The sequence below is a fragment of the Mycobacterium sp. E2462 genome (assembly GCF_001672685.1).
In the GTDB taxonomy this organism is placed as follows: Bacteria; Actinomycetota; Actinomycetes; order Mycobacteriales; family Mycobacteriaceae; genus Mycobacterium.
Genome location: NZ_LZKC01000166.1, coordinates 1 through 47,899, shown reverse-complemented (window position 1 = coordinate 47,899; position 47,899 = coordinate 1). Strand labels below are relative to the sequence as shown.

Annotated in this window: 50 protein-coding genes and 1 pseudogene; 21 read left to right on the top strand and 30 right to left on the bottom strand. The window is 68.5% G+C overall.

What is annotated here, in order from left to right:
* A pseudogene (locus tag A5714_RS27015) lies at positions 1 to 228 on the top strand (hypothetical protein); the annotation flags it as partial.
* Here the strand turns inward: A5714_RS27015 and A5714_RS07845 are convergent.
* From A5714_RS07845 to A5714_RS07830, 4 genes are read right to left on the bottom strand one after another with little or no spacing between them, the layout of a single operon-like run.
* Complete coding sequence (locus tag A5714_RS07845) at positions 214 to 1,764, bottom strand: acetolactate synthase large subunit (protein ID WP_068284386.1); 1,551 nt, start codon at positions 1,762 to 1,764, stop codon at positions 214 to 216. The pseudogene A5714_RS27015 and the gene A5714_RS07845 overlap by 15 nt on opposite strands.
* The gene (locus A5714_RS07840) at positions 1,761 to 2,585 is read right to left on the bottom strand and encodes an amidohydrolase family protein (protein WP_068284384.1); all 825 of its coding nucleotides are present in this window, start codon (positions 2,583 to 2,585) and stop codon (positions 1,761 to 1,763) included. The genes A5714_RS07845 and A5714_RS07840 overlap by 4 nt, the downstream gene beginning before the upstream one ends.
* 23 nt (positions 2,586 to 2,608) lie before the next feature.
* Positions 2,609 to 3,376: a fructosamine kinase family protein gene (locus A5714_RS07835; RefSeq protein ID WP_068284382.1), complete on the bottom strand. Its 768-nt coding sequence runs from the start codon at positions 3,374 to 3,376 to the stop codon at positions 2,609 to 2,611.
* A gap of 3 nt (positions 3,377 to 3,379) precedes the next feature.
* Positions 3,380 to 5,032: an acyl-CoA synthetase gene (locus tag A5714_RS07830; RefSeq protein ID WP_068284381.1), complete on the bottom strand. Its 1,653-nt coding sequence runs from the start codon at positions 5,030 to 5,032 to the stop codon at positions 3,380 to 3,382.
* A gap of 34 nt (positions 5,033 to 5,066) precedes the next feature.
* Between A5714_RS07830 and A5714_RS07825 the strand changes: the two genes are divergently transcribed.
* A complete protein-coding gene (locus tag A5714_RS07825) occupies positions 5,067 to 5,909 on the top strand; it encodes a crotonase/enoyl-CoA hydratase family protein (RefSeq protein ID WP_156747219.1) in 843 nt (280 codons plus the stop codon).
* A 102-nt stretch (positions 5,910 to 6,011) separates the two neighbouring features.
* Here A5714_RS07825 and A5714_RS07820 read toward each other — a convergent pair whose 3' ends face one another.
* Positions 6,012 to 7,235, bottom strand: a complete 1,224-nt coding sequence (locus A5714_RS07820; protein ID WP_068284379.1) for a cytochrome P450 — start codon at positions 7,233 to 7,235, stop codon at positions 6,012 to 6,014.
* A gap of 42 nt (positions 7,236 to 7,277) precedes the next feature.
* On the opposite strand from A5714_RS07820, the gene A5714_RS07815 reads away from it, so the two are divergent.
* Positions 7,278 to 8,003: an acetoacetate decarboxylase family protein gene (locus tag A5714_RS07815; protein ID WP_068065920.1), complete on the top strand. Its 726-nt coding sequence runs from the start codon at positions 7,278 to 7,280 to the stop codon at positions 8,001 to 8,003.
* 137 nt (positions 8,004 to 8,140) lie between these two features.
* Here A5714_RS07815 and A5714_RS07810 read toward each other — a convergent pair whose 3' ends face one another.
* Entirely contained in the window at positions 8,141 to 9,172 is a 1,032-nt protein-coding gene (locus tag A5714_RS07810; protein ID WP_068065917.1) for an LLM class F420-dependent oxidoreductase, read from the bottom strand.
* A gap of 64 nt (positions 9,173 to 9,236) precedes the next feature.
* Here A5714_RS07810 and A5714_RS07805 point away from each other — a divergent pair, with 64 nt between their 5' ends.
* From A5714_RS07805 to A5714_RS07790, 4 genes are read left to right on the top strand one after another with little or no spacing between them, the layout of a single operon-like run.
* Complete coding sequence (locus tag A5714_RS07805) at positions 9,237 to 10,232, top strand: Zn-ribbon domain-containing OB-fold protein (RefSeq protein WP_068065914.1); 996 nt, start codon at positions 9,237 to 9,239, stop codon at positions 10,230 to 10,232.
* Positions 10,233 to 10,246: 14 nt separating this feature from the next.
* A complete protein-coding gene (locus tag A5714_RS07800) occupies positions 10,247 to 11,311 on the top strand; it encodes a thiolase domain-containing protein (RefSeq protein WP_068065910.1) in 1,065 nt (354 codons plus the stop codon).
* Entirely contained in the window at positions 11,311 to 12,510 is a 1,200-nt protein-coding gene (locus A5714_RS07795; protein WP_068065907.1) for a thiolase domain-containing protein, read from the top strand. Before A5714_RS07800 ends, A5714_RS07795 begins: the two co-directional genes overlap by 1 nt.
* On the top strand, positions 12,511 to 12,918 hold the full coding sequence (locus A5714_RS07790; protein WP_068065904.1) for a nuclear transport factor 2 family protein: 408 nt from the start codon (positions 12,511 to 12,513) through the stop codon (positions 12,916 to 12,918). It abuts the gene before it with no gap.
* Here the strand turns inward: A5714_RS07790 and A5714_RS07785 are convergent.
* The gene (locus A5714_RS07785) at positions 12,915 to 13,439 is read right to left on the bottom strand and encodes a gamma carbonic anhydrase family protein (RefSeq protein ID WP_068065901.1); all 525 of its coding nucleotides are present in this window, start codon (positions 13,437 to 13,439) and stop codon (positions 12,915 to 12,917) included. The two genes, A5714_RS07790 and A5714_RS07785, sit on opposite strands and share 4 nt — an antisense overlap.
* A gap of 194 nt (positions 13,440 to 13,633) precedes the next feature.
* Here A5714_RS07785 and A5714_RS07780 point away from each other — a divergent pair, with 194 nt between their 5' ends.
* Together A5714_RS07780 and A5714_RS07775 are read left to right on the top strand one after the other, a co-directional pair.
* Entirely contained in the window at positions 13,634 to 14,806 is a 1,173-nt protein-coding gene (locus tag A5714_RS07780; RefSeq protein ID WP_068284377.1) for a Rieske 2Fe-2S domain-containing protein, read from the top strand.
* A gap of 5 nt (positions 14,807 to 14,811) precedes the next feature.
* Complete coding sequence (locus tag A5714_RS07775; protein ID WP_068284375.1) at positions 14,812 to 15,264, top strand: hypothetical protein; 453 nt, start codon at positions 14,812 to 14,814, stop codon at positions 15,262 to 15,264.
* A gap of 222 nt (positions 15,265 to 15,486) precedes the next feature.
* Here A5714_RS07775 and A5714_RS07770 read toward each other — a convergent pair whose 3' ends face one another.
* From A5714_RS07770 to A5714_RS07740, 7 genes are all read right to left on the bottom strand, one after another.
* Positions 15,487 to 16,635, bottom strand: coding sequence for a sulfotransferase (locus A5714_RS07770; RefSeq protein WP_068284394.1), 1,149 nt, complete (start codon positions 16,633 to 16,635; stop codon positions 15,487 to 15,489).
* Between the two features lie 51 nt (positions 16,636 to 16,686).
* Positions 16,687 to 17,469: an SDR family oxidoreductase gene (locus A5714_RS07765; RefSeq protein WP_068284373.1), complete on the bottom strand. Its 783-nt coding sequence runs from the start codon at positions 17,467 to 17,469 to the stop codon at positions 16,687 to 16,689.
* Positions 17,466 to 18,593, bottom strand: coding sequence for a hypothetical protein (locus A5714_RS07760; RefSeq protein ID WP_068284371.1), 1,128 nt, complete (start codon positions 18,591 to 18,593; stop codon positions 17,466 to 17,468). Before A5714_RS07760 ends, A5714_RS07765 begins: the two co-directional genes overlap by 4 nt.
* 88 nt (positions 18,594 to 18,681) lie before the next feature.
* Complete coding sequence (locus tag A5714_RS07755) at positions 18,682 to 18,969, bottom strand: hypothetical protein (protein WP_068065887.1); 288 nt, start codon at positions 18,967 to 18,969, stop codon at positions 18,682 to 18,684.
* Positions 18,970 to 19,024: 55 nt separating this feature from the next.
* Positions 19,025 to 20,083 (bottom strand): 4-hydroxy-2-oxovalerate aldolase, encoded by a 1,059-nt coding sequence (gene dmpG / locus A5714_RS07750; RefSeq protein ID WP_068065883.1) that lies wholly within the window; start codon positions 20,081 to 20,083, stop codon positions 19,025 to 19,027.
* Entirely contained in the window at positions 20,080 to 21,000 is a 921-nt protein-coding gene (locus A5714_RS07745) for an acetaldehyde dehydrogenase (acetylating) (RefSeq protein WP_068284370.1), read from the bottom strand. Before A5714_RS07745 ends, dmpG begins: the two co-directional genes overlap by 4 nt.
* Positions 21,001 to 21,046: 46 nt before the next feature.
* Positions 21,047 to 21,832, bottom strand: a complete 786-nt coding sequence (locus A5714_RS07740) for a 2-keto-4-pentenoate hydratase (protein WP_068284368.1) — start codon at positions 21,830 to 21,832, stop codon at positions 21,047 to 21,049.
* 72 nt (positions 21,833 to 21,904) lie between these two features.
* On the opposite strand from A5714_RS07740, the gene kstD reads away from it, so the two are divergent.
* Both kstD and A5714_RS07730 read left to right on the top strand, forming a co-directional pair.
* Complete coding sequence (gene kstD, locus A5714_RS07735; RefSeq protein WP_068284392.1) at positions 21,905 to 23,587, top strand: 3-oxosteroid 1-dehydrogenase; 1,683 nt, start codon at positions 21,905 to 21,907, stop codon at positions 23,585 to 23,587.
* Between the two features lies 1 nt (position 23,588).
* Complete coding sequence (locus A5714_RS07730) at positions 23,589 to 24,449, top strand: MaoC family dehydratase (RefSeq protein ID WP_068284366.1); 861 nt, start codon at positions 23,589 to 23,591, stop codon at positions 24,447 to 24,449.
* Positions 24,450 to 24,540: 91 nt separating this feature from the next.
* Here A5714_RS07730 and A5714_RS07725 read toward each other — a convergent pair whose 3' ends face one another.
* The 7 genes from A5714_RS07725 to A5714_RS07695 all read right to left on the bottom strand — a co-directional run bounded on the left by A5714_RS07725 (position 24,541) and on the right by A5714_RS07695 (position 31,495).
* On the bottom strand, positions 24,541 to 25,380 hold the full coding sequence (locus A5714_RS07725) for a hypothetical protein (RefSeq protein ID WP_068284364.1): 840 nt from the start codon (positions 25,378 to 25,380) through the stop codon (positions 24,541 to 24,543).
* Positions 25,381 to 25,559: 179 nt separating this feature from the next.
* Positions 25,560 to 26,729 (bottom strand): lipid-transfer protein, encoded by a 1,170-nt coding sequence (locus A5714_RS07720; RefSeq protein ID WP_068065869.1) that lies wholly within the window; start codon positions 26,727 to 26,729, stop codon positions 25,560 to 25,562.
* Positions 26,730 to 27,131 (bottom strand): MaoC family dehydratase, encoded by a 402-nt coding sequence (locus tag A5714_RS07715; protein ID WP_068065866.1) that lies wholly within the window; start codon positions 27,129 to 27,131, stop codon positions 26,730 to 26,732. It abuts the gene before it with no gap.
* Entirely contained in the window at positions 27,128 to 28,081 is a 954-nt protein-coding gene (locus A5714_RS07710; RefSeq protein ID WP_068065864.1) for a bifunctional MaoC family dehydratase N-terminal/OB-fold nucleic acid binding domain-containing protein, read from the bottom strand. The genes A5714_RS07715 and A5714_RS07710 overlap by 4 nt, the downstream gene beginning before the upstream one ends.
* On the bottom strand, positions 28,078 to 29,241 hold the full coding sequence (gene fadE29, locus A5714_RS07705) for an acyl-CoA dehydrogenase FadE29 (protein ID WP_068065862.1): 1,164 nt from the start codon (positions 29,239 to 29,241) through the stop codon (positions 28,078 to 28,080). The genes A5714_RS07710 and fadE29 overlap by 4 nt, the downstream gene beginning before the upstream one ends.
* Positions 29,226 to 30,245 (bottom strand): acyl-CoA dehydrogenase family protein, encoded by a 1,020-nt coding sequence (locus tag A5714_RS07700; protein WP_068284362.1) that lies wholly within the window; start codon positions 30,243 to 30,245, stop codon positions 29,226 to 29,228. The genes fadE29 and A5714_RS07700 overlap by 16 nt, the downstream gene beginning before the upstream one ends.
* Positions 30,245 to 31,495, bottom strand: coding sequence for a cytochrome P450 (locus A5714_RS07695; protein WP_068284360.1), 1,251 nt, complete (start codon positions 31,493 to 31,495; stop codon positions 30,245 to 30,247). Before A5714_RS07695 ends, A5714_RS07700 begins: the two co-directional genes overlap by 1 nt.
* 132 nt (positions 31,496 to 31,627) lie before the next feature.
* Between A5714_RS07695 and A5714_RS07690 the strand changes: the two genes are divergently transcribed.
* From A5714_RS07690 to A5714_RS07680, 3 genes are read left to right on the top strand one after another with little or no spacing between them, the layout of a single operon-like run.
* The gene (locus A5714_RS07690) at positions 31,628 to 32,791 is read left to right on the top strand and encodes a steroid 3-ketoacyl-CoA thiolase (protein WP_068065852.1); all 1,164 of its coding nucleotides are present in this window, start codon (positions 31,628 to 31,630) and stop codon (positions 32,789 to 32,791) included.
* A gap of 3 nt (positions 32,792 to 32,794) precedes the next feature.
* Positions 32,795 to 33,190: a hypothetical protein gene (locus A5714_RS07685; RefSeq protein WP_197513605.1), complete on the top strand. Its 396-nt coding sequence runs from the start codon at positions 32,795 to 32,797 to the stop codon at positions 33,188 to 33,190.
* 1 nt (position 33,191) lies between these two features.
* Positions 33,192 to 33,641: a nitroreductase family deazaflavin-dependent oxidoreductase gene (locus tag A5714_RS07680; RefSeq protein ID WP_068065846.1), complete on the top strand. Its 450-nt coding sequence runs from the start codon at positions 33,192 to 33,194 to the stop codon at positions 33,639 to 33,641.
* On the opposite strand, the gene A5714_RS07675 is transcribed toward A5714_RS07680, so the two are convergent.
* Together A5714_RS07675 and A5714_RS07670 are read right to left on the bottom strand one after the other, a co-directional pair.
* Positions 33,638 to 34,543, bottom strand: a complete 906-nt coding sequence (locus tag A5714_RS07675) for an SDR family oxidoreductase (RefSeq protein WP_068065844.1) — start codon at positions 34,541 to 34,543, stop codon at positions 33,638 to 33,640. The genes A5714_RS07680 and A5714_RS07675 overlap by 4 nt on opposite strands.
* A 25-nt stretch (positions 34,544 to 34,568) precedes the next feature.
* Positions 34,569 to 35,354, bottom strand: coding sequence for an SDR family oxidoreductase (locus tag A5714_RS07670; protein ID WP_369828271.1), 786 nt, complete (start codon positions 35,352 to 35,354; stop codon positions 34,569 to 34,571).
* Positions 35,355 to 35,422: 68 nt separating this feature from the next.
* Between A5714_RS07670 and echA20 the strand changes: the two genes are divergently transcribed.
* From echA20 to ipdC, 4 genes are read left to right on the top strand one after another with little or no spacing between them, the layout of a single operon-like run.
* Complete coding sequence (gene echA20, locus A5714_RS07665) at positions 35,423 to 36,178, top strand: (7aS)-7a-methyl-1,5-dioxo-2,3,5,6,7,7a-hexahydro-1H-indene-carboxyl-CoA hydrolase (RefSeq protein WP_068065842.1); 756 nt, start codon at positions 35,423 to 35,425, stop codon at positions 36,176 to 36,178.
* Entirely contained in the window at positions 36,178 to 37,062 is an 885-nt protein-coding gene (ipdA, locus tag A5714_RS07660) for a cholesterol ring-cleaving hydrolase subunit IpdA (protein ID WP_068284355.1), read from the top strand. The genes echA20 and ipdA overlap by 1 nt, the downstream gene beginning before the upstream one ends.
* Positions 37,059 to 37,805 carry a cholesterol ring-cleaving hydrolase subunit IpdB gene (ipdB, locus tag A5714_RS07655; protein ID WP_068284353.1) on the top strand — a complete coding sequence of 249 codons (747 nt, stop codon included), beginning with the start codon at positions 37,059 to 37,061 and terminating at the stop codon, positions 37,803 to 37,805. Before ipdA ends, ipdB begins: the two co-directional genes overlap by 4 nt.
* Positions 37,806 to 37,845: 40 nt before the next feature.
* Positions 37,846 to 38,919 carry a (3aS,4S,5R,7aS)-5-hydroxy-7a-methyl-1-oxo-octahydro-1H-indene-4-carboxyl-CoA dehydrogenase gene (gene ipdC, locus A5714_RS07650; RefSeq protein WP_369829429.1) on the top strand — a complete coding sequence of 358 codons (1,074 nt, stop codon included), beginning with the start codon at positions 37,846 to 37,848 and terminating at the stop codon, positions 38,917 to 38,919.
* A gap of 1 nt (position 38,920) precedes the next feature.
* Here ipdC and A5714_RS07645 read toward each other — a convergent pair whose 3' ends face one another.
* Together A5714_RS07645 and A5714_RS07640 are read right to left on the bottom strand one after the other, a co-directional pair.
* The gene (locus A5714_RS07645; RefSeq protein ID WP_068065831.1) at positions 38,921 to 39,310 is read right to left on the bottom strand and encodes a VOC family protein; all 390 of its coding nucleotides are present in this window, start codon (positions 39,308 to 39,310) and stop codon (positions 38,921 to 38,923) included.
* Positions 39,307 to 40,035 (bottom strand): DUF899 family protein, encoded by a 729-nt coding sequence (locus A5714_RS07640; RefSeq protein ID WP_231975831.1) that lies wholly within the window; start codon positions 40,033 to 40,035, stop codon positions 39,307 to 39,309. Before A5714_RS07640 ends, A5714_RS07645 begins: the two co-directional genes overlap by 4 nt.
* A 56-nt stretch (positions 40,036 to 40,091) precedes the next feature.
* Here A5714_RS07640 and A5714_RS07635 point away from each other — a divergent pair, with 56 nt between their 5' ends.
* Positions 40,092 to 40,676 (top strand): TetR/AcrR family transcriptional regulator, encoded by a 585-nt coding sequence (locus A5714_RS07635; protein WP_068284388.1) that lies wholly within the window; start codon positions 40,092 to 40,094, stop codon positions 40,674 to 40,676.
* Here the strand turns inward: A5714_RS07635 and fadA6 are convergent.
* The 5 genes from fadA6 to ipdE1 all read right to left on the bottom strand — a co-directional run bounded on the left by fadA6 (position 40,660) and on the right by ipdE1 (position 45,750).
* The gene (fadA6, locus tag A5714_RS07630; RefSeq protein ID WP_068065829.1) at positions 40,660 to 41,820 is read right to left on the bottom strand and encodes a steroid 3-ketoacyl-CoA thiolase FadA6; all 1,161 of its coding nucleotides are present in this window, start codon (positions 41,818 to 41,820) and stop codon (positions 40,660 to 40,662) included. The two genes, A5714_RS07635 and fadA6, sit on opposite strands and share 17 nt — an antisense overlap.
* A 54-nt stretch (positions 41,821 to 41,874) precedes the next feature.
* Positions 41,875 to 42,492 (bottom strand): TetR family transcriptional regulator KstR2, encoded by a 618-nt coding sequence (kstR2, locus tag A5714_RS07625; protein ID WP_068065826.1) that lies wholly within the window; start codon positions 42,490 to 42,492, stop codon positions 41,875 to 41,877.
* Between the two features lie 61 nt (positions 42,493 to 42,553).
* Positions 42,554 to 43,690: a DUF4878 domain-containing protein gene (locus tag A5714_RS07620; protein ID WP_082959621.1), complete on the bottom strand. Its 1,137-nt coding sequence runs from the start codon at positions 43,688 to 43,690 to the stop codon at positions 42,554 to 42,556.
* Positions 43,691 to 43,772: 82 nt separating this feature from the next.
* The gene (gene ipdF, locus A5714_RS07615; protein ID WP_068065821.1) at positions 43,773 to 44,561 is read right to left on the bottom strand and encodes a (5R,7aS)-5-hydroxy-7a-methyl-1-oxo-2,3,5,6,7,7a-hexahydro-1H-indene-carboxyl-CoA reductase; all 789 of its coding nucleotides are present in this window, start codon (positions 44,559 to 44,561) and stop codon (positions 43,773 to 43,775) included.
* A 28-nt stretch (positions 44,562 to 44,589) separates the two neighbouring features.
* Positions 44,590 to 45,750 (bottom strand): acyl-CoA dehydrogenase IpdE1, encoded by a 1,161-nt coding sequence (gene ipdE1, locus A5714_RS07610; protein WP_068284346.1) that lies wholly within the window; start codon positions 45,748 to 45,750, stop codon positions 44,590 to 44,592.
* Positions 45,751 to 45,830: 80 nt separating this feature from the next.
* On the opposite strand from ipdE1, the gene fadD3 reads away from it, so the two are divergent.
* Both fadD3 and A5714_RS07600 read left to right on the top strand, forming a co-directional pair.
* Complete coding sequence (gene fadD3, locus A5714_RS07605; protein ID WP_068284345.1) at positions 45,831 to 47,369, top strand: 3-((3aS,4S,7aS)-7a-methyl-1,5-dioxo-octahydro-1H-inden-4-yl)propanoate--CoA ligase FadD3; 1,539 nt, start codon at positions 45,831 to 45,833, stop codon at positions 47,367 to 47,369.
* The coding region (locus tag A5714_RS07600) for an acyl-CoA dehydrogenase family protein (protein WP_197513603.1) at positions 47,369 to 47,899 on the top strand (531 nt) is incomplete at its 3' end. The genes fadD3 and A5714_RS07600, both read left to right, overlap by 1 nt.

The following is a 47,899-nucleotide window of genomic DNA, read 5'->3' as shown; positions in this document are numbered from 1 at the left end:
GGCCGAGGCCATCGCGGCGAGCCGGTCGGGTCCGCGCATCTCCACCCTGATCCTGCCCGCGGACGTGTCCTGGTCCGGCAATTCGGCATCGTGCCGACGCCGTCGGGGCAGTGGGGCGTGGCGCTGGCGGCTGAGGTGCACGACGGCGTCTTCGAGACCGGCGTCGCGGTGCTCGACACTTTGTCGGAGTGGCTGCTGAGCCGGCTGCCCGGGTTAGCCCGTTATTGAGGGGACGACCGCCTCGATCAGATGCGGTCCCGGCTCGGCGAAGGCCGCGCGCAGGGCTTCGGTGAACTCCTCGGCGGTGCTGGCGCGCCGGGCCGGCACCCCCATGCCCTCACTGATCTTCACGAAATCCATTGTGGGCCTTGCCAAATCCAGCAGGTTAAGCGCCTTGGGCCCGGGTGCCGATCCGGCGCCCACCCGCGCCAGTTCGATCCGCAAGATGTCGTAGGCGCTGTTGTTGTAGACCACGGTCGTGACGTCGAGGCGCTCCCGCGCCTGGGTCCACAGTCCCGAGATCGTGTACATCGCCGAGCCGTCGGACTCCAGGCACAGCACCGGTCGACCGGGCGCTGCCACCGCAGCCCCGATCGCGGCGGGAATGCCGTAGCCGATCGCCCCACCGGTCAGCGTCAACCAGTCGTGGGCCGGCGCTCCCGCGGTGGCCGTCGGCAACAGCACCCCGGACGTGTTGGCCTCGTCGACCACGATCGCCCGCTCGGGCAGCAGCGCCCCGATCACGGCGGCCGCCGATGCGGCCGTCAAAGCGCCGGTGGGCATTTCGGGGCGCGACGCGGCCGCCACCGACGCGCTCGTTCCGGGTGCCACCTCGTCGGCCACCGCGCTCAGCGCCTCGGCGGCGCCGCTGTGCTCGGCAAGCAGGTGCACCTCGCAGCCGGCGGGCACGAGGTCGCTCGGCATGCCCGGGTAGGCGAAGAACGACACCGGCGATTTCGCGCCGGCCAGCACGAGGTGCTTGGCACCGTCGAGTTGCGCGGCGGCGGCCTCGGCGAAGTACGCGAGGCGCTCGACCGCGGGAACGCCGGCGCCTCGTTCCAGCCGGGTGGGGAACGTCTCACACAGCAACCGCGCCCCGGTCGCCTGAGCGATGCGCGACGCGGCGGCCAAGCCGGGGCCGCGGGTGGCGTCACCGCCGATCATCAGCACGGTGGGTTCCCCCGAGCGCAGCACCTCGACCACCTCGAACGCCAACCGCGGCTCGGCGCCCGCCGGCTGCGCGGGCAGCGGCCCGGCCGGCCGCGCCCCGTCGGACCAGGACACGTCCGCGGGCAGGATCAGGGTGGAGATGCGCGGACCCGACCGGCTCGCCGCGATGGCCTCGGCCGTGTCGGTGGCGACGGCGGCGGTGCTCGTCGTGCGGCGCGCCCACCCCGACACCGTGCCCGCGACGGCGTCGATGTCGGATTCCAGTGGGGCGTCGTACTTTTTGTGATAGGTGGCGTGGTCGCCGACGACCACCACCATCGGCACCCGGGCCCGCCGTGCGTTGTGCAGGTTGGCCAGGCCGTTGCCCAGCCCCGGACCCAGGTGCAGCAGCACGGCGGCGGGCCGATCGGCCATGCGGGCGTAGCCGTCGGCGGCTCCCGTGGCGACGCCTTCGAAAAGGACCAGCACGCCGCGCATGTCGGGAACGTCGTCCAGCGCCGCGACGAAGTGCATCTCCGACGTGCCCGGGTTGGCGAAGCACACGTCGATCCCGCCGTCGACCAGGGTGTTGATCAACGCCTGCGCACCGTTCACGCGATTCCCTCCAGGTTGAAGACGCCCACGGCGTTGTCGTGCAGAAAGTCTCGGCGCGCCGCGTCGGTCAGGCCCAGCCCGTCCAGTCCGGCCAGCGCATGCTGGTGGGCGATCATCGGATAGTTGGTGCCGAACAACACCTTTCGTTGACCGGTGCCGGTCTTCATGAATCTGACGAGTTCGTCGGGCAACCGCTTCACGGTGTAGGCGGAGGTGTCGATGTAGACGTTCGGGTGTTTGCGGGCCACGGCGACCATCTCCTCGGTCCACGGATAGCCGACGTGCCCGCAGACGATCACCAGCTCCGGGAAGTCCAGGGCCACCTGATCGATGTAGGGGATCGGACGGCCAGTTTCGGAGGGGCGCAGCGGGCCGGTGTGCCCCACCTGGGTGCAGAACGGCACGCCGAGCTGCACGCACTCGGCGAACAGGGGGTAGTAGCGGCGGTCGGTGGGCGGCGCGTTCCACAACCACGGCACCACCCGCAGGCCCCGGAATCCTTCACCCACCCGGCGCCGAAGTTCCCGCACGGCCGCCATGGGGCGGTCCAGGTCCACCGCCGCCAGGCCGACGAACCGGTTCGGCTGCGACCGAATCCACTGCGCCACCTCGTCGTTGGAGATCAGGTCCTGCCCGTTGGGGCCCTGCCAGGCGCTGAGGATGCCGAGTCCGACACCGGCGGCGTCCATCGCGGCGACCGTCGCCTCGATCGGGATGTCGCCGTCGGGGAGCGCATCACCGGTCCAGCGGCGCAGGGACGCCAGCATGTCGCTGCGCAGGAACCGCGCGGTGGGATGCTGCATCCAGACGTCGATCGTCATCGGCTCCAACCTAGCTGAGCCGGTCAGGCGGCGAGCGCGGCGCGGGCGGCGGCCTCGGTCTGCCGCGCATACCCGCCGCCGAACAACACGACGTGTGCCAGCAGCGGGAACAGCTGATGCAGCCCGATCCGGTCGCGCCAGCCTGCCCGCAATGGGCGCACCCGCTGATAGGCGTCCAGAATCTCATCGAGGTGCGGGCAGCCGAACAGCGCCAGCATGGCCAGGTCGGTCTCGCGGTGCCCGCTGTGCGCGGCGGGATCGATCAGCACCACCCCGCCCGGCGTCCACATCACGTTGCCGCTCCACAGGTCGCCGTGCAGCCGCGCCGGGTGCTCGTCGTCGTCGAAATCGCCGGCCCGGCAGCGCCGCCCAACCGCGTCGAGCGCGGCCCGCGTCGACGCGTCGAGCCGAGGCGCGGCGAGCTCGGCCATGGGCGTCAGCCGCTCGTCGGCGTAAAACTCGCCCCAGCGCTCGCGTCGGCGCAGCGACATCGGCAGTGGCTGCGCCAGCGGGCCGAAGAAGCCCAGCCCGTCCCAGCCGTCGGGCCCCGCCCCGAACGCGGCTCCGCCGGCGTCGTGCGTCACGGCCAACCGGCCACCGAACTCGCGCGCCGCCGCGGGGCTCGGGGCCACCGATTCCAGCCGCTGCAGCGCCAGGCTGCTCGCGTCGTGAGCGACGACACGGGCGCACGGCACACCGCCGTCGACGCTCGCCAGCCAGCGCAGCCCCGCGGCCTCCCAGCCGAAGAAACCCTCGGGCGCGTCGGGGTGCCGCTTGACGAAGTCGGTCAAGTGTCAGGCGGTCACGTGGCTCGCGTGCACGTCGTCGGCCGGGCGCGCCTCGGTCTGTTCCTTGGCCCACCGGTAGTCGGGCTTGCCGGCCGGCGACCGCTTGACCTCGTCGACCAGCCACAGGCTGCGCGGCACCTTGTAGCCCGCGATCTCGGAGCGCACGAAGGCGTCGAGGTCCGCCAGCGACGGCCGGCAGCCGGCCCGCGGCTGCACGACCGCGGCCACGTGCTGGCCGTAGCGGGGGTCGGGCACGCCGACGACCAGGGCGTCGAACACGTCGGGATGGCCCTTCAGCGCCGCCTCGACCTCTTCGGGGTAGATCTTCTCGCCGCCGCTGTTGATCGACACCGACCCGCGGCCCAGCATGGTGACGGTGCCGTCCTCCTCGACCAGCGCCCAGTCGCCCGGGATGGCGTAGCGCACCCCGTTGATCGTCTTGAACGTCTCGGCGGTCTTCTTCTCGTCCTTGTAGTAGCCGACGGGGATGTTGCCCTTCTTGGCGATGAACCCGCGCACGCCCGAGCCCGGCTTGACCTCGTTGCCGTCGTCGTCGAGCACGACCGTGCGGTGGTCGATGGTCACCCGCGGCCCGCCGCTGTGCGGGGCGTCCTTGGCGACGATGCTGGTGCCGCCGAAGCCGGTCTCCGAGGAACCGATGGAATCGGTGATCACCCGGTTCGGCAGGAGTTCCAGCAGCCGCTCCTTGATGCTCGGCGAGAACAGCGCGGCGGTCGAGGCGAGCAGGAACAGCGAGGAGAGATCGTATTCGTTGCCCTTGTCTTGATGGGCCAGCAGCGCATCGAGCAGCGGCCGGGCCATGGCGTCACCGGTGAAGAAGAGCAGGTTGACCTTGTGGTCGTGGATGGTGCGCCACACCGCGTCGGCGTTGAATTCCGGTGCCAGGACGGTGGTTTGACCGGAGAAGATGGACATCCAGGTGGCCGACTGGGTGGCGCCGTGGATCATCGGCGGGATCGGGTAGCGCACCATCGGCGGGTTGGCGGCCGCGGCCTTCGCCAGGTCGTACTCGTCGGCGATGAATTCGCCCGTGGCGAAGTCGGTTCCGCCGAACAGCACCCGGTAGATGTCCTCGTGGCGCCACATCACGCCCTTGGGGAAGCCGGTGGTGCCGCCGGTGTAGAGCAGGTAGATGTCGTCGGCGCTGCGCTCGCCGAAGTCGCGCTCCGGCGAGCCCTGCGCGATCGCGGAGTAGAACTCGACGCCGCCGTAGCGCTGGTAGTCGTTGTCGCTGCCGTCCTCGATCACCAGGATCGTCTTGACGTCGGGCGTGTCCGGCAGCACGTTGGCCACCCGGTCGGAGTACTGGCGTTCGTGCACCAGCGCGACCATGTCCGAGTTGTCGAACAGGTAGCGCAGCTCGCCCTCGACGTAGCGGTAGTTGACGTTGACCAGAATGGCGCCGGCCTTGACGATGCCCAGCATCGCGATGACGATCTCGATGCGGTTGCGGCAGTACAGGCCGACCTTGTCGTCCTTGCGCACGCCCTGGTCGAGGAGGTAGTGCGCCAGCCGGTTGGCCTTCTCCTCGAGTTCGGCGTAGGTCAGCTTCTCGTCACCGCAGATCAGGGCGACACGGTCGGGCACAGCGTCGATGGCGTGCTCTGCGAGATCGGCAATATTCAGGGCCACGGCCACCAAATTAGAACGTGTTACATTTCTTGACAAGCTCATGCTCATTGACGAGGGAAAGGCGGCAGCCGTGGTCGAGGCTCCAGCAAACGAACAATCGGGTCCCGACGCGATCGTCGAGCAGCGCGGACACACCCTCATCGTCACCCTGAACCGGCCGCACGCGCGCAACGCGCTGAGCACGGCAATGATGGAAATCATGGTCCAGGCCTGGGACCGCGTCGACAACGATCCCGACATCCGGTGCTGCATCCTGACCGGCGCCGGTGGTTACTTCTGCGCCGGCATGGACCTCAAGGCGGCAACCAAGAAGCCGCCGGGCGAATCCTTCAAGGACGGCAGCTACGACCCGTCACGAATCGACGCGCTGCTCAAGGGCCGCCGGCTCACCAAACCGTTGATCGCCGCCGTGGAAGGGCCCGCCATCGCCGGGGGCACCGAGATCCTGCAGGGCACCGATATCCGCATCGCCGGCGAGAGCGCCAAGTTCGGCATCTCCGAGGCCAAGTGGAGCCTGTACCCGATGGGCGGCTCCGCGGTGCGGTTGGTGCGCCAGATCCCCTACACCGTGGCCTGTGACCTGCTGCTGACCGGGCGGCACATCACCGCCGTGGAGGCCAAGGAGATGGGCCTGGTGGGGCACGTCGTCCCGGACGGGCAGGCGCTGGCCAAGGCGCTGGAGATCGCCGAGATCATCGAGAACAACGGGCCGCTGGCCGTGCAGGCGATCCTGCGGGCGATCCGCGAGACCGAGGGCATGCACGAGAACGACGCCTTCAAGATCGACACCCAGATCGGCATCAAGGTCTTCCTGTCCGACGACGCCAAGGAAGGCCCCCGCGCGTTCGCCGAGAAGCGCAAGCCCAACTTCCAGAACAAGTAGCCGGCCGCTCGCGGGCAAAGGCATCATCGCTCGCGAGCGTAAGGCCACTGCGGAAATCTCCGCGAGTTTTCGCAGTGGCCTTGCGCTCGCGACCAGAACGCGTCAGCTCAGCAGCGGCGCGCTGGGGGTGAACACCACCGGCATCGACTCCAGGCCGCTGACGAAGTTCGCCGGGCGCAGCGGCAGCGTCGAGTCGTCGTCGGCCAGCCTCAGGTCGGGCAGTCGCTTGAGCACCCGCTCGGTCATCATCGACAACTCCAGCCGGGCCAACTGGTTACCCAGGCAGAAATGCGACCCGAAGCCGAACGCCATGTGGCTGTTCGGGTTTCGCCGAATGTCAAAAGAATCGGGGTCGTCGAACACGTTTTCGTCGAAGTTGCCCGACTCGAAGAGCAGCATGATCTTCTCGCCCTCGCGCAGCGCCGTCCCGTGAAAGTCGGTGTCCGCCGTCAGGATTCGGCACATGTTCTTCACCGGCGAGGTCCAGCGCAGCATCTCCTCGATGGCGCCCGGCAGCAACGACGGATCACGCACCAACGCGTCCCACTGGTCGCGGTGGCGCACCAGCTGCTCGGTGCCGCCGCTGAGGGTGTGCCGGGTGGTCTCGTCACCACCGATGAGGATCAGCAGCGTCTCCATGACGATCTCGTCGTCGGACATCCGCTGCCCCTCCACCTCGGCGTTGACCAGGATGGAGAACAGGTCCTCGGTGGGCTCGGAGCGCCGCTTGGCGATGATGTCCATGGTGAACGCGGTGTAGGCGGCGAAGGCGTTCATCACCGTCTGGAATTCCGTTGAGGCGGGGTCGATGTGCGAACTCAGCCCGCACACCAGGTCGTCCGACCACTTCAAAAGCATGCCGCGCTCCTCGGGCAGCACGCCGAGCATGTCACCGATGACCGCCATCGGCAGCGGGGCCGCGATGTCGCGCACGAAGTCGCACTCGCCGCGCTCACACACCGCGTCGATCAGGGTGTCACACAGCGTGGCGATCGACGGTTCCTTCTCCTTGACCCGCTTGCGGGTGAAGCCGGCGTTGACGAGCTTGCGCCGCAACAGGTGTGCGGGATCGTCCATGTCGATCATGTACGGCATCCCCGGCTGGTCCGGGCGGATCCCGCCGGTGCTCGAGAACAACTCCGGGTTACGCTCGGCGTCGAGGATGGCTTGATACGTGGTGGCGCCGGCCAACCCATTGCGATCGCGGAACACCGGCTGGTTGGCGCGCATCCAGCGATACGCCTCGCGCGAAGCGGCCCGATCGGCATAGAAGTTGCCGTCGGCCAGGTCGATGTCGCGGATCGCGTCGGGGATGGTCGTCGTCATTGAGGGCCTCCAAAGGTTAACGAAAGGATTACAGTAACCGCCATGCCTAGTTCACAACACATCGTCGCCGGGACGGTGCTCACCATGCCGGTGCGGATCCGCAAGGCCGACGTGCACACCGCGATGTTTTCCGTCGATGCCCAAGCGGCCCAGCGGCTTATCGACTACAGCGGGTTGCGAGTGTGCGAACACCGCCCGGGGCGCGCCGTCGTCAACCTGATGCTGGTGCGCTACGTCGACGGTGATCTGGGGCAGTACCACGAGTTCGGTACCGCGGTGATGGTCAATCCGCCCGGGTCGAACGCGCGGGGGCTGCGGGCGCTGGGTGCGGCGGCCGCGCTGATCCACCACCTGCCGGTCGACCAGAGCTTCACTCTCGAGGCGGGGCGCTCCATCTGGGGTTTCCCGAAGATCATGGCCGAGTTCACCGTTCGGGAACACGGGGGCCGGTTCGGGTTCGACGTCAGCGCCGACGGCGCGCACATCGCCGGCATCGACTTCGGCCGGGCCGTGCCGGTGCCGTCGGTGCTCACCTCGCGCCCGCAGGTGCTCAAGACCTACACGCACGCCGACGGCACCACCCGCGAGGTGCCTTGGGAGATGCGGGTCCGCGGCGCGCGCGGCCGGCTCGGCGGCGCGACGTTGCGGTTGGGCGAGCACCCCTACGCCAAGGAACTGGCGTCGCTGGGACTGCCGCGGCGGGCGATGGTGAGCGGTTCGGTCGGCCACGTCGAGATGACCTTCGACGACGCCCACCCGCTCGGCTGACCGCCCGGCCCCGGGTCGACCGCCCGGCGCGTCGCCGCGCGGCGGCGTGCTCGGGCGTGTCATCCGGACAATCTAGAACGCGTTCTAAGCCGCTGGCAAGGAAAATAGAACGTGTTCTAGTCGGTGCCGCGCGTCGGTCAGATCAGGGTCGCCAGCTCTTGGACCTGCTCCGTACTGCGTCCCGACACCACCATCATCGTTACTCCGGCGGCCTCCCACGCCTTGATCTGCTTACGCACGTAGTCGACATCGCCGACGATCGCGGCGTCGTCGATGACCTCGTCGGGGATGATCTCGGCGGCCTTGTCCTTCTGATTGCTACGGAACAGCCTGGTGACGTCGTCGACCACTTCCGCGTAACCCATCCGGCGATAGACGTCGGCGTGAAAGTTGGTGTCCTCGGCGCCCATCCCGCCCATGTACAGCGCGATGTAGGGCTTCATGGCCGCGAACGCGGCGGGCCGGTCCTCGGTGATGACGATGTTGGCCGTCGCGCAGATCTCGAAGTCCTCGCGGCCGCGGCGCGCGCCGGGCCGGGCGAAGCCCTCGTCGAGCCACTCGTTGTAGGTGTCGGCCATGCGCGGCGTGTAGAAGATGGGCAGCCAGCCGTCGCAGACCTCGGCGGCCAGCGCGACGTTCTTCGGGCCCTCGGCCCCGAGCATGATCGGGATGTCGGCGCGCAGCGGGTGCGTGATCGGCTTGAGCGGCTTGCCCAGGCCCGTGGTGCCCTCGCCGGTCCGCGGTAGCGGGTAGTGCGGGCCGTCGCTGGTCACGGGCTTCTCCCGGGCCCACACCTGGCGGATGATGTCGACGTATTCGCGGGTGCGGGCCAACGGCTTGGGGAACGACTGGCCGTACCAGCCCTCCACCACCTGCGGGCCCGAGACGCCGAGGCCCAGGATGTGGCGACCGCCGGACAAGTGGTCGAGCGTCAGCGCGGCCATGGCGCACGCCGTCGGGGTGCGCGCGGACAACTGCACCACCGACGTGCCCAGCCGCAGCCGCTGGGTCGACGAGCCCCACCAGGCCAGCGGCGTGTACGCGTCGGACCCCCATGCCTCGGCGGTGAAGACGGCGTCGAATCCGGCCGCTTCAGCGGCGGCGACGAGTTCGGCGTGGTTCTGCGGCGGCTGCGCGCCCCAATACCCAAGTTGCAGTCCCAGCTTCATAGTCCTCGCCCTTCCGGCAGACCCGATGTTGAAACGGTTCTTAGAACCTGTTCTACTCGATGGCGTGACAGCCACTTCGAGCGGCCCGACCACCATCGATCACTCCGAGCCGCCTCTCTCCGCGCCGTTAACCCTGTCCTTCGACTACACCCGTTCGGTCGGTCCGACGCTGGGCAAGTTCTTCACTGCACTGCGCGACCGTCACGTGCTGGGGGTACGCGGATCCGATGGCCGGGTGCATGTTCCGCCCGCGGAATATGACCCGGTCACCTACGAGCCGCTGGGCGAGATGGTACCGGTGTCCAGCGTCGGCACCGTCGTCTCCTGGGCCTGGCAGCCCGACCCGATCGAGGGCCAACCGCTGGACCGGCCGTTCGCGTGGGCGCTCATCACGCTCGACGGGGCGGACACGCCGCTGCTGCATGCGGTGGACGCCGGCGAGCCCACGAACATTCGCACCGGCTCCAGGGTGCACGTGCACTGGGCCGACGAGCCGGTGGGCGCCATCACCGACATCGCCTACTTCGAGTTGGGCGACGAGGCGGAACCGGTGTCGGAACAGGCTGGCGCCGAACAAGATCCGGTTACCATGGTCGTCACGCCGATCTCGCTGACCATCCAGCACACCGCCTCGCACGAGGAGAGCGCCTACCTGCGCGCCATCGCGCAGGGCCGGCTCCTGGGCGCCAAGACCGGCGAACACGGCAAGGTCTACTTCCCGCCCCACGGCGCGGATCCGGCCACCGGCCAGCCGACCACCGACTTCGTCGAGCTGCCGGACAAGGGCACGGTGACGACGTTCGCCATCATCAACATCCCGTTCCAGGGTCAGCGCATCAAGCCGCCCTACGTGGCGGCCTACGTGCTGCTCGACGGCGCCGACATCCCGTTCCTGCACCTGGTCGCCGACATCGACGCGCACGAGGTGCGCATGGGCATGCGGGTCGAGGCGGTCTGGAAACCCCGCGACGAGTGGGGATTTGGGATCGACAACATCGAGTACTTCCGGCCGACCGGGGAACCGGACGCGGAGTACGACACCTACAAGCACCACCTGTAAAGGGCTTAGAACACATGAGCGCTCGCAACGTTGCGGTGGTCGGCTTTGCCCACGCCCCGCATGTCCGCCGCACCGACGGCACCACCAACGGCGTGGAGATGTTGATCCCGTGCTTCGGCCAACTGTACGAGGACTTGGGCATCACCAGGGCCGACATCGGTTTCTGGTGCTCGGGCTCCTCGGATTACCTTGCCGGCCGGGCTTTCTCGTTCATCTCGGCCATCGACTCGATCGGCGCCGTGCCGCCGATCAACGAGTCGCACGTCGAGATGGACGCGGCCTGGGCGCTTTACGAGGCCTACATCAAGATCCTCACCGGTGAGGTCGAGACCGCGCTGGTGTACGGCTTCGGAAAGTCCTCGGCCGGGATCCTGCGCCAGATCCTGTCGCGCCAGACCGACCCCTACACGGTCGCGCCGCTGTGGCCGGACTCGATCTCGATGGCCGGGCTGCAGGCCCGGATGGGTCTCGACGCCGGCAAGTGGACGCAGGAACAGATGGCGCGGGTGGCCTTCGACTCCTTCGCCAACGCGCGCCGCGTGGACAACGTGGAGGGCTCGATCAGCGTCGCGGAGCTGCTCGAGCGGCCGTTCTTCGCCGAGCCGTTGCGCCGGCACGACATCGCGCCGATCACCGACGGTGCCGCCGCAATCGTCCTGGCCGCCGACGACCGTGCGCGGGAGCTGCGCGAAAACCCGGCCTGGATCACGGGAATCGAGCACCGCATCGAGTCCCCCGCCCTGGGTCTGCGCGACCTGACCGAGTCGCCGTCGACCAAGGCGGCGGCCCATGTCGCCACGGGTGGCCGGACCGACAACCTCGACGTCGCCGAAATCTGCGCGCCCTTCACCCATCAGCACCTGATCCTGGAGGAGGCCATTCGGATTCCGGGGCCGACCAAGGTCAACCCGTCCGGTGGCGCGCTGGCGGCCAACCCGATGTTCGTCGCCGGCCTGGAACGTATCGGCTTTGCAGCACAACATATCTGGAGCGGATCGGCCGAGCGTGTGCTGGCGCACGCCACCAGCGGCCCCGCGCTTCAGCAGAACCTGGTTGCGGTCATGGAAGGGAAGAACTGATGGCCGGTGCGGGAGCGAACCTCGCCGCGGTACTGGGTACCGGGCAGACGAAGTATGTGGCCAAGCGCCAGGACGTTTCGATGAACGGGTTGGTGCGCGAGGCGATCGACCGCGCCCTGGCCGACTCGGGATCGACCTTCGACGACATCGACGCCGTCGTGGTGGGCAAGGCCCCCGACTTCTTCGAGGGCGTGATGATGCCGGAGCTGTTCATGGCCGACGCCGTGGGCGCCACGGGCAAGCCGCTGATCCGGGTGCACACCGCCGGTTCGGTCGGCGGCTCCACCGGCGTGGTGGCCGCCAGCCTGGTGCAGTCGGGCAAGTACAAGCGCGTGCTGGCGATGGCGTGGGAGAAGCAGTCGGAGTCGAACGCCATGTGGGCGTTGTCGATTCCGATTCCCTTCATCAAGCCGGTGGGCGCCGGTGCGGGCGGCTACTTCGCCCCGCACGTGCGTTCCTACATCCGCCGCTCCGGCGCGCCCACCAACATCGGGGCCATGGTCGCGGTCAAGGACCGGCTCAATGGCAGCAAGAATCCGCTGGCGCACCTGCAGCAAGCCGACATCACCGTGGAGAAGGTGATGGCATCGCCGATGCTGTGGGACCCGATCCGCTACGACGAGACCTGCCCGTCGTCCGACGGCGCGGCCGCCGTCGTGATCGGTGACGAGCAGGCCGCGGAAGCCCGGCTGTCGCAAGGACATCCGGTGGCGTGGATTCACGCGACCGCGTTGCGCACCGAGCCCCTGCAATTCGCCGGGCGCGACCAGGTCAGCCCGCAGGCCGGCCGCGACGCGGCCGCCGCGCTGTGGAAGGCCGCCGGCATCGAGAGCCCCATCGACGAGATCGACGCGGCCGAGATCTACGTTCCGTTCTCCTGGTTCGAGCCGATGTGGCTGGAGAACCTCGGCTTTACCCCCGAGGGCGAGGGCTGGAAGCTCACCGAGGCGGGCGAAACCAAGATCGGTGGTCGGCTGCCGGTCAACCCCTCGGGCGGCGTGCTGTCGTCGAACCCGATCGGCGCGTCGGGCCTGATCCGCTTCGCCGAGGCGGCGATCCAGGTGATGGGCAAGGGCGGCGACCACCAGGTGCCCAACGCGCGAAAGGCGTTGGGGCACGCCTACGGCGGCGGCTCGCAGTACTACTCCATGTGGGTGGTCGGGGCGGACAAGCCGACGCCCGAAAAAGTCGGTGCGTGAATGACTGAGCACCCCGCGCACGAGGCGGGCCGCCGCTCCCGCGAGGCCGTCGCGGCGCGGGACAAGCAGGCGTGGCTGGCGGTGTTCGCCGACGACGCCGTCGTCGAGGACCCGATCGGGCCGTCGGCCTTCGATCCCGAGGGCAAGGGCCACCGCGGCCGGGCCGCAATCTCGGACTTCTGGGACAAGGCCATCGCCCCCACCACCAAGATCGAATTCGTCTTCAACGACACCTACCAGTGCGGCAACGAGGAGGCCAACGTCGGCCACATCCTCATCACCACCGGCGACTACGTCACGACCGCCGAGGGCGTGTTCACCTACAAAGCCAACGACGAGGGCCAGCTGGTCGCCCTGCGCGCCTATTGGGAGATGGAGCGCGCGGCGGCCAACACCCGCAAGGCCTAGATCGGCTCGAGGCCGGCCAGGTGCCGCTGCGCGAGGTCGCGGTAGGCCTGCGGGTTCACGTTGATCCACATCTCCGCGCCGGTTCCCGCGATGGGCCCCTTCACCTGCGCCGGCGAGCCGACCGCCAACACGCCAGCGGGGATATGCGTGCCGGCCACCACCAGCGAGTGCGCGGCGATCAGGCTGCGCGCGCCGATCACGGCCCCGTCCAGCACGGTGGCGTGGTTGGCGATGAGCGCCTCGGGCCCGACGTGCACGCCGTGAATGACGCACAGATGCGCCACGGTGGCGCCGGGACCGATGTCGACCGGGATGCCCGGCGGCGCGTGCAGCACCGAGCCGTCCTGGACGTTGGCGCCCTCCCGCACCACAATGGGGCCGTAGTCGCCGCGCAGGACGGCGTTGAACCAGATGGAGGCCCCGGCCTCGACGGTGACGTCGCCGATCAGGGTGGCGGTCGGGGCGACGAACGCGGTGGGATCGACCCGCGGCGCCCGCCCCTCGAAGGCATACAGCGGCATCGTCTAGATATACACCAACGCGCATATGTCGCAGCCGGCGCGGCCGTCACCGCATGCCGCCGCCGTTGCCGGAGGCGTCCGTCACGGGCCGCCGCCGTTGCGGGAGGCGTCAGTCACGGGCCGCGTCGTTGCGCGCCCCCGCCGCAAAACTGTAACGTGTTCTAGTTAGAGGTCCTGCGAGTTGGAGGTGACTGGTGAGTACCGACACCAAGGCGGTCGGCATCCGGGAGATCGATCCCGGCGCCCTGCCGACCAGGTACGCCCGCGGCTGGCACTGCCTGGGCGTCGCGAAGGACTTCCAGGACGGCAAGCCGCACCCGGTGGAGGCGTTCGGCACCAAGCTGGTGGTCTTCGCCGACTCGCAGGGCGACATCAAGGTGCTCGACGGCTACTGCCGGCACATGGGCGGCGACCTGTCCGAGGGCACCATCAAAGGCGACGAGGTCGCCTGCCCGTTCCACGACTGGCGCTGGGGCGGTGACGGCCGTTGCAAGCTGGTGCCGTACGCGAAGCGGACGCCCAAGACGGCGCGGACCCGGGCGTGGACGACCGACGTGCGCGGGGGCCTGCTGTTCGTCTGGCACGACCACGAGAACAACCCGCCCGACCCTGCCGTCCGCATCCCCGACATCCCGGAGTCGCACAGCGACGAGTGGACCGAGTGGCGGTGGAACCGCATCCTCATCGAGGGCTCCAACTGCCGCGACATCATCGACAACGTCACCGACATGGCGCACTTCTTCTACATCCATTTCGGGTTGCCGACGTACTTCAAGAACGTGTTCGAGGGTCACATCGCCTCGCAGTACCTGCACAACGTGGGCCGGCCCGACGTCAACGACCTCGGCACGTCTTACGGTGAGGCGCATCTGGACTCCGAGGCGTCCTACTTCGGGCCGTCGTTCATGATCAACTGGCTGCACAACAGCTACGGCGGCTACAAGGCCGAGTCGATCCTGATCAATTGCCACTATCCGGTGACCCAGAATTCGTTCGTGCTGCAGTGGGGCGTGATCGTCGAAAAGCCCAAGGGCATGGACGAGAAGATGACCGACAAGCTGTCGCGCGTCTTCACCGAGGGCGTCAGCAAGGGCTTCCTGCAGGACGTCGAGATCTGGAAGCACAAGACCCGCATCGACAACCCGCTGCTGGTCGAGGAGGACGGTGCCGTCTATCAGCTGCGCCGCTGGTATCAGCAGTTCTACGTCGACGTCGCCGACATCGAGCCGGAGATGGTGGAGCGCTTCGAGATCGAGGTGGACACCACCAGGGCCAACGAGTACTGGAACGCCGAGGTCGAGCAGAACCTCAAGGCCCGGGAAGCCGAGTCGGAGGCGGCCGAAGAAGTTCCCGCCGAACAACACTGACGCCCATGCCTGACGATCAGTCGGCGGTGCCCGACGTCGACCAGCTGGCGCGGTCGATGCTGTTGCTGCACGGCGACGGGCACGACCACGAGGACAGGCCGGCCCGCGAGGGCGGGTCTCGATCCTGGTCGAAGTCAAGGGATTTCGCGAACGACCCGGAGCGGGCGGCCGCGGTCCGTGAGGCCAGCCGCGCGGACCGCGAGCGGTATCTCACGTCGGGGCTGCTGCCGGTCGACTGCCGGTTCTGCCACGTCAGCGTGACGGTCCGCCGGCTCGGGCCCGGGCACACCGCGGTGCAATGGAACACCCAGGCGTGGCAGCGCTGCGCCTACTTCACGGAGGTGCGCGAGTCCGGCGGCGACACCGCCCGGACGCGCTCGTGCCCGAAACTGAGCGACAGCATCGAGCACGCGGTCGCCGAGGGCTATCTCGACGGCGCCCCGGACGACGAGGACTGACTCTGGCCCCACCGGTCCCATGGGCCGCACCGGCCCCGGCCAGCAGGGCATATCGGTTTGTGCCCGCCTCATAGCGACAACGCCTAGCGGCGAGCGCGGCGAGCGCGGCAAGCGCGGCGGCGAGCGCGACAGTAAGCGCGGGCATGACGGCAGCGGCGGCGGTAAGCGGCAAGCGCGGCGAGCGGCAGGGCACCCCGGCAGGCAGTCACCCCGGCGCGGCGCTCACAGGCCCGCGAAGCGCTCCTTGACCTCTTCGGCGGTAAGGCCGTAATCGGCCAGCGAGTACTTGTGCTTGGGGGCCCGCGCGCCGGTCTGACTCTCGGCGTGGCTGTCCTCCATGGCCTTTCGGGCCTCGTCGGTCAGCTCCAGGCCGAAGTGGCGGTACACGCCGGCGACCGTCCCGAGCGGATCGGCGATCAGGTCGTGGTAGTCGACGTCATAGAACTGGGCGGCGTCGTGTTTGGCGCGCTCGGTGTTGAAGCGCTGTAAGCCCCGCGACCAGGTTTCCATGGCGTCGGCACCGATCTGGGCGCCGGAGAACGTCGTCGACCAGCCCTCGGCGGTGTGCTGGGCCAGCGAACACATCGACGCCAGGATGGTCTCCACCGGCCGGTGGGTCTGGATCACCAACGCGTCGGGATACGTCGCCATCAACGCGTCGAGGGCGAACAGGTGGCTGGGATTCTTGAGCACCCACCGCTTGTCGGCGTCGTTGAGCCCGATCAACTGCAGGTTCCGCCGATGCCGCTGATACGACGGTGTCCAGTCCTGCCGCGACAGCCACTGCGAATAGGTGGGCAGGTGCGCCAGCGTCTCGTAGGACACCGAATGTAGCGACTGCCGCAGCAGCTGCCAGCACTCCTCGAGCTCGTAGGCGGCCATGAAATGCAGGCCGGTGTACTCCGGATTCTCGGCGTGAGCCTTGTCGAACTGGGCGTTCAATTGGCTGTACCACGGATTGGAATCCCAGGTGTCGCGCGGCGGCCGCGGCTGCGGGAACTCCGCCAGCCACAGATGCAGGCCCTGGTGCAGCGGGTCCGCGCCCAGGAGCCGGTGCAGGATCGTGGTGCCGGTGCGCGGCAGCCCGGTGACGAAGATCGGCCGCTCGATGCCGACGTCGGCGTGCTGCGGGTACTGCTTCCAGGCGGACTCGGAGAACAGCCTGGCCACCAGCGCGCCGCGCAGGAAGAACCGATTCATCTTGCTGCCGAACTCGGTGAGTCCCGCGTCGCGCTGGTAGGACTCCAACAGCACGGCGAGGGCCTCGCGGTAGTTGTCGTCGTCGACCCCGAAGTCATCGAGGCCGACCAGCTTGGTCGCCGACGCATGCAGGTCCTCGACGGTGCCGACGTTGGTGCGCTCACCCGTCATCTCCGCCATCTCCTTCTCATCGCCTCGCGCTCTGCATCGTCGATGGCGGCATCAGGTGTGGTACTCCCCGCAATTGACATCCAGGGTCTGTCCGGTGATGCCGCTGGACAGGTCGCTGGCCATGAACAGGATCGCCGAGGCCACCTCGTCCTCGGTCGGCAGTCGCTTCAGGTCGGAGCCGGCGGCAGTGGCCTCGTAGATCTGCTCGGCGGTGGTGCCGTACTTGCCTGCCTGGTGGTTGAAGTAGCCCTGCAGTGTCTCACCCCAGATATAGCCCGGCGCAACGGAATTGACCCGGATTCCCTGCTCGCCCAGCTCGGTGGCCAGCGAATGCGACATCGACAGCAGCGCCGACTTGGCCATCTTGTAAGCGCCGTACTTCGCCTGCGAGTGCCGCAGCACCATGGAATTGACGTTCACGATCGAGCCCTTCGACTCGGCCAGCGCCGGCGTGAACCCCTGGATGAGCCGCAGCGCGCCCAGCGCGCTCAGCTCGATCGCGTCGCGAATATGCTGAAAGCTGGTGCCGGAGAACGGCTTCAGCGACGGCACGCGGAACGCGTTGTTGATCAACACGTCGACTTTGCCGTAGGCCTCCAGGGTGGCGTCGACAAGGTTGCTGACCTGGTCGTCGTCGGTGATGTCGGTGCGCACCGTGACGGCCCGGCCTCCGAGGTCGGCGATCTGTTTGGCGACGTCGTCCAGGCGTTCCGGCGTGCGGGCAGCCAGGACCAGGTCCGCGCCTTCGCGCGTGCACCGGTGCGCCAGCGTGGTGCCCAGGCCGGGGCCGACGCCGCTGATGACCACCACCTTGCCGTCGAGCAGCTTCGTCATCCCAACATCCTTGCCTGAATCTGTTGCTGGCGCAGGGCGATTCGAGCACGCCAATCGTCTTCGGAGATTTTATTCTGCTCGAAGTAGGGCAGCTTGCTTGCCACCGCGTCGAGGTCGACCAGCTCGACGGTGGGCCCGTCGGCCTCGGTCAGCTCGCGAGACACCCGCTGCCAGCGAAATTGCAGGTAGCCGCGTCGGTGATCGAGGGTTTCCACCCAGTTCGTGACACCCGGGTTACCGTCCGAGACGACGATGCGGACCTTGCCATCCGGATCCGCTTGTGCCTGAGTGTTATTCAGCGAGGTCTGGTGGTTGATGTAGTCCAGCGAGATGTACCACAGGCTGCCCAGCTGGAAGCCGAGGTAGGGGGCGTCGCTGACCGGGATGGTGATGATCAGCGCCTGGTCGGGTCGCAGGTCCCAATGACCCACCGAGGAATACTGGGTCGCCAGCCCGCCCGGGGTCAACCGCGGCGCCACCATGGTGTTGACCGGCAGATTGTCATAGAACCACTGCGGAAACTGCAGCCAGGTCTTCACCCGCTGCACCAGTTGCTTTCCGGCTGTGGCGTAGCGCTTTTCGATCAGCTCGCGAGTCAGCGGCGGCGGCGCGGTGCCGGCGGTGTCGAGCCTGGAGATGGCGAGCGTGCCGCGCTGGGCCGCCCAGTCGCCGTAGACCTCGCGGATCACCAGCTGTCCCGCGTTGGTCGGTCGGACCCGCCACTCGAACGCGCCGTCCGCGTCGATCTGCAGCTCGCGGTCGTCGAATGCGGCCTGGCTGACGGGCACGAAGTCGTCGGTGTATTCACCGCCGAGCAGTTGGAAGCTCAGGTCGGTGGTGGTGCCGCGCCGGCCGGTGACCAGGTACTCGTGGCCGGCGTGCACACGGGTGCCGAAGTAGAGCGTGTCCGGGTTGTCCAGGCCCATCTTGGTGAACGGCCCGGTGCCCGACTGCAGGAAGGGGTGATCGCGGTCGTAGTCGAACGCCAGATGCACACAGCCCGAGACGCAGCCGGCGAGGTACTGCAGCCCTTCCAGCAGGTCGGCCTCGGACTCGATGAACGGCGCGGCGGCCACCAGAGCCTCGGCCTCGGCGATCGCGGACGTCAGGGGTTCAGAGAACACGCCTTGACGCTAGAACGTGTTCTACTTTTTCGTCAATGGCGAACATTCCCGCGTGTCGTCCGCGGTCACCGACGACGAGCGCGGCTCACTACGACGTGCACCGCTGCGACAGGTCGATCAGGTGCTGCCGCACGTCGGGATGCCGGTTCAGGTAGTCCAGGACGTTGGGGCCGCCGCCCTCAGCCTCGGACCTGGCTTGCAGCTGCGCGTGAATGTCGGGATGCCGCTGCAGGTACGAGTCGATCGACTGCCCCACGGTCTGGTTGCAGGGGGCCGCGTCGGCGGTGCCCGCCACGGGCAGCGCGATCACGGTCGCGGCGGTCGCCACCAGCAGCCCCCGGGCGATCAGGCCGGCCACTTTGGATGTCGTACGCATGCACCAAAGATTACCCGCGGTCGCTATGCGTGGCCTGTGCGCTTTGCCGGGCCGGTCAGCGGCCGGCCGAGGCGCCTGCCTGCTGCTCGCGTTTGATCTCCAGCGCGATGTCGATGAGCTGGTCCTCCTGACCGCCGATGAGCTTGCGCTGACCAGCCCGGTGCAGCAGCTGGTGCGCCGGCACCCCGTAGCGCTCGGACTGGCGGATCGCGTGTTTGAGGAAGCTCGAGTACACCCCGGAGTAACCCATGATCAGGGCGTTGCGGTCCAGCAGGCACTCGGCGGGCATCGCCGGGGCCACCACCTCCTCGGCGGCGTCGGCGATGTCGAAGAAGTCGATGCCGGTCTTGACGCCGATCTTGTCGAACACCCCGATGAGCGCTTCGACCGGCGCGTTGCCCGCGCCGGCGCCGAACCGGCGGCACGAGCCGTCGATCTGCTTGGCGCCCGCCCGCACGGCCTCCACGCTGTTGGCCACGCCGAGCCCGAGGTTCTCGTGCCCGTGGAAGCCCACCTGGGCGTCGTCGCCGAGCTCGGCGACCAGCGCCGCCACCCGGTCGCGCACGCCCTCGAGGACCAGCGCACCGGCGGAGTCCACGACGTAGACGCACTGGCACCCCGCGTCGGCCATGATGCGGGCCTGCTCGGCCAGCTTTTCCGGCGCGATGGTGTGCGACATCATGAGGAACCCGACGGTTTCCAACCCCAGCTCTCGGGCCAGGCCGAAATGCTGGATGGAGACGTCGGCCTCGGTGCAGTGCGTGGCGATCCGGCAGATCGAGCCGCCGTTGTTCTGGGCCTCCTTGATGTCCTCCTTGGTGCCCACGCCGGGCAGCATCAGGAAGGCGATCTTGGCCTCTTTGGCGGTCTGCGCGGCGAGCTTGATCAGCTCCTGCTCCGGGGTTTTGGAGAACCCGTAGTTGAAGCTGGAACCGCCCAGCCCGTCGCCGTGGGTGACCTCGATGACCGGCACGCCGGCGGTGTCGAGGGCCGCCACGATGGCCCCGACCTCCTCGGCGGTGAATTGGTGGCGCTTGTGGTGCGAGCCGTCGCGCAGCGACGTGTCGGTCATCCGGACGTCCCAGATGGGGTTGAAGAAGATATCGGAGGTCATGCCTGGGCTCCTTGCGTGGCGGCGCCGAGGGATTCCCGGGCGATCTCCTCGCCGACCTTGGTGGCCGCGGCGGTCATGATGTCGAGGTTGCCGGCGTAGGGGGGCAAATAGTCCCCGGCGCCTTCCACCTCGACGAAGGTGGTGACGACGGCCTGGCCGCCGGAATGCACCGACGGCTCGTCGAACTGGGGCTCGTTGAGCAGCCGATAGCCGGGCACGTAGGTCTGCACTTCGGCCACGACGTCGCGGATCGACTGCGCGATCGCGTCGCGGTCGGCGTCGGTGGGGATGGCGCAGAAGATGGTGTCGCGCATGATCATTGGCGGGTCGGCCGGGTTCAAGATGATGATCGCCTTGCCGCGCCGAGCGCCGCCGATGGTCTCGACGCCCTTGCTGGTGGTCTTGGTGAACTCGTCGATGTTGGCGCGGGTGCCGGGTCCGGCGGACACCGACGCCACCGACGCCACGATCTCGGCGTAGGGCACCTCGACGACGCGGCTCACGGCGTAGACGATCGGGATGGTCGCCTGACCCCCGCAGGTGATCATGTTGACGTTGGGCGCGTCGAGGTGCTCGCGCAGGTTGGCGGGCGGGATGACCGCCGGGCCGACGGCGGCCGGGGTCAGGTCGATCGCCCGGATCCCCGCGGCCTCGTATTTGGGCGCGGCGTCGCGGTGCACGTACGCGCTGGTCGCTTCGAACACCAGGTCGGGCTTGTCCGGCTGGGCCAACAGCCAGTCGACCCCTTCGTGGGTCGTCTCCAGACCCAGCTTGCGGGCGCGGGCCAGGCCCTCGCTCTCGGGGTCGATGCCCACCATCCAGCGCGGTTCCAACCAATCCGACCGCAGCAATTTGTAGAGCAGGTCAGTGCTGATGTTTCCCGACCCGACAATGGCCACGCTCGCCTTAGCCGGCATGTAATCGCTCCTGTATTCAGCTATTGAATTCACGAATCGCTCGCAATTATTCGAACGACAACCTGACGGAACCGAGGCCAGTGAAGTCGGCGACGAATTCGTCGCCGGCGTGTGCATCTATCGCCCGCATGCATGACCCCGGCAATACCACGTCGCCTTTGTGCAACCGTACGCCGAAGCCGTCCACCTTGCGGGCCAGCCAAGCCACCGCGGTCACCGGGTTGCCCAGCACCGCGTCGCTGCGGCCCTGCGCCACCACCTCGCCGTTGCATTTGAGGACGGCGTCGATCGCCTTGAGATCGATGTCGTGGGGGGATACCCGACCCTGTCCGAGCACGAATCCCGCCGACGACGCGTTGTCGGCGATGGTGTCGCAGAGTTCGATCTTCCAATCGGTGATGCGGGTGTCGATCAATTCGATGGACGGGCAGACCGCCTCGGTGGCCGCCAACACGTCGTCCTCGGTGCAACCGGCGCCGGGCAGGTCCGCCTTGAGGATGAAGCCGACCTCCACCTCGACACGGGGATACAGGTAGCGGCTGGCCCGCACCGGGGTGTCTTCGAACAACTGCATCTCGTCGAGCAGGTGGCCGTAGTCGGGCTCGTCGACGCCCATCATCTGCTGGATCGCCTTCGACGACAGCCCGACTTTGTGGCCCAGCACCCGGGCGCCCTCGGCGACCCGCTGGCGGATGTTGATCAGCTGGATCTCGTAGGCGTCGACGACGTCGATCTCCGGGTGAGCAGCGGTGAGCGGGGCAATCGGTTCACGGCTCCGCTCGGCCTGCGCCAGCTCGGCGGCAAGCTCGTCACGTATCGCAACGTTGAGCATCTACGGAAGTCCCCTCGTACGGTTGACCGGCCCAGTAGCGCCCGGCCCGAGCAATTCTATAACGTGTTCTACATGACAGCACAGGAGCTCGACGTCGTCGTAGTCGGGAGCGGCGGAGCCGGCATGGTGGCCGCTCTCACGGCCGCGCATCAGGGACTTTCGACGGTAGTGATCGAGAAGGCTCCCCATTTCGGCGGCTCCACTGCGAGGTCGGGCGGCGGTGTCTGGATCCCCAACAACGACGTTCTCAAACGCGCCCGCGTCAAGGACACCCCGGAGGCGGCGCGCACCTATCTGCACGGGATCGTCGGCGACGTTGTCGAGGCCGAACGCATCGACACCTACCTCGAACGCGGACCCGAGATGCTGTCGTTCGTGCTCAAGCACGCGCCGCTGAAGATGTGCTGGGTGCCGCGGTATTCCGACTACTACCCCGAATCGCCCGGCGGCCGCGCCGAAGGCCGCTCGATCGAGCCGAAGCCGTTCGACGCCCGCAAGCTGGGCCCCGACGAAGCCGGGCTCGAACCCGCCTACGGCAAGGTGCCGCTCAACGTGGTCGTCATGCAGCAGGACTACGTGCGGCTCAACCAGCTCAAGCGGCATCCCCGCGGGGTGCTGCGCAGCCTCAAGGTGGGCGCGCGCACCATGTGGGCGAAGTCGACCGGTAAAAACCTCGTCGGCATGGGCCGCGCCCTGATCGCGCCGCTGCGGATCGGGTTGCAGCGGGCCGGTGTTCCGGTGCTGCTCAACACCGCGTTGACGGACCTCTACGTCGAGGACGGCGTGGTGCGCGGCGTCTACGTCCGCGACACCGGGGCTGCGGAGTCCGCGGAGCCGCGGCTGATCCGTGCCCGGCGCGGGGTGATCCTCGCCAGCGGCGGGTTCGAACACAACGAGCAGATGCGGGTGAAATACCAGCGCGCACCCATCACGACCGAGTGGACCGTCGGCGCGGTGGCCAACACCGGTGACGGCATCGTCGCTGCCGAAAAGCTGGGTGCCGCATTGGAATTGATGGAAGACGCCTGGTGGGGCCCGACGGTCCCGCTGGTGGGGGCGCCGTGGTTCGCGCTCTCGGAGCGCAACTCCCCCGGCTCGATCATCGTCAACATGTCGGGCAAGCGGTTCATGAACGAGTCGATGCCTTACGTCGAGGCGTGCCATCACATGTACGGCGGGGAGTACGGGCAGGGGCCGGGCCCCGGTGAGAACATCCCGGCGTGGCTGGTGTTCGACCAGCAATACCGCGACCGCTACATCTTCGCCGGATTGCAGCCCGGACAACGTATTCCGCGCAAGTGGCTGGAATCCGGCGTCATCGTGCAGGCCGACACCCTCGAGGAGCTCGCCCAGAAGGCGGGGCTGCCGGCGGCCGAGTTGTCGGCGACCGTGGAGCGATTCAATGGGTTCGCCCGGTCCGGGGTCGACGAGGACTTCCAGCGCGGGCTGAGCGCCTACGACCGCTACTACGGTGACCCCACGAACAAGCCGAATCCGAACCTCGGCGAGCTGCGGCACGCGCCGTATTACGCCGCCAAGCTGGTGCCCGGCGACCTGGGCACCAAGGGTGGGGTGCGCACCGACGTCCACGGCCGGGCGCTGCGCGACGACGGCAGCGTCATCGAGGGGCTGTATGCCGCGGGCAATGTCAGTTCCCCGGTGATGGGCCACACCTACCCGGGACCGGGCGGCACCATCGGACCGGCGATGACGTTCGGCTACCTGGCGGCGCTGCACATCGCGAAGGGGAATTGAGATGCCGATCGACGTTGACGTCGCGCTGGCGGCCGAGCTGGATCCCATCGAGTTCGCTTGGGAGAGCAGCGATGTGCAGCTCTACCACCTCGGACTCGGCGCCGGGGCGGACCCGATGAGCCCCCGAGAGTTGCGCTACCTCGTCGACGACACCCCGCAGGTGCTGCCGACGTTCGGCAACGTCGCGGCCACCTTCCACGTCACCAAGCCGCCGACGGTGCGCTTCCCCGGCATCGACATCGAACTGGGCAAGGTGCTGCACGCCAGCGAGCGGGTCGAGGTGCCGGCGCCGCTGCCCCCGTCGGGTTCGGCCACGGCGGTCACCCGGTTCACCGACATCTGGGACAAGGGCAAAGCCGCGGTGTTGTGGAGCGAGACGACGGTGAGCGCCCCCGACGGGACGCTGCTGTGGACGCAGAAGCGGTCGATCTTCGCCCGCGGGGAAGGCGGCTTCGGCGGCGAGCGCGGGCCGTCGACGTCCGACGCGACGCCGGACCGGGCGCCCGACCTGGAGGTCGCGGTGCCGATCCTGCCGCAGCAGGCCCTGCTGTACCGGCTCTGCGGCGACCGCAACCCGCTGCATTCCGACCCCGAATTCGCTGCGGCGGCAGGCTTTTCGCAGCCCATCCTGCACGGGCTGTGCACCTACGGCATGACGTGCAAGGCGATCACCGACGCGGTGCTCGACGGCGACGCCACAGCCGTCGCGGCCTACGGCGCGCGCTTCGCCGGGGTCGCGTTCCCCGGCGAGACGCTGCGGGTCGGCATCTGGAAGGACGACGGCCGCTTCCTGGCGAGCGTTGTCGCGCCCGCGCGCGACAACGCCGTGGTGCTCAGCGGCGTCGAGTTGGTGCCGGCTTAGGTCCTCGAGCGTCTAGCGACCCGACCCCACCCGAGCCCACCACCCGAGTGTGAAGTTAGCTTCACGTTCGCCTGCCAGCGTGAAAGTAGCTTCACGCTCGACGGGCACGGGCGGCGCGTACTCGCCGGACGATATCGGCGGGGCGGTCACCAGCGACCACCCGGATGACGATCCAGCCGAGGCCCTCGAGCATCTCCAATCGCCGGACGTCCCAGGTGTATTGCCGACGGTCGTTGCGGTGTTGCTCACCGTCATACTCGGCCGCGACTTTGACGTCTTCCCAGCCCATATCCAGATAAGCCACCGGCTCACCGAAGTGATCGAAAACTGGGATCTGCGTCTGAGGCGGCGGTAAACCCGCGTGGACGAGCACGACGCGCAGCCACGACTCCTTCGGAGACTGTGCCCCACTATCGAAAAGTGCGAGGGCCTCCCTTGCCTGCACGATGCCGCGGCGGCCCGAGTACCGTTCCGCGAGCAACTCGACATCCGCGGCCTTGATTCGTGTGGCTCGAGCCAATGCGTCGATGCCCGCAACCGCGGCGGTGGTCGGATACCAGCAGCCGATATCCAGAGCCGTCCTGGCTGGTGAGGTCACGGAGATCCCTGCGATGGCGGTGATCTCGTCTTCCTCGATACGGTCCGCGTGAGCCCGAATGCCGGCTTGACGGTGGCGGTTGTCGTGAATGAGGTCCACCACGGTCCCGCCCTCGACCCATTTGCTCCCGTGTAGCGCCGCTGCGGAAAACCCGGCGACCACACCCTGACGGCCCGTCCAAAGCCATCCGGCCCGCGCGCGCAGGGCGGCAGTAACGTCGGCATCCCGACTGACGTAGACGTCTCGGAAAAGTCGGGTATAGCCGCCGGACAACTGACCCCTGGTCAGTGAGCCTCGAGCGATGGCCTCGCTACCAAGGAATGGCTCACCCACGACCGCAGCGTCGCATGAGTCACTCGCTTCGTCACTTCACTGGTACGAGTGTGCCGTTAGTTTCACACTCGACGCCGAGCGTGAAACTAAGTGCACGCTCGGCGGTAAAGGGAGGCGCGCCGCCGAGGCGCGCCGCCGAAGCGCGCCGGCGAGGCGCGCCGGCGAGGCGCGCCGACGACTCAGCCCAGGATCAGGCCCGAGGTCGGCACGCCGGTGCCGGCGGTGACCAGCACGTGCTCGACGTCGGGCACCGGGTTCACCGACGTGCCGCGCAGCTGCCGCACGCCCTCGGCGATGCCGTTCATGCCGTGGATGTAGGCCTCCCCGAGCTGCCCGCCGTGGGTGTTGATGGGCAACCGGCCGCCCACCTCGATCGCGCCGTCGGCGATGAAGTCCTTCGCCTCGCCGCGCCCGCAAAACCCCAACTCCTCCAACTGAATCAGGGTGAACGGGGTGAAGTGGTCGTAGAGGATCGCCGTCTGGATGTCGGTCGGCCGGAGACCGGACTGTCCCCACAGCTGCTGCCCGACCACGCCCATTTCGGGCAGGCCGAGCTCGGGGCGGTAGTAGCTCACCATCGTGTACTGGTCGGGGCTCGACCCCTGGGCCGCCGCCTCGATGACCGCCGGCCGCTGCTTGAGGTCGCGCGCCCGCTCGGGCGAGGTCACCACGATCGCCACCGCCCCGTCCGTCTCCTGGCAGCAATCCAGCAGCCGCAACGGCTCGGCGATCCACCGCGAATTCTGGTGATCCTCGATGGTGATCGGCTTTTCGTAGAAATAGGCCTTCGGATTCTTGGCGGCGTGCTTGCGGTCGGCGACCGAGATCGCGCCGAAGTCACGGCTGGTCGCGCCCGAGAGGTGCATGTAGCGCTGGGCGATCATCGCCACCTGCGCCGCGGGCGTGGACAGGCCGTGCGGATAGGAGAACGAATTGTCGGCCGTCGTCGAATCGGCTTGCACGCCAGCGCTTCCAGCTAACCGGGTCTGCACCTGACCGAACCGCATGCCGGAACGCTCGTTGAACGCCCGGTACGCCACCACGACGTCGGCCACCCCGGTGGCCACGGCGATCGCGGCCTGCTGGACGGTCGCGCACGCGGCGCCGCCGCCATACCCGATCTGCGAGAAGAACTTCAGGTCCCCGATGCCGACCGCGCGCGCCACGGCCGTCTCGTTGTTGGTGTCCATGGTGAACGTCGTCAGGCCGTCCACGTCGGACGGGCTCAACCCGGCGTCGTCCAACGCGTCCAGCACGGCCTCGGCGGCCAACCGCAATTCGCTGCGACCGGAGTCCTTAGAGAAGTCGGTGGCGCCGATGCCGACGATCGCGGCCTTACCCGACAACATCTACGCGTCCCCGATCGTCAGCGTCGCCGTCGCGACGACGTGGTCACCAAGGCTGTTGCGGCCCACGATCTTGCACGTGATCAACCCGTCCTGGACGTCGGTCACCTCCCCGGAGAACGTCACCGTGTCGTAGGCATACCACGGCACCCCGAGCCGCAGGCCGATCGATTTGATCAACGCCGACGGCCCGGCCCAGTCGGTGATGTAGCGCTGCACCAGCCCGGTGTCGGTGAGGATGTTGACGAAGATGTCCTTGGAACCCTTGGCCTGCGCCAGGTCGCGGTCGTGGTGGACGTCCTGGAAGTCGCGGGTGGCGATCGCCGTCGAGATGATGAAGGTGGGGTCGCCGTAGAGCTTGAGCTCGGGCAGCGTCGTGCCCACTTCCACGGTTGGCGCGGTCATGCGTCAGGCTCCCAGGCGTAGAGGGTCCATTCCGGTCCGGAGTCACCGGCCGGGAAGTCGAGATACGTTGCGCGCACCGGCAATCCGATTCGCACCTCGGCGGGGTCGACGCCGCGCAGCTCACCGAGCATGCGCACGCCCTCCTCGAGCTCGACCAGCGCGATGACGAACGGCAACGTGCGGCCCGGCACCTTCGGCGCGTGGTGCACCACGAAGCTGAACACCGTGCCCTTGCCGCTGGCCACGACGTAGTCGATCGGGGCGGACTTGTCCTGCCACACCGCCGGCACCGGCGGGTGCTGCAGGCTGCCGTCGGGCCGCCGCTGAATCCTCAGCTCGTGCGCGTTGACGCCCTCCCAGAAGAAGGCGGTGTCGCGTGACATCGCGGGCCGCATCATGGCGTCGGGGTCCAGGTCCGCCGGGACCGCTGCCGCCGACGACTCCGCTTCCCGCGGCTTGAATTTCAGGATGCGCCAGTTCATCTCGGCGACGTCCTCGTCCCCGACCCGCCAGATGATGTGCTGGTTGATGAAGTAGCCCTCGCCCAGCCCGGTCTGCTTGGGACCGACGACGTCACCCATCTCGGAGGTGATGCTGACCTGCTCGCCGGGCCGCAGGTAGCGGTGGTAGGTCTGCTCGCAGTTGGTGGCGACCACGCCGATGTACCCGGCGTCGTCGAACAGCTGCATCATCGGGCCCATGGGGTCGTCGGTCGGCCGCTCGCCGCCCAGCCCGAACATGGTCCACACCTGAATCATGGCCGGGGGCGCGACGATTCCCGGGTGACCGACGGCGCGGGCCGCCGCCTCGTCGACGTAGATCGGGTTGCGGTCGCCGAGCGCCTCCACCCAGTTGTTGATGATCGGCTGGTTCACCGGGTCGCGGCCCGCCCGCGGCTTGGGGCCGCCGGCGGCCTTGATCTCGGCGATGGCCTCCTGGATGTCGGTCATCGCGGCACCCGCGGCACCTTGAGGCCGGACGCGGCGATCATCTCCCGCATGACTTCGTTGACGCCGCCGCCGAAGGTGATGACCAGGTTGCGCTTGGTCTGCGAGTCCAGCCAGTCGAGCAGCTCGGCGGTTTCCGGCTCGGCGGGGTTGCCGAACCGGCCGACTATCTCCTCGGCGAGCCGTCCGATGTATTGGATGCGTTCGGTACCAAAGACTTTCGTGGACGCGGCGTCGGCCACGTTGATGTCCTCGCCGGCGGCGGCGACCTGCCAGTTCAGCAGCTCGTTGATCCGCCACATGGAGTAGATCTCACCGAGCGCGCGCTTGACCTCGGAGTGGTCGATGGGCGTGACGCCGTCGCCGCCGGGCTTGGACGCCCACGCGTGCAGCCGGTCGTAGATTCCCGCGATGCGCCCCGCCGGTCCCAGCATCACCCGCTCGTTGTTGAGCTGCGTGGTGATCAGCCGCCAGCCGCCGTTCTCCTCGCCGACCAGCATGTCGGCCGGCACCCGGACGTCGTTGTAGTAGGTCGCGTTCGTGTGGTGCGCGCCATCGGACAGGATGACCGGCGTCCAGGAGAATCCGGGGTCCTTGGTGTCGACGATGAGGATCGAAATCCCCTTGTGTTTCACGGCTTCGGGATCGGTGCGGCAGGCCAGCCAGATGTAGTCGGCATCGTGGCCGCCGGTGGTCCACATCTTCTGGCCGTTGACGATGTACTCGTCGCCGTGGCGCACGGCGGTGGTGCGCAGCGACGCCAGGTCGGTGCCGGCCTCGGGCTCGCTGTAGCCGATCGCGAAGTGCACCTCGCCGGCCAGGATCGCGGGCAGAAACTTCTTCTTCTGCAGTTCGCTGCCGAACTGCTGCAGCGTGGGGCCGACGGTCTGCAGGGTCACCGCGGGCAGCGGCACGTCGGCCCGCTGCGCCTCGTTGACGAAGATCGACTGCTCGATGGGGCCGAAACCCAGACCGCCGAACTCCTTGGGCCAGCCCACGCCGAGCTTGCCGTCGCGGCCCATCCGGCGGATGACCGCGCGGTAGGCCTCGTTGTGCCGGTCCTGCTCCATCGCCTTCATCTCGTCGGTCGAGATCAGGTTCGAAAAGTACTGGCGCAGTTCGGCTTGCAGCTGTCGCTGCTCGGGGGTCAGTTCGATGAACATTGCGCTCCCACCAGGTCGAGGCGATGCGACGGCCCGCCCAGCAGCCGGGTCAGGTCTTTGATCGTGGAATAGTACCGGTGCATCGGATAAGTGATGTCCATGCCCATGCCGCCGTGCAGGTGGTGGCAGGTCTGCATGACCGGCGGTGCCTGCGAGGTGAGCCAGTAGCCGAGGACGTCGAGGTCCGCGTCGGCGTCGCGGCCCTCCGAGAGCCGCCACACCACCGACTTCGCCACCAGATCGATGGTGCGCGAGGCGATGTAGACCTCGGACAGTTGGGCCGCCACGGTCTGGAACGTCGACAGCGGCTTGCCGAACTGCTTGCGGTTGGCCACGTAATCGGCGGTCAGCCGCAGCGCCCCGGCCACCAGCCCGTCGGTGTAGGCGCCGATCAGCGCCAGCGCCAACTGGTTGACCCGGTGCGGTGCGGCGCCGGCCAGCACGTCGAACTCGTCGACCGCCACGTCGGCGAAGGTGACCGTATACTCCTGCGAGGCGTTCGACGTCGGCGTCTTGGCGAGCCGCACACCGTCGGCCCTCGGGGAGACCACGACGACCGCGTTGTCGGCGGTCACGACGATCCAGTCCGCCGAGTCGGCGTAGGGCACAGCGACTTTCGTCCCCGCCAACCGGCCGTTGGCCAAGGTGGTCGACGGGCGGTCGGGCAGCGCGGCACCCGGCTCGCTGAGCGCGGCCGTCAGCAGGCCGCCCTTGGCGACGTCGGCCAGGAACCGGTCCTGCTGCTCGTCGGTGGCCAGGTCCAGCAGCGGCACCACACCGAAACCCAGCGTGGCCAGCGCCGGGGTGATGGCGCCGTGGCGGCCCACCTCGGTCAGGACCGTCGCGACCTCGGGCAGGCCGACGCCGTCGCCGCCGAGGCGTTCGGGCACCGGCAGCGCAGCGACGCCGCCGCTGACCAGCGCGTCCCAACTCAGATCCCGGTTCAGGACGGACGTCACCACGTCGGCGACGGCCTGCTGCGTCGCAGTGAGATTGAAGTCCATCAGGACGTCACCGCATGCTTGCCGCTGTAGTCGACCTGCCAGTGCTTGATGCCGTTGAGCCAGCCCGACCGCAACCGCTCGGGCTCGCCGATCGGCTTGAGGTCCGGCATGTGATCGGCGACCGCGTTGAAGATCAGGTTGATCGTCATCCGGGCCAGGTTGGCGCCGATGCAGTAGTGGGCGCCCGTGCCGCCGAAACCGACATGCGGGTTGGGGTCCCGCAGGATGTTGAAGGAGTGCGGGTCGTCGAAGACCTCTTCGTCGAAATTGGCCGAGCGGTAGGACATTACGACCCGCTGGCCCTTCTTGATCCGCACCCCGGCCAACTCGGTGTCCTCGTTGGCGGTGCGCTGGAAGGCCGACACCGGAGTCGCCCACCGGATGATCTCGTCGGCCGTGGTCGTCGGGCGCTCCCGCTTGAACAGCTCCCACTGGTCGGGGTGGTTCGCCATGGCGATCATGCCGTGGGTGATCGAGTTGCGCGTGGTTTCGTTGCCCGCCACCGCGAGCATCACGACGAAGAACCCGAACTCGTCGTCGGAGAGCTTCTCGCCGTCGATGTCGGCCTGGATCAGGGTGGTCACGATGTCGTCGGTGGGGTTTTGGTTGCGCTCGGCGGCCATGGCCATCGCGTAGGTGATCAACTCCAGCGACGACTGCGCGGGGTCGACGTCGGCGTACTCGGGGTCGGTGCCGCCGGTCATCTCGTTGGACCAGCGGAACAGCTTGTCGCGGTCCTCCTGCGGGACGCCGAGCAGGCCGGCGATGGCCTGCAGCGGCAGTTCACACGAGACCTGTTCGACGAAGTCGCCGCTGCCCTCCGTCGCCGCGGTCTTGGCGATGTTCTGGGCGCGTTGAGCCAACTCGGCCTCCAACCGGCCGATGGCCCGCGGCGTGAACCCGCGCGAGATGATCTTGCGCAGCCGGGTGTGGTGCGGCGCGTCCATGTTGAGCATGACGCTGCGCTGCAACTCCACCTGTTCCCGCTTCATCTCCGGCGGCCAGGTCGGGATGGCGCCGTTCAGCCAGCTCGAGAAGATGTCGCTGCGCTTGGACACCTCCTTGACGTCGGCGTGCTTGGTCACGAGCCAGTAGCCGTAATCCTCGAAGCCGCCGGCGCCGTCGGGGATGTCGACCCAGTGGATCGGCTCCGCCTTGCGCAGCTGGGCGAGTTCCTCGACCGGCAGGCCGGCGAGGTTGACGTCGGGGTCCAGGAAATCGAAGTCGGCGGGGATGTTCGGGGGTGCCATGTGAAGTGAGCTCCTTTTACAACACTAATTGCAACGTGTTCTAGTGCCAGTAAAACACGGCTCCTGCGCAGATAAAAGGCAGGTCATCATCCTCGCTTGTCAGACTAATGAAACGTGTTCTAGCCTGACGGAATGGGTATCCCGGTAATCGTCGAAGCAACTCGCAGCCCGATCGGCAAGCGCAACGGATGGCTGTCGGGGCTGCACGCCACCGAGCTGCTGGGCGCCGTGCAGAAGGCCGTGGTGGACAAGGCCGGCATCGACGCGGGCGACGTCGAGCAGATCGTCGGCGGCTGCGTGACACAGTACGGCGAGCAGTCCAACAACATCACCCGGGTTAGCTGGCTGGTGGCCGGGTTGCCCGAGCACGTCGGGGCGATGACCGTGGACTGCCAGTGCGGCAGCGGCCAGCAGGCCAACGGCTTGGTCGCCGGCCTGATCGCCGCGGGCGCCATCGACATCGGCATCGCGTGCGGGATCGAGGCCATGAGCCGCGTCGGCCTTGGCGCCAACGCGGGCCCGGACCGCAGCATCCTGCGGCCCGCCTCCTGGGACATCGACCTGCCCGACCAGTTCACCGCCGCCGAGCGAATCGCCAAGCGCCGCGGCATCACCCGCGAGGACATCGACCAATTCGGCTACGACTCGCAGGCCAAGGCCCGGCAGGCCTGGGACGAGGGCCGGTTCGACCGCGAGATCTCCCCGATCGAGGCGCCCGCCCTCGACGAGAACAAGCAGCCGACGTCGGAGCGCGTCACCATCTCGCGCGACCAGGGGCTGCGCGAGACGACCCTGTCGGGCCTGTCCGCGCTGAAACCGGTGCTGGACGGCGGGATTCACACGGCGGGGACGTCGTCGCAGATCTCCGACGGCGCGGCCGCCGTGCTGTGGATGGACGAGGACAAGGCCAAGGCACTCGGCCTGCGGCCGCGGGCCCGCATCATCAGCCAGGCGCTGGTCGGTGCCGAGCCCTACTACCACCTCGACGGGCCGGTCCAGTCGACGGCCAAGGTGCTCGAGAAGGCCGGTATGAAGATGGGCGACATCGACCTCGTCGAGATCAACGAGGCGTTCGCGTCGGTGGTGTTGTCCTGGGCACGGGTGCACGAGCCGGACATGGCCAAGGTCAACGTCAACGGCGGCGCCATCGCCTTGGGCCACCCGGTCGGCAGCACCGGCAGCCGGTTGATCACCACCGCGCTGCACGAGCTCGAGCGCACGGACCAGACGACCGCGTTGATCACCATGTGCGCCGGCGGCGCGCTGTCCACCGGCACGATCATCGAGCGCATCTAGTCCTTGGTGACCGTTCCCGACGAACGCCGGATCGCCGCGGCGCAGTCCTACATCGACGCGCTGGTCAGCCACGACGGCGCGGCCGTTCCGTTCGCGCCCGGCTGCGTGCGCATCGAACAGGGCATCAAGACCGGATTTTCCGGTAAGCACCTGCGGCGCAGCCTCACTCGCGGACCGCAGTACCGGGTCATCGCCGCGGCGACACCCCCGGAGTTCTCCATCGCCGGTGACGAGGTGCGCGCCGTGTACGACGTGGTGACCAAGGCCGCCCTCGGCGGCCGCCGGGTCGCGGCGCACGTCGACGAGACGTTCGTCATCCCCGCCCAGGGCGCCGGCGGTGACGCCCAGATCCAGCACATCACCGTACGTTTGCAGCCGTTCCTGCGGCGGGAGGCCTGAGATGGAAAAACCGAAGTCCCTCAACGCGCCCTGGGTCACCTTCTTGATGAAGTGGATGGCCAAGGGCAACACGTGGATCTACCGGCGCAGCAACGGACGCTTCGGCGGCACGTTCCAGAAGGCCCCGGTGGCGCTGCTGACCACGATCGGCCGCAAGAGCGGTGAGCCGCGGGTGAGCCCGCTGCTGTACCTGCGCGAGGGCGATCGCGTCGTGCTGGTTGCCTCCCAGGGCGGCCGCGACAAACACCCGCTGTGGTATCTGAACCTCAAGGCCAACCCGGACGTCACGGTGCAGATCAAGAACGAGGTGCTGCGGCTGCGGGCCCGCGACGCCAACGCCGAAGAGCGCGAAGAATATTGGCCGAAACTGGAGGCCATGTACCCCTCGTTCAAGGACTACCAGTCCTGGACCGATCGGGTGATCCCGATCGTGCTCTGCGACCCTCGCTAGGCCCCGTAGACCGGCACCGGCCGGCGCGCCTTGGCGAGCAGGTCGGCGACCACTCGCCCGAGCTCGGCGGGGTCCCATCTCGCGCCCTTGTCGATCTCCGGGCCGTGCGCCCAGCCCTCCGCGACGCGGATCTTGCCGCCCTCGAGCTCGAAGACCTTGCCGGTGACGTCGCGGGCCTCCGCGCTGCCCAGCCAGACGACCAACGGCGCGATGTTCTCGGGCGCCATGGCGTCGAATTCCTGGTCCTGCGTGGACATCATCTCGGCGAACACCGTCTCCGTCATGCGGGTGCGGGCCGACGGCGCGATGGCGTTGACGGTGACGCCGTAGCGGCCCATCTCGGCCGCGGCCACGAGCGTGAGCGCCGCGATGCCGGCCTTGGCCGCGCTGTAGTTGCCCTGCCCGACGCTGCCCTGCAACCCGGCGCCGGAGCTGGTGTTGATGATGCGGGCGTCGACGGTCTCGCCCGCCTTGGACTGCGCCCGCCAGTAGGCGGCGGCGTGCCGCGTGGTGGCGAAGTGCCCCTTGAGGTGCACGGCGACGACGGCGTCGAACTCTTCCTCGCTGGTGTTGGCGATCATCCGGTCGCGCACGATGCCGGCGTTGTTCACCAAAACGTCCAAGCGGCCGAAGTTGTCGACCGCGGAAGCGATCAGGCCCGCCGCCTGGTCCCAGTCCGCGACGTTGGACCCGTCCGCGATGGCCTCGCCGCCCGCGGCGGTGATCTCGTCGACCACACCCTGGGCGGCGCTGCCGCCACCGGCCGGCGAGCCGTCCAGGCCCACCCCGATGTCGTTGACCACCACGCGCGCGCCCTCTTCGGCGAAGGCCAGCGCATGCGCGCGACCGATCCCGCCGCCGGCCCCGGTGACGATGACGACGCGGCCGTCAACTATTCCCATTTTCCGCCCATTCTGTTCGGATCCTCTACTTGATCGCGCTGGCGTTCGTGGTGGCCAGGTAGTGCGGCGGCTCCCCGCCGCCGTGCACCTCCAGCGACGCGCCACTGATGTACGACGCGGCGTCCGAGGCCAAAAAGGCCGCGGCCCAACCAATGTCGGTCGGCTGGGCCAACCGGCCCAGCGGTACGTTTCGCGAAATCGCGGCGATCGAGTCGGCGTCGCCGTAGAACAGCTCGGACTGCTCGGTCTCCACCATGCCGACCACGCAGGCGTTCACCCGGACCTTGGGCCCCCATTCGACGGCCAGGGTCTGCGTCAGGCTTTCCAGGCCGGCCTTCGCGGCCCCGTACGCCCCGGTTCCGGGGGACGGGCGGCGGCCGGACAGGCTGCAGATGTTGACGATCGAGCCACCCCCGGCCTGGGCCTGCATCTTCTCGTTGGCGCACTGCGAAACCAGCAGCGCACCAATCAGATTGAGTTCGATGATCTTACGGTTGAACTTGGCGCTGGACTCTGCGGTCAGCACGAACGGCGAGCCCCCGGCGTTGTTCACCACGGCGTCGAGCCGACCGTGATTGTCGACGATCGAATCGATGAGCGCCGTCACGGCCTCGTCGTCGCGGACGTCGCAGGAGTGAAACTCATACGGCAAGCCCTCCACCGGCCGGCGGGCGCAGGTGATCACCGTCGCGCCCTGCTGGGCGAAGACCGCGCTGATCCCCGCGCCGACGCCGCGCACGCCGCCGGTCACCAGAACCACCCGTCCGGCCAATCCCAGGTTGATGGCGTCGGGTGCTTCGGCGCGAGTCACTGTGCTAGCGTACCAAGCAAGTGCTTGCTTAGGTAGTTGCCCCACCCGCCCCACAAGGAAGTGGCACCGTGACCATCACCCCCACCACCGTCGAACCGGGCATCGTCGCGGTCACCGTCGACTTCCCGCCCGTCAACGCCATCCCGTCGCGCGGCTGGTTCGAGCTCGCCGACGTCGTCACCGCGGCCGGCCGGGACCCCGCCACGCACGTCGTCATCTTGCGCGCCGAGGGCCGCGGCTTCAACGCCGGTGTCGACATCAAAGAGATGCAGCGCACCGAGGGCTTCACCGCCCTGATCGACGCGAACCGCGGCTGCTTCGCCGCCTTCCGCGCGGTGTACGAATGCGCGGTGCCCGTCGTCGCCGCGGTCAACGGCTTCTGCGTCGGCGGCGGCATCGGCCTGGTCGGCAATTCCGACGTCATCGTCGCCTCCGACGACGCCACCTTCGGCCTGCCCGAGGTGGAGCGGGGCGCGCTCGGTGCGGCCACCCACCTCTCCCGGTTGGTACCGCAGCACCTGATGCGCCGGCTGTTCTTCACCGCCGCCACGGTCGACGCCGCCACCCTGCATCACTTCGGTTCGGTGCACGAGGTGGTGCCGCGCGCGGAGCTCGACGAGGCCGCGCTGCGGGTGGCCCGCGACATCGCGGCCAAGGACACCCGCGTGATCCGGGCGGCCAAGGAGGCGCTGAACCTGATCGACGTGCAGCGGGTGAACTCCAGTTACCGCATGGAGCAAGGGTTCACGTTCGAGCTCAACCTCGCGGGGGTGGCCGACGAGCACCGCGACGCATTCGCCGGCACCGCGAAGGGCAAGAAGTAATGGCCGACAAGCGGACCACGCTGGACGAGGCCGTCGCGCAACTGCGCAGCGGCATGACCATCGGCATCGGCGGCTGGGGGTCGCGGCGCAAGCCGATGGCCCTGGTGCGCGCGCTGCTGCGCACCGACGTCACGGATCTGACGATCGTCACCTACGGCGGCCCAGACCTGGGGCTGCTGTGTTCGGCCGGCAAGGTCAAGCGCGTGTACTACGGATTCGTCTCGTTGGACTCGCCACCGTTCTACGACCCGTGGTTCGCCAAGGCCCGCACCACCGGGGCGATCGAGGCGCGCGAGATGGACGAGGGCATGCTGCGGTGCGGCCTGCAGGCGGCCGCGAACCGGTTGCCGTTCCTGCCGATCCGCGCCGGCCTGGGCAGCTCGGTGCCCGACTTCTGGGAGGGCGAGCTGGCCACGGTGACCAGCCCGTACCCCGCCCCCGATGGCGGGCACGAGACGCTGATCGCCACGCCCGCGCTACGGCTCGACGCGGCCCTGGTACACCTGAATCTCGGTGACGCCCAAGGCAATGCGGCCTACACGGGCATCGACCCGTACTTCGACGACCTGTTCCTCATGGCCGCCGACAGGCGACTGCTCTCCGTCGAGCGGGTGGTCGCCACCCAGGAGCTGGTCAAGGCCGTGCCACCGCAGGCGCTGCTGGTCAACCGAATGATGGTCGACGCGGTCATCGAGGCGCCCGGCGGCGCCCACTTCACCACGGCGGCACCGGATTACGGGCGCGACGAGAAGTTCCAGCGGCATTACGCCGAGGCGGCCGCCACCGACGAGGGCTGGCAACGGTTCGTCCAGACCTACCTGTCGGGCAGCGAAGAGGACTACCAGGCGGCAGTGCGCACGTTCAACAAGGAGGCTCACCAGTGAGCAGCACCCGCGCCGAAGTCTGCGCCGTCGCCTGCGCCGAATTGTTCCGGGACGCCGGCGAAATCATGATCAGCCCGATGGCGAACATGGCGTCGGTGGGCGCCCGGCTGGCCCGCCTGACCTTCTCCCCCGACATCGTGCTCACCGACGGCGAGGCCCAATTGCTGGCCGACACCCCGGCGCTGGGCGCCGCGGGTGCGGTCGAGGGCTGGATGCCGTTTGGCCGGGTCTTCGAGACCCTGTCCTGGGGGCGGCGGCACGTCGTGATGGGCGCCAACCAGGTCGACCGGTTCGGCAACCAGAACCTGTCGGCGTTCGGCCCGCTGCAACAGCCGACCCGCCAGATGTTCGGCGTCCGGGGGGCACCCGGCAACGCCGTCAACCACGCGACCAGCTACTGGGTGGGCAACCACTCAAAGCGGGTGTTCTGCGAGGCCGTCGACATCGTGTGCGGCATCGGCACCGACAAGATCGACGCGGACAACCCGGCCTTCCGCTTCGCCAACCCGTACCGGGTGGTGTCCAACCTCGGCGTGTTCGACTTCGACGGCCCGGACCGGACCATGCGGGCGCTGAGCCTGCACCCCGGAGTGTCCCCCGATGACGTGCGCGAGGCCACCTCCTTCGACGTCGCCGGCCTGGACGAGGCCGAGGAGACCCGACTGCCCACCGACGACGAGCTGCGCCTGATCCGGGAGGTCATCGACCCGAAGTCGTTGCGGGACAGGGAAATTCGGTCATGACCGGCCGGCACCCACATCGCTTCGCGCTGCGCCGTCGGCGGTGGCTATGAGATTGCGCACGCCGCTGACCGACCTGATCGGCATCGAGCACCCGGTGGTGCAGACCGGCATGGGCTGGGTGGCCGGTGCGCGCCTGGTCTCGGCCACCGCCAACGCCGGCGGCCTGGGCATCCTGGCCTCGGCCACGATGAACCTGGACGAACTCGCGACCGCCATCGCCAAGGTCAAGGCCACCACCGACAAGCCGTTCGGGGTGAACATCCGCGCCGACGCCGCCGACGCGGGCGACCGCGTCGACCTGATGATCCGTGAGGGCGTCAAGGTGGCCTCGTTCGCGCTGGCCCCCAAACAGGAACTCATCGCGAGGCTCAAAGAGGCCGGGGCCGTGGTCATCCCGTCGATCGGCGCCGCCAAGCACGCCCGCAAGGTCGCCGCGTGGGGCGCCGACGCGATGATCGTGCAGGGCGGTGAGGGCGGCGGCCACACCGGTCCCGTCGCCACCACCCTGTTGTTGCCGTCGGTCCTCGACGCCGTGCAGGGCAGCGGAATCCCGGTGATCGCCGCGGGCGGCTTCTTCGACGGGCGCGGCCTGGCCGCGGCGCTGTCCTACGGCGCCGCCGGGGTCGCGATGGGAACCAGGTTCCTGCTCACCTCCGACTCCACCGTGCCCGACGCTGTCAAGCGCCGGTACCTGGAGGCCGCGCTGGACGGCACCGTCGTCACCACCCGGGTCGACGGCATGCCGCACCGCGTCCTGCGCACCGGCTTGGTCGAGAAGCTGGAGAACGGTTCGCCCATCCGGGGTTTGACCGCGGCCGTGCGCAACGCCGCGAAGTTCAAGAAGATGTCCCACATGACGTGGCGCTCCATGATCGCCGACGGCATGGCGATGCGGCACGGCAAGGAGCTGACCCTGGCTCAGGTGGTGATGGCGGCCAACACGCCGATGTTGTTGAAAGCCGGCCTGGTCGAAGGAAACACCGACGCCGGTGTGCTGGCCTCCGGTCAGGTGGCCGGCATCCTTGACGACCTGCCGTCGTGCGCCGAGCTGATCGAGGCGATCGTCGCCGACGCCGTCAAGCACCTGCAGTCGGCCGCCGCGCTCGTGCAGTAGGTCAGGACTCGACCACCAGCAGCGTGTGTCCGGTCGGATCCCGAAACCAGAACATCGGCGGCACCGGGTCGCCCATCCGGGATACCTGCGCGTCGACGTCGACGCCCAGCTCCTTCATCGCCGCGTGAGTAGCGTCGATGTCGTTGGTGGTCAACGTGATACCGGTGTTGGTCGGTTGCACCGGGCCGGCCTCCTCGGGTGGTGGGGCGAGCGCGACGCCCGTCGTCCCCGCGGGCGGATACACCTCGATCCACCGGTAGCCGCCGCCGAACGGGGTATCGGTGCGCTTTTCGAACCCGAGCGACTCGTAGAAGGCGACCGCCTTGTCCTGGTCGGGTGTCGCCACGCACACCAGGCTGATGGCCGTCAGGCCGGTCGTCGTGGTGGTCATCTCGCTCCTTCTGGTTGGGCGTCGGCGCCGTAGGCCCGCGCGATCTCCTTCGACCCGGCCCACCCGCTGTAGGTGGGCCGCTGGGGCCAGCCGTCCGGCGAGTCCTGCCACTGCTCCTGCCGGCCGTAGGGCAACACGTCGATCAGGGCGAACGAGTGGCCCAGCTGTTCGCACCCGCGGCCGTCGGTGTGCCAGGTGCGGAACGCCCGATCGCCGTGGCGCAGAAAGACGTTCACGGCGAAACCACCTCCCGGCGGAGCGCCGACGTCCGCGCCGAATGCGCTGTTGGCCGTCGAGTACCAGGTCATCGCGTTGCCCACCCGCCGCCGGTATTCCAGCGCCTCGTCGATGGGGCCTTGGGTGACGATGACGAAGCGCGCGTCGTAGTTGTCCAGGAACTCCAGGCGGGTGAACTGCGACGTGAAGCCGGTGCAGCCCGGGCACTGCCACTGCTCGCCCGGGAACCACATGTGGTTGTAGACAATCAGCTGCGACTTGCCGTCGAACACGTCGACCAGCCGCACCGGCCCGTCCGCGCCCTCGAGGATGTAGTCCGGCATGGCGACCATGGGCATCCGTCGGCGCTGCGCGGCGATCGCGTCGAGCTCCCGGGTGGCCGCCTTCTCCCGCACGCGCAGCGCGTCCAATTCGCGCTGCCACACCTGCCCATCCACGACGGGCGGCAATCCCACGCTGTCCACGACGAACCCTCCGGCAATGTTCACGCTGTCAACATGCTAATGTTCACACCGTACACTTGGCGGCCGAGAAGGGTCAAGAGTTGAGCACGCGCAAGACCGGTTACCACCACGGCGATCTGCGCGCGGCGTTGATCGACGCCGGCCTGCACCTGACGCGCACCGGGGGCCCGGAGGCCCTCACCATTCGGGAAGCGACTCGGCGCGTGGGCGTTTCGCCCAACGCGGCCTACCGCCACTTCGCCGACCGCGAAGCTCTGCTGGGCGCGGTGGCCATCGCGATCCAGCACCGGATGGCCGCGCGGATGCGGGTGCGTCAGGCGGGTCCGACCGAGCTGTTGCGGGCCGTCGGGACCGGCTATATCGAGTTCGCGCTGAACGAGCCGGGGTGGTTCGCGGTGGCGTTCTTCGGGAGCAGCGACACCAGCGAAGCATCAGCCGCCGCACCGTATCTCGCGTTGGTCGAGGCGCTCGACGCGATGCGGAAGGCGGGGGTATTGACGCGCGAACAACGCGACGGCGCCGAATGGCCCTGCTGGTCGGCGGTGCACGGCTTCGCCGAACTCGCCCTGCGGGGTCCGCTACGGCACGCGCGCCGTCAGGAGGTCGAGGCGCTGGCCGCGCGCACGGTCGACGACATCATCGCCGGGATTACAGCCGTTCGATGATGGTGACGTTGGCCGTGCCGCCGCCCTCGCACATGGTCTGCAGGCCGTAGCGGCCGCCGACACGCTCGAGCTCGTTGAGCATAGTGGCGAACAGTTTCGCGCCGGTGGCGCCCAGCGGGTGACCCAGGGCGATCGCGCCGCCGTTGGGGTTGACCTTTGCCGGGTCGGCCTTGATCTCCTTGAGCCAGGACAGCACCACCGGGGCGAACGCCTCGTTGATCTCCACGGTGTCGATGTCGTCGATCGACAGCCCCGTCTTCTCCAGCGCGTGGCGGGTCGCGGGGATGGGGCCGGTCAGCATGAACACCGGGTCCGCGGCGCGCGCGCTGATGTGGTGGATGCGGGCCCGCGGCGTCAGGTTGTGGTCCTTGACCGCCTGCTCGGAGGCCAGCAGCACCGCGCTGGCGCCGTCGGAGATCTGGCTGGCCATGGCCGCCGTCAAGCGGCCGCCGTCGACCAGCGTCTTGAGCCCGGCCATCTTCTCCAACGACGACTCGCGCGGGCCCTCATCGACGCGGAACGGCCCGGATTCGGTTTCCACGGTGATGATTTCGTTGTCGAAGTGGCCGCCGCGAATCGCCGCGAACGCGCGCTCGTGGCTGGTCAGCGCGTATTGCTCCATCTCCTCGCGGGAGATGTTCCACTTCTCGGCGATCAGCTCCGAGCCGCGAAACTGCGAGATCTCCTGGTCGCCGTAGCGGTGCAGCCACTGCTTGGACTCGTTGGTCGGCGAGGTGAATCCGAATTGCTCGCCGACGGTCATCGCCGACGAGATGGGGATCTGGCTCATGTTCTGCACGCCACCGGCGACGATGAGGTCGGCGGTGCCGGCCATGATCGCCTGCGCGCCAAACGAAATGGCCTGCTGGCTGGAGCCGCATTGCCGGTCCACGGTGACGCCGGGGACCTCCTCGGGGTAACCGGCGGCCAGCCAGGACAGCCGGGCGATGTTGCCCGCCTGCGCCCCGATGGCGTCGACACAACCGGCGATCACGTCGTCGACCGCGGCGGGGTCGACGTCGATCCGGTCGAGTAGCCCGCGCCACCCCAGCGCGCCGAGGTCCACGGGGTGCACGCCGGCCAGCGATCCGTTGCGCTTGCCGACCGCGGTACGTACAGCGTCGATGACGTACGCCTCAGCCATGGTGTCGCTCCTTCTCATCACTTCGTTGTGCGTCCTCGCCGATACGAGCCATGTTCAGACTCCCCTACCGTCGGGACAATCTTTGGTGATCCCGCCGAGCACGATGGCGAGGTATTGCTGGCCCACCTGTTCCGCGGTGAGCGGGCCGCCGGGTTTGTACCAGCGCACCGACACCCACGTGGTGTCGCGGATGAAGCGGTAGACCAGGTCGACGTCGAGGTCGGGCCGGAAGTAGCCGCCGTCGATGCCCTGGTGCAGCACCTCCAGCCACATCTTGCGCTGTTGCCGGTTGCGGTCCTCGAGGTAGGCGAACCGGGGCTGCGACAGCAACCGCTGGGCCTCGTCCTGGTAGATGACGACCTGGGCATGCCGGTCCTCGATCGCCTCGAAGGACGTCATGAACAGCCCCCGGAGCCGCTCCAGCGGATTGGATTCGACCTCGACGATCTCGCGGTAGCGGGCGAACAGCCAGTCCAGGAAGTCGCGCAGCAGCTCGTCGACCATCTCCTCTTTGGACGAGAAGTGGTGATACAGGCTGCCGGAGAGAATTCCGGCGCCGTCGGCGATGTCGCGCACCGTCGTGGCGCGCAGGCCCCGCTCGGCGAACATGGTCGCGGCGAGCCCCAGCAGCTCGTCGCGCCGGCTGTTCGCCTGACCGGTGACTCGGTCCACCCGGCAAGGATATCAACCAAGCGCTTGCTTGGCGAATGGCCAACCGGCGGTCCGGGCTACGTCAGCGCAGCGACACCGCCGGCGGGGTCTGCGACTCGTCGGCGGTCCCGGACACGAACGCGTTGACGACGCTCGTCTTGGTGTCGCCGGACCGCGTCTTGGCCGTCAGCGGGAACGTGACCTGCCCGGCGAAGTTGGCCTCGAGACGGTACGGGTCGAACACGGTGATCTTGACGCCCCCGACGTCCGGCGGGCCCCAGACCGCGGTCCCGTCCGCAAGGTCGTAGTCGTAGGCGTGCTGCGGGCAGTCGACCGGCCGCAACAGGTTGGACTGCGTGCACGCGGCCAGCGCGGCCGAGATCGCGGAGGCGGTCGCGGACAGTCCCTTGTCGCTGAGTTTGAAGTCGAGGTCGTTGAAGTACGAGCCGGAGACCGTCAGATTGTCCAGCAGGAACGGCTTTTTCGGGGCGACGGCCAGGTTCGAGTTGGTGCTGCCGACGTCCACCCAGCCCGGGAAGATGTACGCGGGCGCCGACCCGACCGGCCTGCCGAAGAACGTCGCGGTCTTCACGGCGGCCTGGTCGAGGCCGGCGTTGAGGGTGTCCACCTTGATCGCGGAGTGGTCCAGTTTCCAGTCCTTGCCCGACTTCTTGATCGACATGGTGACGTCGGAGGTGTTGTCGCCGAACTTCGCCGACACGTGCACCTGCGCGTAGCCGAAGCTGTGGGCCGAGTTGTCGTCGAGGATCTTGATGTCGGTGATCGGCCAGCGGGCGATCTGCCGCTTGAGGACGTCGTCGGTGAGGAAGTCCTTGGACGCAGGTTGGTCGGTGCTGTAGGTCAGGGCGGACTGGGCGTCGCCGCGGGCCAGCGCCTCCAGGTACCCCTTGACGGCGTCACCGGCGTTGCCCTTGCCGCCACCGCCGCTCGAGAGGGCGATGACGACGATCACGACGATCACCAGGACCGCGGCGCCCACACTGAGCCCGATGATCAGCGGCTTGCGGTTGCGCGGTGCGCCGGGTGGCGCGTTGAAGCCCGCGACCGTCACCGGCGGCTGCTGCGCGGGCCATCCGCCGTAGGCGGGTGGCGCGGCCTGACCCCATTGGCCAGGCCACGTTCCGTCCGATTGCCAGGGGCTGCCCGGCGGGGGATTGGGCTGAGCGCCCCACGGATTGAAACCCGGGCCGTCGCTCACAACACCCTCCTACCAGCGTCGACTGTGTCGGTCGCTCATTGTATGCACGGTGCGTGGCCGCGCCAGTCAGCGCTGCCGAGCCTTAAGGGTGCTGGCTGGAGACGGAGATGACCTCGCCGGTGAGGTAGCTGGAGTAGTCGCTGGCCAGGAAGGCGATGGTCGCCGCCACCTCCCACGGCTCGGCGGCCCGGCCGAACGCCTCGCCGGCCGAGAGCCGGTCGAGCAGGTCGGCCGACGACGTCTTCTCCAGGAACTTGTGCCGCGCGATGCTCGGGGACACCGCGTTGATCCGGACGCCGTACTCGGCGGCCTCGATCGCGCTGCACCGGGTCAGCGCCATCACCCCCGCCTTGGCGGCCGCGTAATGCGATTGCGAGTGTTGCGCCCGCCAGCCCAGGACGCTGGCGTTGTTGACGATCACCCCGCCGTGCGACGCGTCACGGAAGTACCGCAGGGCCGCTCGGGTGGCGCGGAACACCGACGTCAGCGTCACGTTCAGCACGCGGTCCCACTCCTCGTCGGTCATGTCGACCACCGGCGTCTGCCCGCCCAGCCCGGCGTTGTTGACCAGCACGTCGAGCCGGCCCAGGCGCGCGGTCGTCGAGGCGATCAGGGCGTCGAGCTGGGCGGTCGAGGTCACGTCGCAGACCACGCTCTCGACGCGGCCCAGGCCCAGCCCGGCCAATTCGGCCGCCGTCTCGCCCAAGCGGCGTTCGTGATGGTCGGAGACGACGACGTCGGCGCCCTCCGCCAGCGCCCGCCGCGCCGTGGCCGAGCCGATGCCGGTGCCCGCGGCCGCGGTGACGACCACGACCTTGCCCTGCAACAGCCCGTGGCCGGCAATCTCTTTCGGAGCCTCGGACAGACTCATGCTTCCTCCTGTGTCTTCGCGCAAGCGCTCATCCACGAACTTCTCGAGGTAGGCCGAGCACGCGTTCGGCGATGATGTTGCGCTGAATCTCGTTGGAGCCGCCGTAGATGGTGTCCGCGCGGGTGAACAGGAACAGCCGCTGCCACTCGTCGAACTCGCCGTCGCGCAACGCCAGCCCCGGCTTGCCGATGACGTCCATCGCCAACTCGCCCAGCGCGCGATGCCAGTTAGCCCACAACAACTTCGACACATTATCTTTCCCGGCGGCCTGGCCGCCTCCCTCGACGTCCATGGTGGCCAGGGCGTACGAACGCATGGCCCGCAAGCCCGTCCAGGCCCGGGTCAGCCGCTCGCGGATCACCGGGTCGTCGGCGGCGCCGGTGCGTTGAGCAAGCTCGGCGAGGTTGGAAAGCTCACGGGCGTAACGGATCTGCTGGCCGAGCGTCGAGACGCCGCGCTCGAACGTCAGCGTGCCCATCGCGACCCGCCAGCCGTCACCCGGCTGGCCGACCACCAGCGAGGCGTCGGTGCGGGCGTCGTCGAAGAACACCTCGTTGAACTCCGAGTCGCCGGTCAGCTGGATGATCGGGCGCACCTCGACCCCCGGTTGGTCCAGGGGCACCAGCAGATAGGACAGCCCGGCGTGCCGCTTCGAGCCCTTCTCGGTGCGCGCGACCACGAAGCACCACTGCGCCCAGTGCGCCAGCGACGTCCACACCTTCTGGCCGTTGATCACCCACTCGTCACCGTCGAGTTCGGCGGTGGTCGCGACGTTGGCCAAGTCGCTGCCGGCGCCGGGCTCGGAATAGCCCTGGCACCACAGCTCGGTGACGTCGCGGATGGGCGGCAGGAAGCGCTGCTGCTGTTCGGGGGTGCCGAACGCGATCAGCGTCGGGCCGAGCAGCTCCTCGCCGAAGTGGTTGACCTTGTCCGGGGCGTCGGCGCGCGCGTATTCCTCGTAAAAGGCCACCCGGTGGGCGGTGGACAACCCGCGGCCGCCGTGCTCGACGGGCCAGCCCAGGCAGGTCAGCCCCGCCGCGGCGAGATGCTGGTTCCACGCCCGGCGCTCCTCGAACGCCTCGTGTTCGCGGCCGGGGCCGCCGAGGCCCTTGAGCGCCGCGAAGTCGCCGACCAGGTTCTCGGCCAGCCAGTGGCGTACCTCCGCCCGAAACTCCTCGACGTCCTGCATGCCCTGTAGGCTAACCTACCAAGCACTTGCTTTGTTAGGCCGTCGGCGACCTCGCGGGCGGAACCCTCGAGGAGCATTCGATGACGAACGATCCCCGCACCGTGCCCGCGGCGCTGGATCGCTTCGCGCACCAATATCCCGATCACCCCGCGCTGCTCACCGACGAGCGATCCTTCACCGCCGCCGAGCTGCGCGCCGAAGTGCACCGCGCCGCGGCCGCGCTGATCGCCCTCGGCGTCCAGCACGGCGACCGGGTGGCCGTGTGGTCCCCCAACACCTGGCACTGGGTGATGGCCTGCCTGGCGATCCACCACGCGGGCGCCGCGATGGTGCCGTTGAACACGCGCTACACCGCCGCCGAGGCCACCGACATCCTGGCCCGCACGAAGGCGCCGGTGCTGTTCGCGATGGGCCGCTTCCTCGGCCACGACCGCGTCGCGGACCTGGACCGCTCCGCGCTGCGGAAGCTGCGCCACATCGTGCGCATCCCGATCGACGCGGCCGACGGCACCTGGGACGAATTCCTGGCCCGTGGAACGGATCCGGGGACGGTCGCCGAACGCGCCGCCGCCGTCACGCCCGACGACGTCAGTGACATCCTGTTCACCTCCGGCACCACCGGCCGCAGCAAGGGCGTGCTGTGCGCGCACCGGCAGTCGCTGTCGGCCTCGGCGTCCTGGGCCGCCAACGGCAAGATCACCAGCGACGACCGCTACCTGTGCATCAACCCGTTCTTCCACAACTTCGGGTACAAGGCCGGCATCCTGGCCTGCCTGCAGACCGGCGCCACGCTGATCCCCCACCTCACCTTCGACCCGCTACGCGCGCTGCAGGCGATCGAACGACACCGCATCACCGTATTGCCGGGCCCGCCAACGATTTACCAGACACTGCTGGATCATCCCGCGCGCGGTGACTACGACCTGAGCTCGCTGCGCTTCGCGGTGACCGGCGCCGCCACCGTCCCGGTGGTGCTGGTGGAGCGCATGCAAACCGAGCTCGACATCGACATCGTGCTCACCGCTTACGGCCTCACCGAGGCCAACGGCATGGGCACGATGTGCCGCGCCGACGACGATGCCGTCACCGTCGCCACCACGTGCGGCCGGCCGTTCGCCGACTTCGAATTGCGCATCGATGCAACCGAACCCGGATCGGACACCGGAGAGGTGCTGTTGCGCGGACCCAACGTGATGCTCGGCTACCTCAACGACCCGGCGGCCACCGCCGCCGCGATCGACGCGGACGGCTGGTTGCACACCGGCGACATCGGCGCGCTCGACGCGGCCGGCAACCTGCGCATCACCGACCGGCTGAAGGACATGTACATCTGCGGCGGCTTCAACGTCTACCCGGCCGAGATCGAGCAGGTGCTCGCCCGCCTCGAGGGGGTGGCCGACGCGGCCGTCATCGGGGTGCCCGACGAACGGCTGGGTGAGGTCGGCCGGGCCTTCGTGGTCCCCCGGCCGGGCGCCCGGCTCGACGAGGAGTCCGTGATCGCCTACACCCGAGAACACCTGGCGAACTTCAAGGCGCCGCGCTCGGTGCGGTTCGTCGACGAACTGCCCCGCAACGCGGGCGGCAAAGTGCTCAAACCACAACTGCGAGAGCTGACCTGATGGATCTGAATCTGGACGAGGGGACGCTGGCCTTCGCGGCCGAAGTCCGGAATTTCTTGTCGGACAACGCCGAAGCCGTTCCGACGAAGTCTTATGACAACGCCGAGGGCTTCGACCAGCACCGGCGCTGGGACCGGGTGCTTTTCGACGCCGGCCTGTCGGTGATCACCTGGCCGGAGAAGTACGGGGGCCGCGACGCGCCGCTGCTGCACTGGGTGGTGTTCGAAGAGGAGTACTTTCGCGCCGGGGCGCCGGGGCGGGCGAGCGCCAACGGCACGTCGATGCTGGCGCCCACCCTGTTCGCGCACGGCACCCCCGAACAGCTGGACCGCATCCTGCCGAAGATGGCCAGCGGTGAGCAGATCTGGGCGCAGGCCTGGTCGGAGCCCGAATCGGGCAGCGACCTGGCGTCGTTGCGGTCGACCGCGACGCAGACCGACGGGGGTTGGCTGCTCAACGGCCAGAAGATCTGGAGTTCCCGGGCGCCGTTCGCGGACATGGGATTCGGCCTGTTCCGCTCGGACCCGTCC

Bases quoted from the DNA above. Each gene is read 5' to 3' on its own strand.
- kstD (WP_068284392.1), top strand. From the start codon at position 21,905: ATGACAGCACAGGAGCTCGACGTCGTCGTAGTCGGGAGCGGCGGAGCC.
- A5714_RS07745 (WP_068284370.1), bottom strand. From the start codon at position 21,000: ATGCCGGCTAAGGCGAGCGTGGCCATTGTCGGGTCGGGAAACATCAGC.
- A5714_RS07675 (WP_068065844.1), bottom strand. From the start codon at position 34,543: ATGGGAATAGTTGACGGCCGCGTCGTCATCGTCACCGGGGCCGGCGGC.
- A5714_RS07840 (WP_068284384.1), bottom strand. From the start codon at position 2,585: ATGACGATCGACGTCTGGATGCAGCATCCCACCGCGCGGTTCCTGCGC.
- fadD3 (WP_068284345.1), top strand. From the start codon at position 45,831: ATGACGAACGATCCCCGCACCGTGCCCGCGGCGCTGGATCGCTTCGCG.
- A5714_RS07800 (WP_068065910.1), top strand. From the start codon at position 10,247: ATGAGCGCTCGCAACGTTGCGGTGGTCGGCTTTGCCCACGCCCCGCAT.
- ipdA (WP_068284355.1), top strand. From the start codon at position 36,178: ATGGCCGACAAGCGGACCACGCTGGACGAGGCCGTCGCGCAACTGCGC.
- fadA6 (WP_068065829.1), bottom strand. From the start codon at position 41,820: ATGGCTGAGGCGTACGTCATCGACGCTGTACGTACCGCGGTCGGCAAG.
- A5714_RS07810 (WP_068065917.1), bottom strand. From the start codon at position 9,172: ATGAAGCTGGGACTGCAACTTGGGTATTGGGGCGCGCAGCCGCCGCAG.
- A5714_RS07765 (WP_068284373.1), bottom strand. From the start codon at position 17,469: ATGACGAAGCTGCTCGACGGCAAGGTGGTGGTCATCAGCGGCGTCGGC.
- A5714_RS07700 (WP_068284362.1), bottom strand. From the start codon at position 30,245: ATGGACTTCAATCTCACTGCGACGCAGCAGGCCGTCGCCGACGTGGTG.
- A5714_RS07645 (WP_068065831.1), bottom strand. From the start codon at position 39,310: ATGACCACCACGACGACCGGCCTGACGGCCATCAGCCTGGTGTGCGTG.
- ipdE1 (WP_068284346.1), bottom strand. From the start codon at position 45,750: ATGCAGGACGTCGAGGAGTTTCGGGCGGAGGTACGCCACTGGCTGGCC.
- A5714_RS07770 (WP_068284394.1), bottom strand. From the start codon at position 16,635: ATGACGGGTGAGCGCACCAACGTCGGCACCGTCGAGGACCTGCATGCG.
- A5714_RS07755 (WP_068065887.1), bottom strand. From the start codon at position 18,969: ATGCGTACGACATCCAAAGTGGCCGGCCTGATCGCCCGGGGGCTGCTG.
- A5714_RS07795 (WP_068065907.1), top strand. From the start codon at position 11,311: ATGGCCGGTGCGGGAGCGAACCTCGCCGCGGTACTGGGTACCGGGCAG.
- A5714_RS07820 (WP_068284379.1), bottom strand. From the start codon at position 7,235: ATGACGACGACCATCCCCGACGCGATCCGCGACATCGACCTGGCCGAC.
- A5714_RS07715 (WP_068065866.1), bottom strand. From the start codon at position 27,131: ATGACCGCGCCAACCGTGGAAGTGGGCACGACGCTGCCCGAGCTCAAG.
- A5714_RS07825 (WP_156747219.1), top strand. From the start codon at position 5,067: ATGCTCATTGACGAGGGAAAGGCGGCAGCCGTGGTCGAGGCTCCAGCA.
- dmpG (WP_068065883.1), bottom strand. From the start codon at position 20,083: ATGACCTCCGATATCTTCTTCAACCCCATCTGGGACGTCCGGATGACC.
- ipdF (WP_068065821.1), bottom strand. From the start codon at position 44,561: ATGAGTCTGTCCGAGGCTCCGAAAGAGATTGCCGGCCACGGGCTGTTG.
- A5714_RS07720 (WP_068065869.1), bottom strand. From the start codon at position 26,729: ATGTTGTCGGGTAAGGCCGCGATCGTCGGCATCGGCGCCACCGACTTC.
- A5714_RS07710 (WP_068065864.1), bottom strand. From the start codon at position 28,081: ATGACCGACATCCAGGAGGCCATCGCCGAGATCAAGGCCGCCGGCGGC.
- fadE29 (WP_068065862.1), bottom strand. From the start codon at position 29,241: ATGTTCATCGAACTGACCCCCGAGCAGCGACAGCTGCAAGCCGAACTG.
- A5714_RS07690 (WP_068065852.1), top strand. From the start codon at position 31,628: ATGGGTATCCCGGTAATCGTCGAAGCAACTCGCAGCCCGATCGGCAAG.
- A5714_RS07775 (WP_068284375.1), top strand. From the start codon at position 14,812: ATGCCTGACGATCAGTCGGCGGTGCCCGACGTCGACCAGCTGGCGCGG.
- A5714_RS07815 (WP_068065920.1), top strand. From the start codon at position 7,278: ATGCCTAGTTCACAACACATCGTCGCCGGGACGGTGCTCACCATGCCG.
- A5714_RS07785 (WP_068065901.1), bottom strand. From the start codon at position 13,439: ATGCCGCTGTATGCCTTCGAGGGGCGGGCGCCGCGGGTCGATCCCACC.
- A5714_RS07790 (WP_068065904.1), top strand. From the start codon at position 12,511: ATGACTGAGCACCCCGCGCACGAGGCGGGCCGCCGCTCCCGCGAGGCC.
- A5714_RS07730 (WP_068284366.1), top strand. From the start codon at position 23,589: ATGCCGATCGACGTTGACGTCGCGCTGGCGGCCGAGCTGGATCCCATC.
- A5714_RS07680 (WP_068065846.1), top strand. From the start codon at position 33,192: ATGGAAAAACCGAAGTCCCTCAACGCGCCCTGGGTCACCTTCTTGATG.
- A5714_RS07740 (WP_068284368.1), bottom strand. From the start codon at position 21,832: ATGCTCAACGTTGCGATACGTGACGAGCTTGCCGCCGAGCTGGCGCAG.
- A5714_RS07695 (WP_068284360.1), bottom strand. From the start codon at position 31,495: ATGGCACCCCCGAACATCCCCGCCGACTTCGATTTCCTGGACCCCGAC.